This window comes from Fibrobacter sp. UWP2 (assembly GCF_900141705.1).
Lineage (GTDB): Bacteria > Fibrobacterota > Fibrobacteria > Fibrobacterales > Fibrobacteraceae > Fibrobacter.
Genome location: NZ_FQYM01000003.1, coordinates 115,343 through 172,071, shown reverse-complemented (window position 1 = coordinate 172,071; position 56,729 = coordinate 115,343). Strand labels below are relative to the sequence as shown.

The following is a 56,729-nucleotide window of genomic DNA, read 5'->3' as shown; positions in this document are numbered from 1 at the left end:
GACTGGTCCACAGACAAAGTCAGGGTAGAGATGTTGCGTTCTGTAACAGGAATATTGTCCAAGGCGTCGCTGGCCAAGCTCAGAACCTGGCGCTGGAAGTTGCGAACGGCCTTCGCCTTTTCGGGTCCGCCAACCGTGAGGTGGGCATCTGTAAGAGCCAGCTTGCCCGAGGCCAGCTTTTTAACCAAACCAATCTCTTTTAACGTCTCAATAGCTTCGGTAGCCTGCTCCTCGGTAATCGGGGGGCAGATGTCTCTGGCAATCTGCTTTACATTCACCACGCCGCCATTGAGTTCCAGGTAGGCGCGCACGGCCGGGATCCACCAGTTCTCAAGCATCTTGAGCTCAGCTGCCTGCAGGCTGTGGCGTTCCACGTCGCGAAGGGAAAGGGCCTTCGCCATCAATTCTTCTTGTTTAGCCTTGTCCTTGCTTACAGCTGCAGAGAAGAGCAAATCAAAGTATTCGGCCTGGCGACCCGTGAGGGCCAGGATCTCTTTGGCAGCAGGAAGCGCATGGGCGGGGAGGTGCTGCTTCTTTTGCAGCACGCGATACAGGTAGCTGGAATCCAGCCCCAACTTATCGCCCATCATGCGATAGCTGTAGAAGGGCATCTCGGCCTTGCGTCGGTCGTAGTAGTCCTTCAAAAAATCGCGGTAGTCCGCTATGTCAGAAAAAGTAACCATCAGCTATAAATTACTCATTCGAAGATAGCTTTTTTAACTTTCCTTTACACTTTTCGTGGACGTTTTATCCAAAGCTCCAGCCCTTAAAGCCCTTCCTAATGTGATGACTCGCACAGATTTAGCCTCTTGGAACCTTTTTTCCCAAAAAAAACGTCATATATTTACTCTTGGACGGCAACCACCGGCCGTGGACGGACATCAAAACAGCAGAATGAACGAAAAAGTGATCCTAAAGAAACTCAAAGAAGGCAGCCGCGAGGCGCTGGGGCTCTTATGGCAAGAGCATAGCGCCCACGTGCTGAACCTCGCCTTTAGGATGCTCAAGGACAGGGACCAGGCCGAAGACATCCTCATGGACATCTTTGTCCAAGTCCCCTCCGCCATCCAAAAGTTCAGGGGCGAGAGCGCCGTCAACACCTGGCTCTACAGGCTGACCGTAAACGCCTGCCTCATGAAACTCCGCGCCGACAAGCGCCATGGCGAACTCGAAGAGCAGCACTTGGACGTGATTACGGAGGAAGTCCTTGGCAAAGGCGATGCGCCAAGCGACTTTGACCCGGAGCTATTGCAATTAGGCCTCATGCAGTTGCCCGCGCAAACCCGCGGCATGCTGTGGCTCAAGGACGCCGAAGACCTCGACGTGAAGGACCTCGTGGACATTTACCAGATTCCCGAGGGGACCATCAAGGCCCGTCTAAGCCGAGCGAGGCACTTTGTGAAGGATTATATAAAGGAGAAATTGAACCATGGGTAACCAACTCGACTTCTCAAAACTGGAACGCCTTACGCCCCGCGAAGACTCGTGGAGCAAAGTCTGCGCCCGCCTTGATGCCGCAGCCGCAAACAACAGGGCGACGTTACTGCGCTTCCGTTTTTATTCGGTAATCCCGCTGGCCGCAAGCTTTGTGCTTGTGGGCCTCAGCATATTGCTCTCTTCCATGGGTGACGTCAAGACAAGTACCGTCCCCATGCAGAGCCTACAGTCTTCCGAGATCAGTACCTGGTACAACGAACTCGGCAACTCTAATTCAGACGGATTTGAAATTTTGGATGAATCCCAAGCCCTGAGCTATTTACAAAAGGAGAACCACCAATGAAGGACACGAACAAATTCATTTTTGCGAGTTTCATCATTCTCGCTTGCGCCGTAGGAGTCTTCCTCGGATCCCTGCTGGGCGGAGGTACAGGATGTTGCCAAAGGATGATGCAAGATGACTGCTGCAAAAAAATGATGGCGGAATGCTGCAAAAAAGGCGATGCACCCATGCCGCCCGCGCCAGGCGATATGCACAAGCATGGCGACAAGACCGCCCACCACCAAATGATGGATTCCGTTTTGCAGGTGACCCCGGAGCAGAAGGCCGCCCTGGACAAGCACCGTGCCATCATGGACTCCACATTCAAGACTTTGCGCACGCAAAAGAAGGACGCCGAGAAGGCTCTCAAGGAAGCCCTGGATTCGGGCGACGCCGCCAAGATTGACGAAGCCAAAAAGCAAATCCTCGCCGCCGATGAAGCCCTGCTGAACCAGCGCGTCGATGGCGTCAGCGAGTTCAACAAAATCTTGACAAAGGAACAAGTCGAAAGGTTCCACGCTTTCCACAAGGAGCGCTTCGAAAAGTTCAAAAAGCACAGGCACCCCATGGAACCGGGCAAGCCGATGCCTCCCGAACCGCAAAACTAAAAGCCATTTTTTGGCTTATACATTCTTCATAAACGACAGCTGCTTCGCGTTCTTGAAATAGATTTCGGCGCGAGCAGCATTGTTTTTTGCACTGCCGTAAATTTCGTCAAACACCATGGTGAGCCCCGCCACTCCAGCGCCTCTCTTGAGCACGTAAACCGCAAGTAGGTTAACGACACCGACAGACGAGTTGATGATGTCCAGGTCCGTATTGCCCAGCTGGTACGCCGCCAACTGGAAGGCGTCCTCGGAACATTCCTTGATCATTTTTTCGATGTCGCCAAGCGTATTGAACCGCAAGAACTTGAACGCCTTGAGGTACAGCATGAGCGACGTTTCAAAAATTTCCGCCTGGTTAATGGAGGCAATGCGCTTGTTCAGCGAGTCAAAAGGCTTCAACTTCAAATAGTTCGCAAACGAATCGCCGTCGAGCGAGACTTCTTCAAAGCGTCCCGAATGCACCAGCGCCTGCACCTGGCGGCGGTACTCGTTGATACCCGTGCGGATTTGGCAGAACTGTTCGTCAACCAATTCCAGCATGCCCGCCAAGCGGTTCAAATTGCGCAAGTAATCTTGCGGGATTTCAAATCCAGACTTGTAGCCCGTGTCGTGGTCCAGCACCGACCACACGTGCTGTAAAGCCGTCCGCATTTGAATTTCAAAGCGGTATTCGTTCAACTCGGGGAAATTCGGGTCCTCGTAAAGCGACTTGGGAATGCGGCAAATGTAGTGCAGCGAGCTGTAGCCAAAGCTGTGGATCTCGTGCATCTTGCGCTTATCAATGCTGTTTTCCCAGTCCACCTCAAACAGGCGATCCACAATGGCCGCAATCTTGTCCACCTCGTCGCTGTAAAACGAAATGATTCTGGCGCCAAGGATGTCGGTCAAGTCCGAAAGATGGCGATACTTGTCGCCCTTGCGTTCCAGCTTGCCCACCAGGCTCAGCTCGTCCTTAATACGGGCTTCAATGGCGTTGACGTAAAGATGGTTGTCCGCCATGGCCTTTTTGAGGATGGAACGGACCGCCTTGAGCATCGCCTCGAACATCGGGTGCAATTCGCGGAACTCTTCCACGATCATGGTGCCAGAAGGGTTCAAACCATACTTTTCAACAGAAGTTTCATTCATATTTTCTTTCCTTAAACTCGTTTACGTCATGCGTCAAAGATCTTGTTCACAAGGTCTGCAAATTCTTCATAGGCGAACGTCCCCGAAAGTTCCCTCAGGGCATGCGCCAGTCCGCGGTAATGCCAGGCGTGTTCAGACTTTCCCTTGACCGAGAACATGTCCCACACTTTGTCGCCCTTTTGCACATAGTCGCGATATATGGCGCGGGCATTGCTGAGTTTGTCTCCCAGGGCCACCATTTTGGCGTCGCGGTTTGCCTGCGTCAACCGGTCAATGGCAACTTGTTTGCGAGCATGCCAGCTCAGCTTTTCTCCAGCCTCGTCCACAAAAACGTCCGATTCCGCTTTGACGAGCTCCGCCACACGGTCTCCGAATTCGCGACGAATATCGTCGAGCGTCACGTCCGTATCCTCGACCACGTCGTGCAACACCGCCGCCGACAAAAGTTCCTGGTCATTGGTCATTGTAGAGACAATCTCCACCGCCTCCATTGGATGCACTATGTAAGGGAAGCCCTTGCCACGGCGTTCCGTGTTCGCATGGGCCTTTACCGCAAAAAAGATTGCCCTATCCAAAAGACTCGAATCCATATACTTATTAGCCATTTTCAATGAATATATATAAATCCCGCCCCCGTTAAATTTCTATTTTTACCAGCATATTAAAAAACCGCCATAGCGGAAAGGATTAAACATGTCGAAACTGACTGATTCTACGGAATGGAAGGCCCTCGAGGCCCACGCCGAAGTTGCCAAGACCTGGCACATGAAGGAACTCTTCGCGAAGGACCCGGCCCGTGCCGAGAAGTTCAGCCTGGAAGCCTGCGGACTCTTCCTGGACTACTCCAAGAACATCATCACCGACGAGACCATGGCGAAGCTCCAGGACCTCCTGAAGTCTGCGAACTTCGAAGATATGCGCCGCAAGTACTTCGCCGGCGAAAAGATTAACACCACCGAAAAGCGCGCCGTGCTCCACACCGCTCTCCGTTACAAGGGCAACGACCCGATTTGCGTCGACGGCAAGGACGTGATGCCCGAGGTCCGTGCGGTTCTCAAGCACATGGAAGACTTCACCCACCTCGTCCGCAGCGGCAAGTGGAAAGGCCACACCGGCAAGTCCATCAAGTACGTGGTGAACATCGGTATCGGCGGCTCCGACCTCGGTCCGGTAATGGTCACCGAAGCCTTGAAGCCGTATGCCGACAAGCCGATTGCCGGCGAATACTCCCCGGAAGTCTACTTCGTCTCCAACATCGACGGCACCCACATGGCCGAGACCCTCAAGAAGGTGAACATCGAAGAGACGCTCTTCATCGTCGCTTCCAAGACCTTCACGACTCTTGAAACCATGACGAACGCCGAAACCGCAAAGGCCGCCGTCCTCAAGGCCTTCAATGGCGACGAAAAGTCCATCGCCAAGCACTTCGTTGCGCTCTCCACCAACACCGAGGCCGTCGCCGCCTTCGGTATCGACACCGCGAACATGTTCGAATTCTGGAACTGGGTCGGCGGCCGCTACTCCCTGTGGTCTGCCATCGGCCTCTCCATCGCGCTCCGCATCGGCTTCGAAAACTACATGAAGCTCCACCAGGGCGCCTACGAAATGGATCAGCACTTCAAGACCGCCCCGGCCGACAAGAACATGCCGGTGATCCTCGCCCTCATCGGCGTGTGGTACAACAACTTCTTCGGCGCTTCCAGCTATGCGATGCTCCCGTACGACCAGTACCTGCACCGCCTGGCCGCCTACTTCCAGCAGGCCGACATGGAATCCAACGGCAAGACCGTTGACCGCGACAGCAAGCGCGTAAACTACCAGACGGGTCCGATCCTCTGGGGCGAACCGGGTACGAACGGCCAGCACGCCTTCTACCAGCTGATCCACCAGGGCACCAAGATGATTCCGTGCGACTTCATCGCCCCGGCCAACAGCCACAACAAGGTCGGCGACCACCACCAGAAGCTGCTCAGCAACTTTTTTGCACAGCCCGAAGCCTTGATGAACGGCAAGACCCTCGCCCAGGCCCAGGAAGAACTCCGCAAGGATGGCAAGAGCGAAGAAGAAATCGCATTCCTCGCCCCGCACAAGGTGTTCGAAGGCAACAAGCCGACCAACTCCATCATGATGGACTACGTTTCTCCGGAAACGCTCGGCGCCCTCATCGCCATGTACGAACACAAGATCTTCACGCAGGGCGTTATCTGGAACATTAACAGCTACGACCAGTGGGGTGTTGAACTCGGCAAGCAGCTCGCGAAGAAGATCCTTCCGGAACTTGCCAAGGCCGACGCCGAACTGAACCACGACAGCTCCACCAACGGACTCATCCGCTGGTTCAAGGCTCACCAGAAGTAAGCTGAAGACAAAGCATTCGAAAAGGCCACAGGCCTGTGGCACAATCAATGAACCCTAAAAGACTCCCGCCGGCTAAACCAGCGGGGGTTTTTTCTATCGTTATGATATGCCGCAAGCTTCTGACATCGTCGAAATCATCAAAAATTTCTCTCCCCTCATGGAGGAGGATTCCGAAATCTTCCGCGAACTGGTAGTGTTCTTCGGCGGCAATTCCAAAGTGCCTGCGCATATCGGGGACCTGCGGCAGTTTCTTGGTCGCAAAAGGCTATACCGCGTCATACGCCTGCAAGGCGACTCTTACAAGGACTGCGTTTACCAGCTGATCGACGACCACCCCGAAGCCATGGAGGCCCTTGGGATGCTCCGCTACTACAATGCACCCGCTGGCGCCATCCAATGGGAAGAAATCGAGAAAGCGGAGACCGCCATGGGCAAGGAACTCACAATAGCCGCCTACGGATGGGAACCCGACGCGTGGACCGCCTTTGAAAACACGGACTCCAGCGAGGGCAAGCACGAACTCGTCGCAATTCTCGCCTTTGATTTTGGGGATTAAATCTTCGAAGGAATAAACTCGAAAAAAGTCACGCCGGGGAGTTTCCCCTTGCGGCTCTGCAGGTACTCGGCAAGAGGTTGCTCCACGACCTTTTTCTTTAGGGAGGAGGCATGGCGAAGCATAGGTCGCACGCCCGGCTGCATCACAACAAAACCCGTGTGGGTGGCATCAATTTTTTCGGACTTGCCAACAAAGGCTATGCCCAAAACCTTCAAAGAATCACCGCCAGGCTGGTTCGCCCATTCGCAGGCCTTGTCGTAAGGCAGGTAACGGAGATCCATTTTAGGATCGGTGGCAGGTTTCCCCGCCACCGAGAACTTCAACTTCTTGGAATTGAAAAAGTCGTTCTTGGGCATGATCCGCTGAATAACCGTATCGCCCGGCATGGGAACCACACGGGCGAATTTGCCCTCGCCAACCCAATCCAAAAGCATATAGTGCTTACGGGTTGTATAGCCGATCTTGCCGTCAAAATAGCGGATGCGCTGATGGATTGCAAAAATAGAATCTTCGCTTGTCGCAAGCGCCATGGCAAGCACATGTTCCACATAGGTAACACAATCGACCGAGTCCATATAAACTAACGGCTTGGTTTCAATGGAATCCAGGTAACTTTCTCCCATCGGCCCAAGACTATAGGGTTTCCCGTACAAGGCGCGGGAGAAAAATTCCAAGCGGGCTGGGAGCCCATGCACATTCTGTGCCGAGAGCCACAGCTGCTTCATTTCCATGAGGGACGCATAGTTGTCGTTCGTCATGGCGATAAGGCGCATCCACAAAGTGTCCAAGACATCCTTGCACTTTTGGTCCGGGTTCTTGCCCGTTTCGTTCAGGTACATGGCGACCGTGAGCGTATCACCATCCATAGGGAACAAAAAGCCCACAAGCCCGTGCGCCTCGCCAATAAAGCCGGTCTTGAAGCGCGTGAGCCAAGGGTATTGCAAATCGAGCATGCGCTTGCCGCCCGTCCCCACGCCGGGACCGGCAAAACTGTTGATGTAGTATTCACCCTTGGGGTGGCGAGCCATCTTGGCAAGCAGTTGCGTTTCTACCGAGGGTTTGAGCTTGTTCTTGGGAGAGAGCCCGCAACCGTCCCACACTTCAAAGTCGTCGGGATTGAGGCCCATCTCGGCGAGAAACTTGCGTTCCATTTGCTTGCCACCCTCAACGCTACCTTCGCCCGCCTTTTGCGCGCCCAAATTGCGGAACAGTGTCTCGGCATGGAAGTTCTGGCTGCGCTGGTTGATTTCGTCCAGAATGCTCAAAAGCGGAGCCGCCGAATACGTAAAGCGGCGAATCACAATACCCGCGGGCACGGCAACGTCCTCGACAAAGGCAATCCCGCGTTCCTTGAGGGCGCTCAAGAATGCTGCACGGAAATAACCAATCGGGTTCCGAATCGGCAGCACGAGGCTCGCCGAATCCACGTTCAGCCCAATGGTCCCGCCCAGCGTGATGATGGACTTCGCGGAGTCAATGGCGTAGGTCCATTTCTTTTTTTTACCAGACACGGTCACCAATTCATTCTTGACCGTCACGTAGCCCACATCGGGGAGAATCGAGACAATGGCGGTGTCGCCCTCCTTTTCGCCGGGCTTGAACCGCACCATGGTGCAGTTGTCGTTGAAGCCCAGCGGACCGATTTCGGCACCGTACCAGGCATTATAAAAGTTTTTGCGCCAATGTTCGGCACGCCAAGGGCCCGTGTAATAGGCCGTATCCAATTCCAGTTTGCCATGGATGGTATCGACCCCGAGCGCCTTGATGGAATCGGCCATTTGGTTCAGCATGTAGAACGGGTCAGCAAAGTAGCGCCCCGAAAAATTGGGGTCACCCTCGCCGCGAACATTCACCGTACCCCAGAACACCCTTTTGCTCACACTCCCGTTAAGCGACACTTCGGTCACCGGGGCGTAATCCAGCGGCAAATAATGGAGGGCCGTCGCCGTCGTAAGCGTTTTGAGTGTACTCGCCGGAGTAAATTTTTCGGCGCCACGCAGGTTCGCGATTTCATTGCCCGTTTTGACCGAGCGCACCGAAATGCCGTAGCGGGAATTCGGCACCACCGAATCCACGTAGGCCTGAAACGACGTCAGGTCGATGCCTGCGAACAGAGGGGCGGCAAAAAAAGCAAAGACAGCAACCAGCCTATTGAATTGCATTCCGACCTCATTCGTCACGCAAGGTATAACGACGTATCGTAAAGGCCACGCACCCGAGAACGCTCAACACCAGAACAATAACCAAGGCAGGGTTCGTCGTCGAGACGTCCTGTGCAGAGTTCTTGACCGCCGCCGCAAGCTGTTGCAAATTCGACGGCACCACTTCCGGAATGTCCTTGACGAGGACGCCCTCCACCATGGCGACACCCTCTGCCGGCAATTCTCCCTTGTATTTCAAAATCTGGTTGATGTCGGCATGCGCCTTCATAATGAGTTCCGCCAATTTGTGGCGGCGTTCCGAGGGATCCTTCGTTGTCGAGAGGGCCGCGCCCATCTCGTTGGACATATGGATTAAAACGCCTTCGATAGTACCCCACTCGGGAATGTTCGGGAAGGCACGACCATTCTCGAGGCTTTCGACCAGGGTGGAATAGCGTTCGTCCTGGTTCCAAATGCGGACAATACTTTTGTCGGCAGGGAGGAACCCTATGCTACGGGAATAGGCGTCAATGTTGTTTGCCTGGAGCAGGAACATAAACAAATTCTCTGCCAAGGCATATTTGGAGGTATTGCGCTTGACGGGCATGGCCAAGTGGCTGCCTCCCACAAAGGAAATCCTTCCGGCAGGGCCTGCAGGCGGTGGCACGACCATGATGCCATCCTCGGCAATAGGAGTCGCCTTCAATCCGCCCTCCTCGATGGAGAAAGCCATTTTGCGGATTAATTCCGATGTCCCGCAAAGGAACAACTGGCGCGCCTGAATATAGCGGTTGGCATTTTGCACCGAGTTCTCGGACAAACTGTAGGGAGCCATGCCGGCATCGCCCAGGACCTTCAGGTAAGCGGCAAGGCCAAAGAGCGTGTTTGAATCCAACAGGGCGCTGCGCAACCCCAGGGAGTCTCGAGCAATAAAGTCTCCACCGTAACTCCACACAAAGGGGGCCATCTGTTGCGGACCCGTCCAGTCGTCCTTGCCCGGCAAGCCAAAGGGGGCCACGGGCTCCCCTTTCGACGTTTTGAGTTCAGTCTCGGCTACACCGCGAAGGACGCCCAAAAACTGCGGATAGCTGTCGACGTCCTCCTTTTGGATTCCAAGGTCGTTCCAAAGGCGTTCGTTGGCGTATAGCGCGCGAACGTCCAAAAACCAGGGAGCAGAATAAGAACCGGGCTCATCGGCAATATGGGTGTTCTTGAAGCCTTCCGCAAAAAAACGGGAAGAATCCATACGGTCCATCATAAAGTCTACGGAGCGAATCTTTTTTGCCGCGGCAAAGTGCGCCACCCACGTGGAGCCCAACTGAAGCACGTCGGGAGCGTTCTCCGCCTTGCCCTCGAACGCCTTCGAAATTTCGTCAAAGGCCTGGGCCCAGTTCAGCTGCCGCACATTGACAGCGACACCCGTTTCTTTTTGGAATTTCTTGACAATCTTTTGTACCGTCTTTTGCGAACCAAGCCCGTTATCCATCAGCCAAAACGAAAGTGTATCGGCTTGTTTTTGCGCGAACAGCGGCTGCACACAAAAGGCGACGGCACAAAGCGCCACTACGGGAACGAGAATCTTATGCTTTAAAAAATTCATCATTTGGAAAGCCGATTGAAGTCTTCAAAAAAGTGCGGGTAGGTTTTGTTGACGCAGGCAGGATCCATGATTTTGATGGGGACGCCACCCAGAGCAACTAGGCTAAAGCACATAGCCATGCGATGGTCGTTGTACGTCTCAATAGTCGCCGGTTGCAATTTGACAGGGGGCGTGATGGTGATGGAATCGTTGGATTCGCGAACCTCGGCTCCCACCTTGCGCAATTCCGCCGACATGGCAGAAATGCGGTCCGTCTCTTTGACTCTCCAGCTCGCAATGCCGTCGATGGTCATGGGGCCATCGGCAAAGAGCGCGAGAACCGCAACAGTCATCGCCGCATCCGGGATGTCGTTCAGGTTCAAGTCCACAGCATGGAGCTCACCTTGAGTGCCATCACACTCGATCCAATCGGGACCTATCGTGACCGTGGCGCCCATCTTGCGGAGCACTTCGGCAAAGGCCACATCTCCCTGGCAGCTCTTGCTCCCCACCCCCAGCACGCGCACCTTGCCCTTGGCAATGGCGGCCGCAGCCAACGGGTAGCTGGCAGAACTGGCGTCGCCCTCCACGCTGTATTCACTCGGGGAAACATAGATGCCCTGCGGCACATAAAAATCCGTCAAGCCTTCGTGGCGCACGTCGACACCAAAAGCCTTCATCACGTCGAGCGTGAGTTCAATGTACGGGGCCGAAATCAGCTCACCCACCACATGGATGTGGAGCGGCTTTTTGCAATAAGGGGCGCAAATTAAAAGCGCCGTCAGGTACTGGCTCGAGATGTTCCCGCGCACTTCCACGTCGCCGCCATTCAAGCCGTTCGCCTTGATGCACACCGGAGGGTAACCCTCGGTCTCTTCGTACTCAATATCCGCCCCAAGCATGCGGAGGGCGTCGACCAGGTCGCGAATGGGGCGCTCGCTCATGCGCTCTTCACCACGCAAGTAGAACTCGCCCGCGCCCAAAGTAAGGGCCGCTGTCAGCGAACGCATCGCCGTTCCCGCGTTGCCCAAAAAGATTTCGCTTTTGCCCGGCACCGTAAACGGGCCGCCGTTGCCTTCGACAACGGCCTCCGAGAAATCCTCCGAGAACTCAATTTTGATACCGAGTTTTTGCAGAGCCTCGCCCATGTAGCGCGTATCGTCGCTTTTGAGCAAATTGTGAAGGCGAATAGCCCCCTTCGCTAAGGCGGCAATCAAAAAAACTCGATTGGTAATACTTTTGGAGCCGGGGAGGCGGACCTCGCCGTTAAAAGAACTTAAAGCAGACAATTGGACAAAACTGGGACGAAACTGAAAATCTTCCATATTGCTAAATTATACATTATTATTAAAAGTTGAATTCAAGAGGAATCCCCAATGGAACAGGAAATCACAACCAAGGACTTTGACGTCCGCTTCTCCGATTGCGATCACCACAGCAGGCTCAAGCTCTCGAACCTATTCCTCTTTATGGAGGAGACCGCCATTGCCGACGCCGAGCGCGGCGGTTTTGGGCTCTGGAAGATGATGAAGGCGGGCTACACCACCGTGATCACCCGTTTCAAGATCCGCATTTTGCACACGCCCGTATGGGGCGAAAAGATTTCGATTTCCACCTGGGCCAAGGAATTCTACAAGGACAAGGTCTGCCTCAAGGACTACTCCATCATAGATTCCCAGGGGAACTCCATTGCACAGGCGACCTCCTCGTGGCTTTTGGTGAACCTCAAGACCGGCAAGGCCGAGAACCCCGCCAACAGCCCCTACCCCATTCCGCTGTTCCCCGGCAAGAACGCCCTCCCCGAGATGATGGAAATTTTGAATCCAGAAATCGAGCCCAAGCTCATCCGCCAGGAGCAGGCGAACTACAGCGACCTCGACATGAACAACCACGTGAACCACTGCCGCTACGTGGACTGGGTCATGGACAGCTTAGACGCCGAAGAGATCAAGGAACGTCGTGTACGTTCCATACAAATGAACTACATCACGCAAATCCCGCTGGGCGGCAAGGTGAACATCGTGCGCTTTAAAAACACGAACCACCACGCCTATATTTTTGGAATGAATTCCGAAGACATGACGCAGTGCCACTTCCAGGCGCGCATCGGATTTGCCGACTAGACCGACTTTAAAATCTGTTTTTCCACTTCAAAGGCGCTAGGCTTGTTTGCGGGCGTCAAGCTCGGGCCTGTACCATAGAGGTGCTGCATCATCTCGAGCAAAGTATATTCGCGGTCAAAGTAGGCGATGTTCGGCCCGGGGCAAACGGTGACGGGCTCGCGGTGACGGGCAGGCATAACACCACGCGCCACGGCAACCTTCTCGGGCTCAAAATGGATGGAAGGACGCTTGGCACGAATCTCTTCGCGACCGGCGTTCCCGAGGAACCGGCAAATGCACTCACGCGCCAAAGTCTCCTTGCGGGCAGCGTCGGCTTCGACCGCGCAAAATTCCCCCGAGGTTTCTAGCCTGTCGATTTCTGCCAGGCGGCACTTTTCGTATTCCACCGAGGCCATACAAACAGGATGGTCAAAGCCCGGGATACTGCGACACAAATAATGTTGTATGCAAGGGTAGCCCGGCGTTCCGCGCGCCATCAAGTACCGCTCCGCCTTTTGGCGGGTAAGCACGGCGGCACTGCTGGTCTTCAAGTTCATAAAGGGGATGCCGAGCGGCGAAGCGGAGCTCAGTTCCACATCGTCGGGCGTCGCCGCGGCAAGCAAAGAACGCGTTTCGGCATCGAGGCTCGTCACCTGGGGAACCAGCAAGAACGGAGTCCCCACACCAACGCCATCGGCACCCATCGCCAGCACCTGCTCAATTTCCCCAGCGGTACAAAGCCCTCCCTGCGCTGTCAACCTGGCCGCACTCGGAGGCGGAACCCGACCCGCCGAGCGAATGGCAGCACTGGTAGCCTCGAACAGTTCCCGCTTTTTGGCGACAAACTCGCGCAGCACCTCGGGCATGCTCTTGCGCGCTCCAAAAAACGCGTGGCCACCGCAGTTCACTCCCGACTCAATGCGGTACTCGTAAACCTCCAGGCCCTTTTTGGCAAGGTAGCGCCCCTGTATTAAAGCGGAGCGGTAATCCGAAACCTTCAAGATGATTTTTTTGGCCGGGGGTACGGACTCGCCCCCGGGTTGAACTACCTGCCGAAAGAATTCCTCGTGCTTGGCGACCTCTTCGAACACGGCAAGGTTTACGCCGGCGCTAAAGATCAGCGAGCCTCTCACCTTCGAGGCGGCGAACCCGCGCACGGCGGCAATCGCAGCGTCCTCGTGGTTCAGCCCCACCATGATGTTCGCCTGGATTTCGCCGCATTCCATCTTTTGGGTCAAGTCCATCTCGGCAGAAACGCGTTGCAAGCCAGAGAGCGAGCAAACACGGTCGTATTCCGCGCGCAAAGGCGAACCCGACGGGAGCATCATAAAATAGCGGTCCTTCTCGTTCAAGCCGGCGACCGTCCCATCATTCATGTGGAAGTTGCCGCCACCAACACGGAGCCCCCGGATCCAGTCAAATTTCCGCTGGACCTCGTTGGTGACAAAGTCCAGGTACAGGCGAATGCGTTCCTCGCGCGAGGTCTGCGGCGTGCCCACATCCACCCCAAGGCGTTCCGCGTACGCCATGCGGTACTCCTCGAGCAGGCCGTCGTCCACTAACGAAATCGCCGAGGTGAGCCCCATGTGGGCAATGCGCATGGGCGAATCCGCCGTATAACAGATTCCCATCACCGGAATGTGAATGTAGTGGAGCATCCCCCGAAAATAGCAAATTTCAAGGTTTGAGGACGCCCAGATCCTGATGGATTTCAAAGTCCACGCTCCCGTGCAAATCGGTGCGGTACAGTTTGGTCGAATCACCAAGAACGTAATTCAATTTTTGGACAACCGAACGCGCCGGGTGGCCGTACCTGTTGTGCGCCCCCACTCCTACCACAGCGAAGTCAGGAGCCAACTGGCTCAAAAAGCGCATCGTACTGCTCCCTGCGGAACCGTGGTGCGGCACCTGCAACAAGTCCGCAGCGAGCGTCGGCGAAAGCTCCAGCAAACTCCGTTCCCTGGCGCTGTCAAGATCGCCCGTCAAAAGGGCCGAGCCCTCGCCGAATTCGACCCGCAAAACGACGCTCGCCCCGTTCTCGCCCACCCGCCAGTACTCGGGCGGCCACAGCACCTCGAACCGCGGGCCCTCCAACGCCAGGTTATCGCCACGAACCAGGGTATCGACCGGAATGCCGAACCGCCGCACCAACCCGAATACGGAGTCGCGCACAAACCCGACCGCAGTGTCACTCCCGACAAAGAGCCTGCCGACATGGACCCGCGGGAGCATCTCCATAAAGCCGCCGCAGTGGTCCCTGTGGTAGTGGCTGAGCAGCACCCACTCCAGCGTATCGACGCCGCGGGCCAAAAGCGAATCCGTCACACCGACCGAATCGGGGCCCGTATCGTACAGGGCGTAACGGCCCCCGTATTCCAGCAATACCGCAAGCCCCTGCCCCACGTTCAATACCGTCAGTCGGAGCGGTCCATCACCGTCGCCATCATCCCCGCTCACATAGGTACATCCGAACACCCCTAGGACAAACCCGAGGGCGATCCGGACACGCCACTTTTGGATCCATTCGAAACACTTGAAGCCTCTCATACCCTTATAAACGGATTTTTGGCCGCAATTGTGACGTTCTCGAGGGATTTTTGCTAAATTTTACATTACTTGACGGGATTCGTCTAAAAACGGAGTATTTATGCAGCTTCCTAAATACAAAAAGAAAAAGCGTATCAAGCTCAAGATTTGCCAGGAACCGGGCTGCGGCCGCGAGTTCTGGGGCCACCCGATCGCCAAGTACTGCGAACTGCACCGCGACATCAAGCTGCGCCAAAAGCAAAAGAAGAATGTCGAGAGCATCGAATCCAAGAACATCATCTTCCGCCACAACTACACCGAGGCAATGGACCTCACGTTCAAGTGCTGCCTGGAAGGTTGCAACGAGCTCTTCACCATCAAGGTGTTCCCCAAGCAGACGGTGTACCCACGTTTTTGCATGGAGCACAGGAACGACTTCAAGCGCGAAAACTTCATCCGCATCATGGCAAAGAAGAACGCCGAGTAACCTTTTTGGGGCGATTTCGCCGGTTTTCCCAAACTTTTTGCCCGCCATCCCTTGAAATTTGGGATGGCTTTTTTATATTTGGGCACACTACACGGTGGGTGTAGCTCAATTGGTTAGAGTCCCAGATTGTGATTCTGGATGTTGTCGGTTCGAGTCCGGTCACCCACCCTTCAAAATCCCGCGGTTCCTCGCGGGATTTTCTGTTTCTGGCAAGCAAAAAAAGGAGCCTCCGAACGAGTCGGAGGCTTTTCCTTTGCATGGAGATCCCCGCCTTCGCGGGGATGACAACACAAGTCAATGAAGCCCTAGGCTACGAAAGCCTACTAATCATGTAACCGGCGCAGACTGCGGTACCGATCACGCCGGCCACGTTCGGGCCCATGGCGTGCATCAAGAGGAAGTTCTGCGGGTCATACTTGGCACCTTCCACCTGGGAAACACGGGCGGCCATCGGCACAGCGGACACGCCGGCAGAACCGATAAGCGGGTTCACGGGGTTCTTCGGAGAGCACCAGTTCATGATCTTCGCGAGGAAGAGGCCGGCCGCGGTCGAGAAACCGAAGGCGACAACGCCCATGGCGATAATCATGAGGGTCTGCGGCTTCAGGAAGATGTCGGCAGACATCGTGAGACCCACGGAAGTACCGAGGAAGATGGTCACGATGTTCATGAGTTCGTTGGAAGAGGTCTTCACGAGACGTTCCACGACGCCGGCTTCCTTGAAGATGTTGCCAAGCATGAGCATGATGATAAGTGCAGAAGCGTCGGGCACCACGAGGATGCAGACGATCATCACCATCACGGCGAACACGATGCGTTCGGCCTTGCTCACCTGGCGGAGAGCCTTCATGCGGATCTTGCGTTCCTTGTCGTTGGTCATCAGGCGCATGATGGGCGGCTGGATGAGCGGAACGAGAGCCATGTAGGTGTAGGCCGCCACGGCGATAGGTCCGATGAGGTGCTTTGCGAGTTTGTTCGCAGTGAAGATGGAGGTCGGACCGTCGGCGCCGCCGATGATACCGATGGAGGCTGCTTCACCGAGAGTAAAGCCACCGAGGGCCACGGCACAGAACATGGTCGCGAACACGCCGAACTGGGCGCCACCGCCGAGGAGCAGCGTACGCGGGTTGGCGATAAGCGGTCCGAAGTCCGTCATGGCACCCACGCCCAAGAAGATGATGGGCGGGAAGAGTTCCAGGTGGATACCCTGGCTGATGTAGTAGTAGAGGCCGGCAGTCGGCGTGAACATACCTTCGATGCTCCAGCCGCCATCGTAGAACCCGGCGCTCGGGATATTCACCGCCAGTGCGCCGAGCGAAATCGGCAAGAGCAGCAGCGGCTCATACTTTTTGACAATCGCCAAGTACATCAGCACGAAACTCACGATCCACATAATCACCATGGGGCCGGTGACATATGCGAATCCGGTATCGCACGCGAACTCGACGACCGAATTTAAGAGTGAACTCATTTATCTGTACCTCTTAGGCGATGGTCATCAGGGTCTGGCCGTCGACGACGGTATCGGTTTCCTTGACGGAGATGGAGTTGACAGTGCCGGCGCACGGAGCGACGACCGGGTTTTCCATCTTGAGGGCTTCGATGATGGCCACTTCCTGGTTGGCTTCGACCTTGTCACCGACCTTGACCTTCAGCTTGAACACGGAACCGGCGAGCGGGCACTTCACTTCGGTACCACCGGCTGCGGCGGGAGCTGCGGCAGGAGCGGCAGCGGGGGCAGCGGCGACCGGGGCTGCCGGAGCGGCGGCGACGGCGGAATCAAGAACTTCTACTTCGACGTCGTAGGTCTTGCCTTCGAAACTGATACGGACTGTTTTCTTCATTTTGATTTTTCCTGGCTAATAAGCCTGTTAAGTTTTAAAAGTTGACCTTACTTGACAATCGTCCAAGCAGGGGAGTTAATGTTCTTGTAGGCGGTCACGCGGCAGGGCTGACCGATGGCCTGGGTCGCAGCGGCGGTCACCAGGGCAAGGAACGTATCGTTGCTCATGCCGGGGTGTTCTTCCAGGGCGGCGACGGCGGCAATGCCGAGGAATGCCTGGAGCTGCTTGTTGGTGAAGCCCGGGTGGACGCTCTTGGCGTTCGGGTCCCAGTCGCAGTGGGCCGGGGCGATCGTCTTGGGAGCGGCGGCGGCAGGAGCAGCCTTGACCGCGGGTGCCGGAGCCTTGATCTTGTTGAGGCCGAGCTTCGCCATGATGAAATTCATGAGGTAGCAGAGCACCGTGAGGCCGATAATCACCACCATCACCACTATGAGGCCGGTGGCCTGGAATTCAACCAGGGAACCGATGCCGAACGTGTCGGATTCGCCCTTGCAGCCCTGTTCGGTGGAGTATTCGCCCTTGCAATAGGTGGACCCGAGCTTCGCCTTCGCGATGGGGAGGACCTTGTGGCCGGCGGCGTTCTCGATGGAATCGCGCACGTCGCGGGCAAGCACTGCCTGGTCGTAAGTCTTGTAGAGAACCGCATGGTTACCGCCGTGGGTTTCCACGATCTTGTAAACCATGTCATCGCTCATGCCCGGCATGGAAAGCTGCGCCTGGACTTGGGCTGCGTCGGAGGGGAGCATGAGCCCGAGCTGTTCGTCGAACTTGCCCTTCACCTTGGCAGCCGGTTCGCTTGCAACGATAGCCGGTTGCTGCACAGCTTCTTCGGCGACAGGGGCCGCGGCGGGGGCCGGGGCTACTGCGGAATCGGCTGCATTCTGTACTGTTTCATTCATATAGGAATGTGTCCATTTAATTAAGTGAACTGTTTGATAAAAATCAACGCGGGAGAATATAGAAAACTGACTAGTGGTTAGAGACTAGTCGTTGGGATTTTTTGGTCAGAAACGCTTTAATTCTGGGTCAATTCAGCCGCGACAATCACCCCGATTCCCTGTAACCCTATCTTACAGGTAAAATTCATATGGCGCCGTTTTTCTTTAATATATCTTTTTTCGAGTCAGAGTTACATTATTCCCGTTTCAAGGCCCTTCACAGGAACATACCGTACAGACCCATCGGCAGAGATAATCATCGCCACGCCCGCCATGTAGTTGACCCAGCGGTTCTTCTCGTAGTAGCGAACGTTCGCGTGGCCGTCAGTCGTGTAGGCAAGCAATGGCACTACCAGGTAGTCGTGCGTACACATCACGTTCACGCGCTTCATGCTCCCGATGTTCGCTAGAATCTGGTCCTTGAGCAACTGCTCGCTTCGGGTTTCCAAGTCGTAGAACGCATCGGAGTAAGCGCCGGTAAAGCCGTACTTGGAATACACCATCCAGCCTCCGCCATCGGAATTCACGTAAGCATCCGCCTTGGCGGCATCCTTCACGTACCAGGCGCCATCCATGTACGGGAGTACCTCTATGGTGTAGTTGACCTGCCCCTTGCCCTGCGCAATGTACTCGCAGGTCTCGTATGTGCGCGTGTAGCCCGAATACCCGAAGTAGAAATCCTCCGTCCCGACTTTCGCGAGGCGCGCACCCAAATCGCGGGCATATTTCTTCCCGTTGTCAGTCAGGTGGCCGCTTGCGCCCGTTTCACTCGTGCGTTCGCTGTGCCGGATGATGAACACAACCTTCTCGCTCGACTTGAGGTTTGCGTACACCTGCACGAGGTCGGTAAAGCCGTCAGCCTCCTGCGGGGTCGCGGCGCGCCAACGGCCCGCATCGAAGATGTAGTAGTTGTCGTGGTTCACGCGGCCTTCGCGCACTTCCTTATCGTACTCGCCCGCACCGAAGCCCGCCGTATCCTTCTCGATGGCACTTGCCACGCGCCACTGGAACCCGTTCGCATCGCAAATGAATCGCACCCGCGAATGGTCCGCATGCTCATAGTTGTTCGCGAAATAGACGCTCTGACCCTGATTTACGTACGTGACCGTCCCCGCATTCGAGGCGTCACACGGTTCAAAACCGTAGGCAATCGGGAAAAACGCCCGCATGTACTTTTCAAAATACGGCACGTTCCCGCCATAGTACGGAGCCGCATTGTTGCGGACATCGTTATACCGCCAGTTGGAATCAAGTCCCACGACCCAGTCCGCAATCTTGATTTTCCAGTTCGGGTCGTTCCAGACGCCATCCCCCTTCAGGTCCTCGCCCAGATTGCGAATAAGGTTCATCGTCCCATCCTTGCTTTCACGGTTCTGCACCATCGCAGAGACGGCGAGCATCACCGCGCCGGAATCGTTTGCGAGCTGTACGGAATCTATCCCGAAGGCGGCAGCCGCTTCGCGCTTCGCCTGCACATGCACCACTTCCTCGGGAACGTGGTTCATCAAGAGTTGTTCCACGCGCGGTTCGGACAACATGTCCAGTATGTCGATAGCAGTCGAATCCGTTGCCATCCGGTCTGCCAATATTTCATAGACAAAAAGCGGAGCGTCTATTTTCTCGACAACCTCGGGGGAGCCTTCCCCGCCACCAGGCATGACGCCGTTACCGTCGCTACAACCTGCGACAAACGCGACCGCCAAAACGGCCACCAAGCATCCAACACACCATACACTCTTTTTCACCGCTCACCTACATTGTCATGGTTCCCGAATCAAGTCCACGCACAGGCACGTAACGGATATTGCCCTTCGAATCCATGATGATGGCAATCCCCGCCAAGTAATAAATCCACTGCTTGGTATCAAAGTAACGCAGGTTGACCTTTTTGTTAGAGCCATAAACCGTTATGGGAACTACAAACGTATCGTGCGAAATCCACACGCCCACGCGTTTTACTTTGGAGAACGCCGGCTTCACAATCTTCGTCACGAACTCTTCGCTGCGGTCTTCAAAATCGTAATAAACGCCAGGGCAAATCCCCTTGTAGGCGTAAGCGGAAGTCGCCCCCCAGCCGCCGCCGTTCTCGCTCTTGCAAGACTCATACTTGGACTCGTCCTTCACATACCATTCACCATCCAAATCCGCAATGGTATTCTCGGTGTAAGAGACTCCCGCGCCCGTAGCCATATTCTCGCAAGTTTCCTTGCTACGCGTGTAGGTAGAATTTGCGAACACGATGTCTTCGCCCTTGAGTTTCTTGCCTACCGTTTGCGACTGAGTTTTGCCGCCCGCGGTCAAGTGGCCGCTCTTGCCAGTATCATCGGTACGTTCGGCATGCCGCAAAATAAATATGACCTTGTCGCTTGGAGCAAGTCCATCCATGACCTCTTCGATATCCACAAACTCCATAATGTCGTCGCTTGTCGCCACACGCCACTTGCCCTTACTTTGCTCGTATACGTAGTATTTGTCGACATTGATTACACCGCTCTTGATTTGCCCTTCGTATTCGCCCTTGCCAAAGCCCACCGTATCTTTCTCGATATCGGTTGCCGCACGCCACAGGTGCGTTTCACCATCGCAAATAAAGCGGGTGCGCGGGCCGTCGGGTTGCTCGTAATAAGAGATGAAGAACTTGCTTAAACTGTTGTTCACATGCTTGACCGTGCCCGCGGTCATAGAGTTACACGCACCGAACTGGTAAATGTTCGTCCAAAAACTGCGCAAGTGCTTTTCAAAATCGGGGACGTCGCCCAATTTCCAGCTCGCCATGTTGTTCCGTATGGTCGCATACGAACCGCTCGTATCCAGCACCATGAGCCAGTCCGCAAGGTCCGCCTTGGCATTGTTGTCGTCCCAGTTGCCGTTTCCCTTGATGCGTTCCGCAATACCGCCCGCATACTGGAGCATGTCGTTCCCGGAACCATTCCTCTGCATCATGATGGATATCGCAAGCAAGGCAGCGCTGTATTCATCGCCATCGAACAACGAGATGTCTTCAGCAAAGCGGCCGTCGGTCGAGACTGTCGCCTGTTGCTGTCCAAAGCCCCAGCCCGGGAACCCGTTGTTTCCGCCCGAAGAACCTCCCAGGCTTATCTCGAACGAGGCAAGGATTTCTTTTAGGGCCTGCGCCTTCACCGAACGGATCGGCTGGTTGTTGCCGCTGTTCTCCACAAGCTTAAGCACGCGCGGGGCTTCCATGTGGGTAAGCATGTTCACGTTCACCGTATCGCGGTCTGTCACGTCGGCAACCGCATTGAGCGTCACCATGCCCGAAGAGAGCCCTCCCGTAAGTTCGTTATAGAAGTAACCGTTCGCCTCCACACGCAGGTACGGCGACACAAGATCCACACTGTCAAAACTGTAATTCCCTGCCGCATCCGTAATGCATGTCTTGTGTGTTTTCCTGGAATCGGCAAGTCTCTGCGTACTGTCGAGTTCAACAATCTTCACCGAGGTGCCATAGCGGAACGGGCCCTTTTCGGCTATACCCACAATGTGCGCGCCAGGGCGACGGGCTGGCATCGTATCGAGAGCAGAGGCTGTATTGCCTCCACCACCAAAGGCGCCCCACGGGTTTGTTTGCCCCTGACCCGAAGATTCCTCTTCATCCTTTTCCCCGTCGGGATCATTTAAAACCAGCGAGCCGCCATGGCAAGAAATCTCAAGGACTTCAGAAACGGCAGAGGACGGGTACCATTCGCCCTCGATGCAAAAGTAGAGCGTAGACTCGCCCTCCACAAAAAAGGACTGGCCTTCTTTTTTGGAATTGCATTCAGGAAGCGCATTTTTGTCCGCAACAAGAGTCGTATCCTCTATCAGCGTATCGGTAACGGCGGGAACCGCCTCCACCTTCATGGAACTCGAACTGGCCACACCATTTGAACCGCCGTTTGAACCACCGCCACTTGAACCGCCACCGCTCGAATATTCACCATCGGAATAGTCGACATCCTCACTAGACGGGTCATCCGCAGCGGGGTCTTTAGATGCCGGGTCGTCGGATCCGCAGCATACCAAAAAAAACATGGTCAGGACTAGTGGCCAAAAAGACTTCATAAACGGAACAATAGTAAAATTCGACCAGGATACAACTACGTATATGCAGAATCAAGGCCCTTGACCGGCACATAGCGCCTGTTTCCGAATTCATCAATAATTATGGCGATTCCCGCAAGGTAGTTGAGCCACTTTCCGCCGTCATAGTACTTGAGATTTGCCTTCAAGTTCGTGCAGTACGCCACCAGGGGGACCATCACCTTGTCGTGGGAACTCAACATAACAAACCTCTGTGCGGGGTCACTGTACTTCGCAAAAACGTGCGTTTTTTGCGGCAAATTATCCCTAGTGCATTTTGCCTTCGGCGAGGAATTTCTCGTGCATTTCAAAGGCGCGGTCCAAGGCGAGCGGTAAATGTACTCCCTTTGCATGCTTAATGCCATACTCCAGCACATCCGTCAGCTCGTCGCGGAAATCCGGGTGGGCGCAGTTCGCAATAATACGGCGCGCCCGCTCCTCGGCAGGGAGGCCGCGCAAGTCGGCGAGTCCCTGTTCCGTCACAAAGATTTGCGTATCGTGAAAGGCATGGTCCACATGGCTCACGTAGGGAACCACACTCGATATGGCACCACCCTTTGCCACGGAGGGCGTCAAGAAAAAACCGAGAGCGCAGTGACGGGCAAAGTCGGCAGAACCGCCAATGCCGTTCATCATCGCGGACCCGCAAACTAGCGAACTATTCACGTTGCCAAACATGTCAAACTCCAAGGCCGTATTCATCGAGATCACTCCCACGCGGCGAATGATGTCGGGGCTGTTGCTCACCTCCTGCTGGCGGAGCACAAAGTGGCGCTTCCAGTCGGCGGCGTTCTCCACAAATTCCTGCTGCGCTTCCTTGGAGAGCGTGAGGGCGGTTCCGCTGGCAACGCCCAGCTTGCCTTTTTTGAGAAGCGGCAACACGGCTTCTTGGATAACCTCGGTAAAGAGGTCGATTTTTCCAAGGCGGTCGTCGTTCGCCATGGCGCAAAGCACCGCGTTGGCCACCTTGCCCACGCCGCTCTGGTAGGCCATGCCCTTAGGGAGGCGCCCGTGGGATTCCTCAAAACGAATGAAATCCAGAATGCGTTCGCCGATGTTAATGGAGATTTCATCGGGTTCCACGAACGGGGTCACTTCGTCAAAGCCGTCGTTCTCGACTATGGCCACAACCTTGTTCGTATCGATCTTGACAAAAGTATCGCCAACGCGGTCCCCCGCGCTGTAAACCGACAAAGGCTTCGCGTGCGGAGGCAGCTCGGGCAACGCATTGTCGTGCATGCCCACGCAGCTGTCGCCTAGGCGCGTATTCAATTCCAGAATGATTTTGGACGCCATGTCGAGGTAGCAAACCGAATTGCCCCCCGAAGTGGAAAGGCATACACGGCCATCGGGCAAAATGGCGCTGACTTCAATAATGGCGACCGTCGGGGCAGGCACGGCCCCCGTACGCACCAGGTAGCCCATCTTGCCAAGGTGTGCGTCAATGTACTTGATGCTCCCGTCGTTGATTCCCTTGCGGAGCGAAGGGTTGCTCTGGTAGGGCATGCGAAACTTCATGGCCTTGGCACGGGCCAGCGCCCCGTCGCAACTGTCGCCGGTACTCGCCCCGGCAAAGAGCGTCACCTGGAAGGGCTTGCCCTCGGCGTGGATTTTTTCGGCACGTTCCGCGATAGCCAAAGGAACCGCCTTGGGGTAACCCGCCAGTGTAAATCCAGAAACGCCAAGCACATCCCCGTCGTTAATCAATTCTGCCGCTGCAGCGGCGCTGCATTTTCTGCCAGTAATCCAGTCCATGCGACAAAAATAAATAAATGTGAGGCGAGGGGTGTGGAATTTGAGTTTAGAAGTTCTGCCAACTAAGCTCTACCTACTAAGTTCTGCCTACTGTCTAAATTCTATATTAGTCACCGTGATTCACTTTATCAAGTACAATATCATTGGCATAATGAACACCCTCATCACACTACTTGTGGTATGGGTTCTGCACCAGTGGCTTGACTGGAACCTGGAGCTTTCCAATTTCCTCGGTTTTGTAGCCGGGGGCTGCAACAGCTACATTTGCAACCGCATTTGGAACTTCAAAAGCAACAATCAAAAACGCACCGAAGTCGTACGCTTTGTCGTGGTGTTCCTCTGCAGTTACGCAATTAATCTGCTTGTCCTCGAAGGTTGCGCATACCTGTTGCTGAACGCCCCATGGTGCGCAAACTTTAGCGGGCGGATTTCACAATTCATGAAGCCCACCTACTTCGCCAACATCATCGCGAACGTTGTTTACGTCCTTGTGAGTTTCACCCTATATAAAAAATGGGTGTTCAAAAAATAAGGCTTAGCAGTAGCCTTTAAACCAATCGGCAAAGGCCTTGATGCCTGTATCCAGATTTGTCCCCGCGGTGTAGCCCACATCCTTTTCCAAAGCCTTTGTATCGGCCCAAGTCACTTCGACATCGCCAGGCTGCATGGGCATGTAGATTTTTTCGGCGGTCTTGCCCAAGTGCTTTTCGAGGGTCTTCACAAAGTCGAGCAGGTTCACCGGGTCGCCGTGACCGATGTTATACAGGCGGTGCTCCGCAGACTCCGGCTTCCCTGCCGCAAATCGGGACGCACCCGTCTCGTATACTTTCACTACCCCGCCGGCAATGTCGTCGATGTACGTAAAATCGCGCATCATGTTGCCGTTGTTAAAAATCTTGATGGGCCTGTCGTGCATAATGGCATCGGCAAAAAGCCAGGGCGCCATGTCGGGGCGGCCCCACGGTCCGTAAACGGTAAAAAAGCGAAGCCCCGTCGCGTTCACATTGAACAAATGACGGTAAGTCTCCGCCATCAGTTCGTTGCTGCGCTTGGTCGCCGCATAAAGGCTCGAAGGCTGGCACACGGGATCGTCGGTGCTAAACGGAGTCTTGGTGTTGCGGCCGTAAACGCTGCTGGACGAAGCGTAGGTCAAGTGTTCTACTGGGTGTTTGCGGCACCCTTCGAGGATATTTAAAAAACCGGTGATATTGCTGTCGATATACGCCTGCGGGTTTTGCAGGCTGTAGCGCACTCCCGCCTGGGCGCCCAAATGGATAACGCCATCAAAATGATCCTCTTCAAAAAGGGCGGCTACGGCAGAGGCGTCGGCAAGGTCCATCTTTTGAAACCTGAAGTCCGCATGGTCCAGTCGTTTAAGACGGTCCTCCTTGAGGGACACCTGGTAGTAGGAATTCATGTTGTCGATTCCCACCACCTGATAACCCTTCGAAAGCATTATCAAGGAAACTTCACAACCAATAAAGCCCGCGGCACCTGTCACAAGAATCTTTTTAGGCATATTACCTCGCTCACTCAAAATATAAAAAAAGACGTCCCCTTGGGGGACGCCTTTTAATTCTTTAAATCCGAACTACTTTTCGAACGGAACGAGTTCCACGCGGCGGTTCGCCTTGCGGCCCTTCTTGTTTCCGTTGCTGGCAATGGGCTTTTCGGAGCCATAGCCCACGGCACGCAAGCGGTTCGAGTCAATGCCCTTGCTCACAAGGTAGTCAACCACAGCCTGAGCACGGGCCTGAGAGAGTTCCTTGTTCTTCTTGGCACTGCCCACATTGTCGGTGTGGCCCTGGACTTCGAGGTTGGAGCCCGGAATCTGGTTCATCAAGGCGACAATGTCATTCAAGGTACCGTAGCTGTTCTTGGTGAACTTGGTGGAGTTCGTCTGGAACTGGATACCCTGTTTCAGCTTGTTCAAATCCTGCTTCTTGTTGGTCGGGCAACCCTTGGCATCAATCTTGATACCTTCGAGGGTGTACGGACACTTGTCAAGGTGGTCGGCAACGCCATCCTTGTCGGTATCCATCGGGCAGCCAACGCTATCCACAGAAATACCCTTTTCGGTAGACGGGCACTTGTCGATGCCATCGGCGACACCGTCCTTGTCCTCATCCTTCGGGCAACCGGTGCTGTCCACCTGGACGCCTTCCTTGGTGTTCGGGCACTTGTCCAAATCATCCGAGATGCCGTCCTTGTCAAAGTCAAGAGTACAACCATTGTTGTCGACCGTAGTGCCAGCCGGGGTATTCGGGCACTTGTCGAGAGCGTCGGCAACACCATCCTTGTCGGCATCGGCCGGGCAACCCGTAGAGTCAACAGGGACACCCTTCTGGGTATTCGGGCACATGTCAGCGGCATCCGGGATACCGTCACCGTCAAAGTCGCCTTCGCAACCTTCAGCATTCACCTGAGCGCCAGCCTTGGTGTTCGGGCACTTGTCGAGAGCATCAGGAACGCCATCCTTGTCGGCATCGGCCGGGCAACCCGTAGAGTCAACAGGCAGACCCTTCTGGGTGTTCGGGCACTTGTCAAGAGCATCGGGGATGCCATCCTTGTCGGCATCAGCCGCGCAACCCGTAGAATCAACAGGCAGGCCCTGCGGCGTGTTGGCGCACTTGTCGAACGAATCAAACACACCATCGTGGTCGCTGTCGGCCGGGCAACCCGTCGTATCGACGATAATACCAGGCTGGGTATTCGGGCAACGGTCGTTGGAATCTTCAACGCCATCCTTGTCGAAGTCGCCTTCGCAACCAGTAATGTCAATCACGGCACCCTTCTTGGTTTTCGGGCACTTGTCAATGCCGTCAAACACGCCGTCTTCGTCACCGTCCATCGGGCAGCCCACGGAGTCAACCGTAGCGCCTTCCGGAGTATGGTCGCACTTGTCAATGCCATCAATGACACCGTCCTTGTCGCTGTCAATGGGGCAACCAACAGAATCCACGGTAGCCACGGAGGGAGTGTGGGCGCACTGGTCATTGTCATCCGAGACGCCGTCCTTGTCCTCGTCCTTCACCATGGGCTTGCCATCCATGTGCCAGCTCAACATGGCAACGGCGGCATAGAGCGGTCCCGGGCTATATCCATAGGTATAGTACTGATCGTTGTCACCCTTGAACTGCAGCTTCTGAGAGCGAGCGTACTTGTCTTCCTTCTTTCCTTCGAAAGTGAAGTCCTGGTAGTTACGCACAGCGATGTCCATACCAACGCCCATATCAATACCAAGGGGCAGGTGGAAGCGGAGACCCGGAGTAATGTACATCGGTTCTGCGATGGGGTCACGCGGGTACTTGGTTTCTTCCAAGCGCATTTCGCCGGAGTATTCCACGAACATGTCCAAGGCATCGTTCACCAGCAAGTTTAAACCGGCATCGTAAATCAATGCATCGGCCTGACCGTCGCCAAAGGAATGAACATAGCTGGCATGGCCGTTCAAGCGGATAGGAGCGCCAATCTTGGAGAAATCCAAGGTCATAACGAGGCCTGCGGCACCAGCCCAGGCATTGGCCGTAAACGGGTCCGTGTTGCCGCGTTCATCAATGTACCAAACATGGCGGGGACGGACACCTGCGGACTGCATGCCTGTCGGGGCAAAAAGGTCAAACACACCCGCAATGGCAAAGACGGTCTTTTCGTCGCCAAACGGCGCACGAATCTTCATCCATGCGTTCAGGTCACCCTGACCGGCGATCCACATGTTGGCCGCACTGGCGGTGCCACTGGATTCATGGGCGTGTTCATAATAAAGGGGCATAACAACGCCAACATCCGCAAAGCTCAGCAGGCCAACGCTAGCGTTGAAGTTGCCCGAGAACGAGCCCGCCCAGTCTTCAAAGTTGTAAGAATGGCCCTGCGCATCCTGGAAGCTGCCTTTACGGGAGAACGACCAGGAGTCGTTGGAGACATCACCACCCGTGCCAATGGAGACTCCCCACTGACCTAGAGTATAAGCGTTGTTCTGGTGGAAACCATCGGATCCGCCCTGGTACCCGGAATGGGCAAAGGCGACGGAGCCGGCAAGTAATGATAATGCAATGATTTTTTTCATTTGCAACCCCTTTGTGATTTCTCAAAATAATAGAAAATCCTTATTAAAATACACTTACAAGTCCATTTGTTACAACCACTTGCGAGCCCCAAACAAGCAAATTTTTAGTTACTTTTATATTCATTTTTTAAAAAGCAACGAAAAAACGCGCAAAAACATCAAAATAAGTGAAAAACTTCTTTTTTTGCAAAAAATGGCTGAAAAACCGATTTTATCTATCGAAAATCTCCGCCGCGACTTTAAAATGGGCGACGAGACCGTGCATGCACTGCGCGGCGTGAGCTTCGACATCCACAAAGGCGAGTTCGTCACCATCATGGGAACCAGCGGTTCCGGCAAGTCCACCATGCTGAACATACTGGGGTGCATGGACAAGCCCACCAGCGGGCATTACATCCTCGACGGAGAGCACACCGAGAAACTCAAACGGGATGCCCTCGCCCGCATCCGCAACCGCAAAATCGGGTTCGTCTTTCAAAGCTACAACCTGCTGAGCAGGACCACTGCTCTCGAGAACGTGGAACTGCCCTTGCTGTACAACCCTAAAATCAGCCCGGACGAACGGCACCGCCGCGCCCTCGACGCACTCAAGATGGTCGGTCTCGAAGACCGCATGAACCACATGCCCAACCAGATGAGCGGCGGACAACAGCAGAGGGTCGCCATCGCCCGCGCCCTGGTGAACGACCCGGTCATTATCCTGGCCGACGAAGCCACCGGGAACCTGGACACAAGAACCAGCTACGAAATCATGACGATTTTTCAGCAACTGCACCAGCAGGGCAAAACCATCGCCTTCGTGACGCACGAACCCGACATCGCCACCTTTAGCGAACGCACCATAACGCTCCGTGACGGCCTCCTGAAAAAAGACGTGAGGAACGACATGCAAGATGCGAAGGCCGCCTTTGAGGCACTCCCTCCACCAGAGACTTTTGATAATTGATGATAATGGATAATTGACGATGTCCCCACTAACTCTCATAAAAATTGCCATCAAGGCGCTTCTTCGCAACCGCATGCGCACCTTCCTCTCGGTGCTGGGCATTGTCATTGGCGTCGCCGCCGTTATCACGATGGTCGCCATGGGCGAAGGCTCCAAGCAGTCCATCAAGGAGAAGATGACCTCGATGGGCACGAACGCCATCATCATCATGCCCAACCAGAGCCGCCGAGGGGGGGTGCAACTGGACGCGAGCAACGCCGCCGAGACCCTTGAAGAAGAAGACCTCAAGGCCCTCCGCGAGCAGGCGACCTACATCAACGCCGTATCGCCCATGGTGAGCGTAGGCGGGCAGGCTGTCGTCGGGAACAACAACTCCCCCACCGCCCTGAGCGGCGTCTCCGCCGACTACCTCAAAATCAGGAACTACGAAATCGACGACGGAGTCATGTTCGATGACGAGTCTGACCGTATGGCGAAGGTCTGTGTCATTGGGCAGACCGTCGTCAAGAACCTGTTCCCCGATACGGACCCCATCGGCAAGACCATCCGTTACAAGAGCATCCCACTCAAGGTGGTCGGCACATTGAAAGCAAAGGGTTCCGGCGACTTTGGGCAGGACCAGGACGACGTCATCTTCACACCGTACCAGACCGTGATGAAGCGATTCAGCGCAACGACGAACATCAGGCAGATTTTTGCGAACTCCATTGGGGAAGGCTTCGCCGAAAAAGCGACGGAAGAGATCATGGGAATTTTGAAGGAGCGCCGCGGCTGGACCAAGCCCACCGACCCCTTCCGCGTCCATACGCAAGAAGAGATGATCACCATGGTCACAAGCACCTCGGACCTGCTCTCGCTGGTGCTTACCGCCATCGCAGGAATCAGCCTGCTGGTGGGCGGCATCGGTATCATGAACATCATGTACGTGTCGGTGACCGAACGTACCAAGGAGATTGGGCTCCGCATGGCGATTGGCGCCAGGAGCCGCGACATTCTGCTCCAGTTCCTATTCGAGTCCGTCATGATAAGCCTCCTTGGCGGAGCCATAGGGATAGCCCTCGGCATCGCCGCCTCCGAGGCCGTGAAGGCCATCGCCAACTGGCCCATGAGCATTTCCATCACAAGCATCGTGGTGAGCTTTGGCGTGTGCTTTGCCACGGGCGTGTTTTTTGGGTGGTACCCGGCACGCAAGGCGAGCCTACTCGACCCCATCGAGGCGCTGCGCTTCGAGTAGGCTTTACATTCCATCCCCAAATGTTTTTTATAGATTTCTAGAAGCTGAACGGAGCAAGGGATTATGAACCTTCTAGATTTTTTGAAAGACATGCCGGTTATAGGCATTTTGCGCGACATCCCGAAGGGTGCCGAAGAAGAATGCGTTAGCGCAGCCACCGATTGCGGACTCAAGGCCATCGAGGTGACGATGAACACCGCGGCAGCGCCCGAAATCATCAAGTCCCTGCGTGAAGCCGCGGAACCCCACGGGATTCTCGTGGGGGCAGGCACCGTCTGCCACATGGGCGAACTCGAAACCGCGCTTGCAGCCGGCGCCCAGTTCATCGTCGCTCCCAACACCCGCAACGACCTCATCCGCATGTCGGTCACCGCGGGCATCCCCATTATCCCGGGCGCCCTCACCCCGACCGAAGTGCTCAAGGCATACGACCTCGGCGCCACCGCAGTCAAGGTGTTCCCCGTCAACTGCGTGGGCGGTCCCGAATACATCAAGGCGCTCCGCGGTCCGTTCCACGGCATCCCGCTCCTCGCCTGCGGCGGCGTGAATCCCCAAAACGCCAAGGACTACCTTAACGCCGGCGCGAACCTCCTCGCCTTTGGCGGGAGCATCTTCAACGCGAAGCTCATGGCCGAGAGCAACTGGGACGAAATCAAAAAGCGTCTCGCATTACTGCTCGACGCCATTAAATAGCCTTCTACATTCAGGCAAAAATTTCACAAGCGGCAAGTAGAAAATCGGCTTTACTTGCCCGAGTGCATTTTCTTTTTGCAGTCGTACATCGAAGAATCGGCACTGTGGAGCATCTCATCCATGTCCTTGTAGTCTTCGTTCGAGTGCGCAATGCCATAGGCGAATGTCACCGTCTGGTCCACAATGGTCACCGCCTTCACCGCTTCCTGCATACGTTCGGCACAAATAAAGGCTCCGCGTTTATCTGTATCGGGGCAAAGCACCATGAACTCATCGCCACCCATACGGAACAGCAAGTCAGATTCGCGCAACAGCTTTTTGCAGGCGTTCACCACAGAGCGAAGCAACAAGTCGCCCGCCTGGTGCCCGTACTTGTCGTTCACAATCTTGAGTCCGTTCAAGTCAAAGTAAATGAGGGAGAACGGAGTCCCGTAACGCTTGCTGCGGGCAAACAATTCGCGCAACGAGTACATGGCGTGGCGACGGTTGTAACAGCCGGTCAAATCGTCGGTCAGCGAGATGTCGCGCAAAAAGCGGAGCGTCCTCGCCAAGCGGATGTGAACGTTGACTCGCGAAAGCAAAATATCGGCAAGGGCGTTCTTGCTCACAAAATCCGACGCGCCGGCATGGAAGCCCTTGGTCACGCTATCGGAATCCTCGCGGCTGGTGAGGAAAATAATCGGCAAGTCATCCAAGGCAAAACTTTGGCGAATGCGCAGGCACACCTCGTAGCCATTCAAGCTCGGCATGTTGATGTCCAAAAGGACCAAGTCCACGCGTTCCTTGTTCAAGAGCGCCAGGGCCTCCTCGCCGGAATGGCACATAATCACGCTGTAGCCCACCTGCGAAAGCAGATTCCGCGTTTTTTCCAGCACTTCGGCATTGTCGTCGACGACAAGAATTTTCTCTTCAACCATAATCCCTCTCTATTTAGTCCATATATTACTAAAAACTATAAGAATTCGAGTTCGGGGGCAACATCCACCAGCCCCATGCGAGCCGCAAAATCAAAGAAAACGCGCAGCGACTGCTTGCGTTCGTCGGTAAAGCGGTAGTCTATCACCCGGTAATAGTCCTCCACCACCTGGCGAGGGAGTTTCACAGGGTATTTTGCAAGCCAGCGGTCCAGGGCGGTCTTGGGGTTTGCGCGGAACCGCTCAATGCCTATCTCGGTACATTCCAGGTAGTTTTCCAAGGGGGGCAGCAACGCGGGCTCCAACGCCTCCTTGGCAATAATCCACGCGCCAAACACAAACGGGAGCCCTTGCCAGTCCTGCCAAAGCGTCCCCAAGTCGTACTTGTAGGCAAAGCGGTCGCGTTCGTTTTCTTCTAGCGCCAAGTCGCCAATCAAAAGGCAAGCGTCGTCACCCGGCTCCGCGGCAAGGCCTTCCACATAGAGAGGATTGAGCCCATACCGCATTTCGAGCAAAATGCGCAAAAGGGCGACAGAAGTCTTGCTTTGCGAAGTGAGCCGGACCGACTTCCCTCCCAGTTGTTCTATGGGGAACTGCGAAAACAGTTTTACGGAGCGGACTTCGAACGAGCACGACGTGCAAAGCGTAGGTGAAAGCACGAACGCCCCCGGTTTTTGTGCAAACGTAATCGACGACGCCGGCGATAAGTGGATGCTTCCGTCCTTAAGCCCCGCGTTGTGCGCACTAGGCGGACCATCCACAAATTCCACATCGGGGAATTCGCTCTCGCGCCCTAAAAAGTCATGGAAAAACGGCGCACACACTAAAAAAGGGATTCGTCCAACTCGAAGAGCCATGTAAAAAAGTTAACTTTTATGTGTGGTATTTGGAAGACCGCTAAAGAATTAACCGAAAAATAAACGAGAATGGCTAAGGTATAATGGCTGTATTTCACGTGAAAAAGACCTCGCTGGGCGAAGACAAAACCAGCCTGGTGTTCAAAGGCAAAATCATAGAGGGGCCCATTAGCAAGGGCATGACCATCGAGATTCCTGTAACCCAGGAAGCCGTTGTCAAAATGAAGATTTACGACGTCGTCCAATTTGAAAAGCAAAAGGACGAAGACAAGAAGGTCGGCCTCGTGGTTGATTTTTACAACCTTCCCGACGACATGGAAGTCATTATGGACTTGAACATCGCCGAAGAAGACTTGAAGGTTATTGACGAATAGATCTTGCAAAGCAAGTTGCATCCAATTCCGGCTGCAAACACATGGGATGACAAAATGAAAAAGGAAAGACTACGCGGAGTGAATTTGGGTGGCTGGTTCAGTCAGGTCGACTGCATCCAGGAAAAAGACCCCGCCCTCTTTCCAGGGGTCATCCAACACATAAAGACGTTCATCGGCGCAAGCGATTTCAAGCGCATCCGCGAGGCGGGGTTCAACCACGTCAGGCTCCCGGTGGACTACTTTAACGTTTTTGACAGTGACGACGCCAGCAAGCCCAACGAGGAGGTCTTTGGGCTTTTGGACAAGGCTCTCAAAGAAATCCAAACAGCCGACCTGGACGTGATTCTGGACCTGCACAAATGCCCGGGGCACGACTTCCACCTGGGGTGTTCCACGGAGCAGGCGTTTTTTGCCGATCCCGCCGCACGCAAAAAGACATGCGACATTTGGTCTTACATGGCCGAACGCTATTGCAACGAAAGCCGCGTGATGATGGAGCTTTTGAACGAGCCCGCCGGCAGCGACTCCAAGGTTTGGGACAAAGTAAAAGACGAAATCTTTTGGGCCATAAGGAAGCACGCCCCCAAGAACACCATTGTGGTCGGTAGCAACAAGTGGAACAGCGCAAAGGAATTTGAATTCCTCACCCCGATGGACGACGACAACGCCATCTACAGTTTCCACACCTACACGCCCGTGAGCTTCACCCACCAAAAGGCGGAATGGATCAAGGATCCGTTCTTCCACCAGGAACGCAGCTGGCCCGGCGACTACGCGGCACCCGAAGGAACCGACGGCGTACGCCTCAACTACGAGTACGGCAAGTGGGACAAGGCAAGGCTCCAGGCAAGCATCCAAAACGCCCTCGATTTCCGCGCCAAGTACGACCTGCCCGTAAGCTGCAACGAGTTCGGCGTCTACGTCCAGGTTCCGCGCAAGTACCAACTCGCTTGGATGCGCGACTTCCTCGACATTCTGCGCGAAGCCGACGTGGGCTTTAGCTACTGGAACTACAAGAACCTGGACTTTGGCCTGGTCTCCAAGGGCGAATCGCTCCACAACAGCTTGGAACAGTACAACAACCCAGAGCGCCTCGACAAGGAGCTCATGGAAATGCTCGCCAAGGGATGAGCGACTTCGTCGCAATGTGTAGTGAGTAGTGAGTACACCTCACACCTCAAAGCGGTCGAAGGCCGCGACTCCAACTGCTACAGTTCTATCAAGATTCCGGCCTGCAGGTAAACATAGCCTTTGCCTGCATGGTCCAGGAATTCGTAACCGCCCATGAGCAAGATAGACGAGTAATCGCCGTTCTTTATGTCGAAGCCGCCACCGGCTCTCCAGAACATTTGATGGTCGCCACCAAAGAGGTAGCCAAAGTCGCCCACAACCACCGGGAGCGTTTGCCCGCCAATCGGGAGACGGATCCAGGCGGCGGCGCTCAAAGGGATGAGGGCGTCGTTGTCGATTTCCTGGTAGCCGCTGCCCACGCCCACAAAGAGCATTTGGTCTATCGCATACCACCAGTGGCCATAAACATTGAGGTTGAACTCGGTAATGTCGCTAATGTGGTTCACCACGCCGCCCTGCACGTCTACGGTAAACGCGTTTGCCGGAGCAGAACTCAAGGCCAAGACTCCCGCCGCAATCAAAGGCAAAAGTTTGGCAGCGCCAACCGTCGCCGGGGCGTCGTCGTCACTGCGGGCTTCACGCGCCCAGCCGCCGCTCTTTTCGCGGCAGAACGAAAGGAAGAACCCTTTGAGCATTGCGATATTCATCGACATAAAGTAGTAGGCACTCGGGATAACCTTGGTCACGCAAACCAACAGCACCAAGACCATTATAGCAAAGGTAGCCTGGTACACAGGACCGCTCGTCAAAAGCAGCGCATTGAGTATGAACAGCAAAATGACGATATGCGGAGAGAACCAGCGCAAGAACTTGTGCGAGAGGAATAAGTATGCGAGTAGCGGCTTGAACGGGTTCAGCAAGGGCAGGTAAGAGAGCAGGTAGTTGAAATTCGCGCGGCCAATGCGCACCTTGCGGCGGTACTCGCCCTCGCCTTCCTTGGAGGTCTGCTCCGTACCGATGGCGCTCGCGATGAACGTGCAAAAGAAGCCCTTCTGCAAAATCTTCGTCGTAATAAAGAAGTCGTCCATGATGCTCTTCTTGGTCGGGAGTTCGGTATATAATTCCTTACGAATGGCGTACAGGGCGCCGTTTCCGCCCATGAGGCGGTCCAAAATTCCCTCGAACTTCTTGATTTCAGACTCCAAATCCCAGTACGAGCTCTCGCCACGGCCAAGCACGCTCCCGCTCTTGTCGGAGAGGATCAAGTGACCGCAGGTACAGCCGATCTTTTTGTCTTTGAAGGGCGCCACCAGCTTGCGGACCACATTGGGGAAGAACATGGTGTTGGCGTCGCAGAACACAAGAATCTCGCCGCTCGCGATTTTTTGCAGGCGGTTGAGCATCGCCGCCTTGCCCGCGTTCTTGGGCGCCTTGACCAGGGTGATCCCACGGTCGGCATAGCGGGCTACGATCTCCGCCGTCTTATCGGCAGAACCGTCGTCGCCAATCAGCACCTCCAATTTCTCCTTGGGGTAGTCGATTTCCAGAATGTTCTGGATCTTACGTTCAATAACCGCTTCTTCGTTATACGCCGAAATCAAAAGGGAAACGTGCGGCAGTTCAAAGTTCTCGATCTCGTCACGGCGGCGGCGCTTGAAGAGTTCACTCACAAACGGGAGCGTCACCGGGAACAGGCCGTAGCAGTGCACCAGCAAAAACAGGAGCACCCAAAAGGCTATTTGCAAATACAGCAAGACTTGATCGCTCATCGTTCAATCCACTCTTTTTCTTTTTCCAGGAACTGATACAAAAGCATCTGCATTTCCTGGGGACTCATGGAATCCGTTACCGTAAGTATAGTAAGTCCCTTGGGCGCTATCAGCACAAAGGCAGGCAAGGCGCTCAATTCCCAAACGTCAAAATAGCAGCGTTGCACCGTTTTGGACTGCCCGTCGCACACAATGGTATCCTGGGAATCGGCATTCAGCTTTACCGGGATAAACCGGTTGTTCAACAGGGAGGCTACCGTCGGGTCGCTATACACGTTCGCGTCCATCACGCGGCAGGGGATGCACCAGTCGGCATACAGGTCCACAAAAACCAGCTTGTTGCTCGCCTTCGCCTTTTCGAGGGCTTCGGCATAACCCACCCAGCGCACCAGCTTGGGGGCTGCCTTCGCGGCAAAGCTCGCCGGAGCGAGCAACACAAGTACCATCAACAAAATTTTAACAACGCGCATCACTTGACCTCCCCCGGCTTGGGAGCCACCTTTTCTTTTTTGGCCTTCGCCTTGGCAGCCTCCTCTTCCTTCTTTTTGATAAAGGATTCCGGATCCAGTACGGAGTCGAGCCTGGCCACCACGCGATTCTGGAAGGGCTTCCAGTAGTCGGAGTTCATCAAAATCTTGTCGGTCTCCGCCAAAAAGCTTTCACGCGTGTAGCCGTACTTTTTGAGAGTCGCCTTGCGATAGAGGCGCGTCATGGGCGACGTCACGCCGTACATCTGTTCGGCCACGCGCATGTCCACATAGGCGGCAATGAATTTCTCGTCGATGTCGGGGTTCTCGTTTTTGCAGGCACACAACCCGAACAGGATTCCGCAAAGTCCCAAGGCAAAAGCAAATTGAACAGCTTTGGACATCACGAAACCCGACTCCCCGTTACGGTTGCTCTTCAAGGGCGCTTTCAAAAAGCCCTTCGACGTATTCGGCCTTGCTAAAGGGGACCAACTGGTCAATGCGTTCGCCCATGCCAATCCAGCGGATGGGGATCTGCAACGAACTCGCGATGGAGAGTACCGCACCGCCACGGGCCGTGCCGTCGAGCTTGGTCACCACGAGTCCCGTCAGGGGGAAGCTCTGGTTAAAAATCTTGGTCTGGTTGATGGTGTTCTGTCCCGTATTGCCATCAATCACAAGCCACATGTCGTGCGGGAAATCCGGATTCACCTTCCTGACAACACGGACAATCTTCTTGAGTTCCTCCATCAAGTAATCTTTGTTGTGGAGGCGTCCGGCAGTATCCAGGAGCACCACGTCGCAACCGCGGGCCACAGCCGCATTGCAGGCGTCAAATGCCACCGCGGCAGGGTCGCTGCCTTCCTGGTGCTTCACAAATTCGGCACCGCTCCGCTCGGCCCAGGTCTCGAGCTGCTCGATGGCCGCCGCACGGAACGTATCGCAGGCGGCAATCATCACCTTCTTGCCCTCGTTCTTGAGGCGGGCGGCGAGTTTGCCGATGGTCGTCGTCTTGCCGGCGCCATTCACGCCAATTACAAGAATCACATGGGGTTTGCCCTTGAGTTCAAACGGCGGCGGGTCCTTCAAAAGGCGTTCCGCCTCGCCGCGCATAATGTCGAGCACCTGCTCGGTCGTAAGCGATTTGCCCAGGGCCTGTTCGCGCAAAGCATCCGTCAACAAGAACGCAGCCTCCACGCCCACGTCGGCCTTGATCAAGTGCTCTTCCAACTCTTCGAGAGTCTCGTCGGTAATCTTACCAGCGCCGACAATCCCCTTGAGTTCGCCCACGAGGGCGTCACGGGTCTTGGCGAGCCCACTCTTGATGGCAGAAAACAGTCCCATTAGATCAGGCTCTCGACCTTGTCGACCAGGCCGTAGGCCTTGGCCTCTTCGGCGCTCATAAAGTTGTCGCGTTCGGTATCGCGGTCAATCTCTTCCATGGTATGTCCACTGGTCTCGGCCAAAATCTTGCCCGTAATGCCGCGGATGCGGAGCATTTCCTCGGCCTGGATCTGGATGTCGCTCGCGGGCGCCACGATTTCGCCATGGATGAGCGGCTGGTGGATCATGATGCGGGCGTTGGGCCATGCGGCGCGCTTGCCCTTGGCACCGGCAGTCAACAAGACGGCGCCCATCGAGGCTGCCTGACCGCAGCAGACTGTGACCACATCGCTCTTGATAGCGTTCATGCAATCGTAAATGGCAAGGCCGCTGCTAATGACTCCGCCCGGGCTGTTGATAAAGAACACGATGTCATCGTTGTTCAGGGAATCCAGGTACAGGAGCTGTTTCACAATGCGTTCGGCGCTTTCGTCATCGACCTGGCCCCACAAAAACACACGACGCTTGGTGGCGAGGTACTCCTCGGCCTTCTTGATCATGCTCGGGGTCTCGGCTTCTTTCTTTTCGTTGCAATCTGCCATAAAGCTTCCTTTTCTATTTACCCCTCAATGTAGAAAAAACAGAACGCATATTTGCCCCCGTTTAAGCCAAAAACGTCCCATATCAACTATATTTGAGCCATGCCAAAGTTAAGCGAAACATTTCTTGCGGGCCTTGTGAGCCCCGCCATTCTCAAGGCTATTGAGCAGGACTCCCTGAGCCCCGTGTTTTTGGACCTGCAAGCCTGCAACGCCCTCGAGATTCGCTACGATTTTTTTGAACAGGCAGAATGGGAATCGCTCTCGGCGCGAGTTCGCCGGGTCGCCCCACAAGCCATGCAGATTGGCACCATCCGCCTCAAGCGCGACGGCGGAAAATTCCCCGACGCCAAGGCCGTGGCACGCCCCGAACTCTGGGAAAAAATTTTGGAGGCGGACGAAGCACCCGAATGGCTGGACCTGGAACGCGACTGCCTCGCCCAGTTCGCAGACCTCAAGGCCATGGCCAAACCGAGGGGCACCAAGATCCTTGTTTCGGAGCACAACTTTATCCGTATTCCAAACGACATGGTCCTCAAAACGCTTGTGGACGACCTGCGCCGCGTCAAGGCCGACGGCTTAAAGATCGCTGCCATGAGCAACTCCGAGGACGACTGCGACCGCCTGTACAAGTTCACCAAAAAGAACAACAAGTACTTTGACCTGTTCGCCGCGTTCGCCATGGGCGACACCGGACGCACCAGCCGCCTGTGGAGTCTCAAGGAGGGGGCTAACCTCACCTACGGCGCCATCGAAGCCGCCGAGGCCCCCGGCCAAATTGACGTCATGACCATGAAAAAGGCCCTGGACAACTTCGAAAACCTGTTTTCGAAGAGCGACACTTTGGCGTTTTTGGACAAATTTAGGCAGTTTTGACTATTTTCATATTACAAAGCCCCACTTTGCCCTAATTTTTGCTAAAATATTGGCTGGATAGAGAAAAAAGGAAACAACTACTATGCGTCTTTCTGAACGATTTGTAGATAATTGCATCTTGATCAATTCTGCCAGCGAAACCAAAGAGGCCATCCTCAACGAGCTGGTAGACACGCTCTGCAGCGCCTACAAACTGGACCACAGGGACGAGATTTTCGAAGCCGTGTGGAACCGCGAACAGAGCCGCTCCACAGGCATCGGCTGCGGCCTCGCCGTGCCCCACGCCAAAATCGACTACGTGGACCGCATGTGCATGGTCGCCGCGACAGTCGAGAAGGGCCTGGACTTCCAGTCCTTTGACGGCGAGCCGGTGTACCTGCTCATCCTCATCGTGAGCCCGGGCAACACCGTGGGCCCGCACCTCAAGGCCCTCTCCTCGGTGAGCCGCCTTTTGGCCGATGGCTCCGTCCGCAAGGACCTGATTGCCGCCAAGACCCCGGCCGAGTTCCTGACCATCCTCCGCGCCGCCGAAGACAAGTACCTGTAACCGCCCCTTGACAACCTGCAGTTCCTTTCCTATATTTGCTCGCACCTCGGACGGTTAGCTCAGTTGGTTTAGAGCGCTGCTTTCACACGGCAGAGGTCACAAGTTCAAATCTTGTACCGTCCACTCGAAAAGGTCCGGCCTTACCGGGCCTTTTTTATTATCTTGTGAACCGCAACGGAACCGCCTCCTGAGGCATCTAAAAGGCATGAATACAAGCAAGGCTATCATTTTTGGACTCCTGGCGTGGACACCTTTGGTGTTCGCCGACGGCGCATGGACCCTGGACGCATGCCTTGCCCAGGCAAAGCAAAAGAGCCTCCAGCTGGAATCGGCGAAACTCCGCGAACAGCAGGCCGACATCCAAATCAGGCAGGCCAAGTCCAGCCGCTACCCCAGCGTGAACGCGAGCATCCAGAACACGCTCTACGACCACCCGTTTATCGACACCGAGGACCACTACCGCCTAAACCTGGGGGTCTCGGGTTCGTACACCCTTTGGGACGGCGGCTCCACGAGCCTCTCGGTCGAGGCGAACCAGCTCTCCAAGCAGGCGGCGCAGCTCGAGACCAAGCAAACGGAGCGCTCCATCCAAGAGAGCGTGCTGAACGCCTACATGTCGCTTTTGGCCGCAGGCGAGAACCTGCGCACCGCAAACGCCTCGGTCGAACTCGCCCAGGCCGAGTTCGAGCACTACGGCAAGCTTTTTGAGGCGGGCTCCATCACCAAGAAGGACCTGACGCAAAGCCAGTCCAACGTGCTCCAAAAGCAGGTGGCGCAACTCACGGCGCAGCTGAACGTGAACACCTCCAAGACCACGCTCCGCCAGCTCCTGGAACTCCCCGAAACCGAGGACTTCGCCATCGAGGCGCCCGAGACAAACATCACGAGCCCCGACTCGCTGGAGTCCATCCCGGCGCTGGCCGAGCTCCAAAAGTCCGTGCGGGAAGCCCACCCCGGCCTCAAATCCGACAGTGTCTCGGTGCGAGCGGCCAAAAAGAGCACCGAGGTTGCCGGCGCGGGCAACTCCATCTCCGTGACCCTCGGCGCCAACAGCAGCACCGGGCTGCAGGCCTGGGAATCCAAGGCCTACAAGAACCAGCTCAAGTACGGCTGGCAAAACTCCGTGAGCCTAGCCATCAACATCCCCATCATTGACGGCGGCGCCACCGAGAACAAGGTGCTCCTCGCCCAGGTGAACGAGAGCGCGACGCAAGTGAGCATGCAGGAGACCGCCAAGAGCCTGGAGAACAGCATTGAAAAGCTATACCTCAACGCCGTTAGCGCCGACATGCAATGGAAGGCCGCCATCCTCCAGGTGGAAGCCGAACAGGAGGCGCTCCTGGTCGCCGAAGAGCAAAGGAACGCGGGCGCCCTCACCTACACCGACTACCTAGGCCAAAAAAACAACCTCGAGACGGCACAGGTGAACCTGGTGAACGCCAAGTACACGAGCCTCCTCGCCCGTAAGGTCCTGGACCTCTACCAGGGGAAACTGGACTAATTTACTCAAAAAGCAAATATTGTAAACAAAAATTTGTCAATCGTGGATAAAATGTCCACGATTGTTTTTTTCCGTCAGGGAACATCGCCTTTTTTTCAAGATATTATAGTAATGGTGAATGGGTAAAAAAAAAGGAGTACAGCATGAAAGATTTGCGTCTTTCTAGTTTCTTGGGTGTCCTATGCGCAACATTTGCAACATCCACTTTTGCCTACGACGTTAGCGGGACCGTTTCCGACGAATCAGGGAACCCCGTGAGCGGCGCCAACGTTTCCCTCATCAAGGAAGCGAAATCCACCACCACCGATGCCAGCGGCAAGTTCCTCATCCACGAAGATGAGCAGCAACAGGCCCTGCGTCAAACCTTCAACTACAACAACGCCGCCACGGCGCACGTCAAAGTTTTCGACCTGATGGGTAACCAGGTCGTCAACAAGTACTTCCCCAACGCAACCAACCTGAACATGAGCAAGGAACTCAAAGGGCAGGGCACATACTTTGCGCAGGTGACCATCGGCAGCGCAACGCAAACGGTCAAGTTCAACACGAACGACAAGTCCATCAACTTGGCAAGCACCGGCGCCGTCCAGGGACTCCTGGCCAAGGCCGCCGCCGCGGGCGAAGCCCTCCAGATCATCGCCGACGGTTTCGACACCTTGAGCATCCCGCTCGGCACACTCGACACGACCGTCAACGTGAAACTCACGAAGACCGCACCGGCCGAAGAGCAGTTCAAATTCGGTTACGCTTTGAAGAACGAACCGCGTCCGAGCAAGGGTTGCGGCAAGACGTCAACGTTGCAAAAGACCAGGAGTGTCGAAAACGGCGACCGCTTTGAAATGAGGGTCGGCAGCGAAAACCGCGAATACTTCATCACCTTGCCGAAGAACTACGACAACAACAAGCCGCACAAGGTGCTGTTCGCCATGCACTGCATGGGCTCTAACGCCGAAGACTTCGTCCACCACTCTCCGGACCAGGACCATCCGTCTCCGTACTACGGCCAGCAGAAGTTGGACACCGAAGGCAACTACATCTTCGTCGCTCCGCGTGGCGATACCGACGGCATGCCGTGGAGCATGAACAGCGACAAGGACCACAAGTTCATTGACCAGTTGATTACGACCATCAACGAGAACTACTGCGTCGATACCTCCCGTATATTCATGACAGGCTTCAGCTTCGGCGCCATGGTCACGAACTCCATGGCCCAGGACATGCAGCACCGCCTCCGCGCTGTCGCTGTCTATGCAACAGCCGACTTCAATATCTACCTGCCGCAGAACAAGGGCAAGCCCATCGCCTGGATGGCTGTACACGGCAAGAATGACGGCACCTGCCCCTATGACAGAGCCAAGAACAGTGCCCTCAAGCGCATCTTGAAAAACAACGGCAAGGCAGATGCAAATGGCAACTTCACCGATGCCAGCGCTGAAACGCCTAAGGAAGTCGGCGGCAGCGGACACCTCTGCTATGATTTCACAACCGTCGACGAACGCTTCCCGGTTAAGTGGTGCAGCTGGAACGGTCAGCACCAGTGGACTGCCTACGACAACGGCAACTGGCAGAACACCTGGGTCCCGCAGGAAGTCCACAAGTTCTTCGAACAGTTCTAGACCTTTTCTTATAATCTCCTCTCCAGAACCAAAAACGGCGCCCTTCGGGGAGCCGTTTTTTATTTCTAACCTGGTTCAAAATGAACCGAGGGACGTTTTACTAGTGAAACAACCCTGTTTTTTTATGAAAAGCCCGTGAACGGGCGCAAGGGTCATGCCAAAACAAAATGCCGAAATCCTGCAAATTTCGCCATTTTTAGGATTTTTCGCAAAAGGGAAGACCTCAAAACACCCTTTTGGCACGCCGTTCGCTTATAGGAAAGCGAAAACAAAGGGCCAACGGTAAACGCCGAGCCCGCAACAAAACGAGGTTAAAACCATGATGAACACACAAATTCTTCCTTCTGCTTTCTGCAATCTCCAGAACTTCTTTGACTCCCTTAGCGCCTCCAATGCCCAGGGCGAATGCAGTTTCACCCCCAAGGCCGACTACTACGAAACCGAGAACGGTTTTGCCCTGGAAGTTGAGTTGCCGGGCGTCAAGAAAGAGGACTTGGACGTACAGCTCGAAAAGAACATCTTGACCGTCAAGGCATCACGCACCCGCAAGGACGGAAAGTTCTCTTACGAGCGCAGTTTCCGCCTGGCCGAAGACATTGACGTCGACAGTATCAAGGTCAACTTGGAAAACGGCATCTTGAAATTCGACATGTCCAAAAAGGCACAGGCCGCTGCACGCAAGTTGACGATTGCCTAACCACTGTGCGCACAACAACCTATTCTTGAAATTTTCATCGCACTCCTTAGATAGGAAATCCCCGGCAGCAATGCCGGGGGTTTTTCGGCATTGATAAAGAAAACGTCGTAAAATCACCAACGGAAGTTGATTTGCCCCGTGTTTTTGCAGGTTCCATTTTTTGTATATTCTTGGGGTAAGATCAGGATTTTAGAATGCTCGATAAAGAAGTTTTAAAAACCGTAAGCCGCATTGAGCTCTCTGTCCGCGGGACGCTCGACACGGTGATGACCGGTGCCTACCACAGCTCGTTCAAAGGAAACGGCATGGAGTTCAGCGAAGTGCGCGAATACATGCCGGGCGACGACGTGCGTACCATCGACTGGAACGTGACCGCGAGAACGGGCTCGCCTTACGTAAAGAAGTTTATCGAAGAACGCGAAATGACCATGCTTTTGATGGTCGACGCGTCCAGCAGTTCGGAGTTCGGTTCCGGCAAGCAGATGAAGGGCGAGGTCATGGCGACGCTCACGGCACTCCTCGCATTCGCCGCCATCAAGAACAACGACAAGGTGGGGCTTTTAATTTATACGGACCAGGTCGAACTGTTTATCCCGCCGGAGAAAGGCCGCAAGCACGTGCTGCGGCTCATCCGCGAAATCCTCTACTTCAAGCCGCAGCACCACGGCACGAACACGCAGGTGGCGCTGGAGTATGCCGGCAAGATTCTGAACCGCCGTGCCGTGGTCGTGGTGATGAGCGACTTTTTGGACGAAGGTTTCGAGAACGCTTTCAAGATTCTGCGCAAGCGCCACGATGTGCTTGCGGTCTCCGTGGTGGACCCGCGAGAAATGGAACTCCCGCCCGCAGGCCTCGTGGAACTCGAGGATCCCGAGACCGGCGAGACGCTTTTAATCGACACAGGCGATGCGGCCTTCCGCGAAGCGTTCGCCCGCGAAGCCAAGCGCCAGGGCAAAACGACCAAGGAACTGTTCCAGCGCATGTCTATTGACTTTGTGCGCATCGAGACTCACGACGACTTCAAGGAAACGGTGGCCCCGCTCATCGAGCACTTTAGGCGTAGAGCAAAAGCCGCCCGACTCTAAATCAGACTTTAAATATTTGCCGGACGATACCCGAGCAACTTCATGCTGTAGAGCGCAGTACCCTTGCTGATGCTGCGGACATTCGTGGCGTAACCGAAGATTTTTCGAAGAGGGATTTCCGCCTTGAGAAAATGCGTGCGGCCGTCGCCGCCGATTTCCTTCACCTTGCCATTGCGACTCTGGATGTCGCCGGTGATGTTGCCTGCAAAGTCCACGGGGCATTCAAGAGAAAGTTCCATTACCGGTTCGTGGAGTTCAACGTCAGCAGGCTTGATGAGCTTGGTCACGGCATCGGCGCACGCCTTCTTGATCATCGGCGGCAGAGCGCCTTCGGTCCACGAAAATTCATGGACTTCAAAACGGACGCCGACAAGCGCGCCCTTGCCCAGCACGCCGACTTCGGTCGTCTCCAAAAGCGCCGAGCGCACGCCGGCCAGGATCTCGCGTGGCGCCGTCTCCATGAACTCGGCAGAAAGGCGGATGTCGTGCGCGGCAGTCTCCAAGGGAGTCGCCGAGAGTTTGATGGAAATCTTGTGCGGGCCAATCTGGAAGGTGTTTTCCACAGGACCCACCTCGTGACACAGGCGCTCTTGCCAGCGGACCTCGGGCTTGCCAGCATGCACTTCGCAGCCGAATTCCCTCTTGAGGCGCGCAAGCAACACTTCTAGCTGCACCTCGCCCACCGTGTGCAGGTACCAAAAACCGCCATCGTCCTTTTGCACCCTAAAACTCGGGTCCATGCGGCTGAGGGTGGAGAGGCTCTTTTCCACATGGTGGAAGTCCTCGGTACACACGCACTCGATGCGCGTCTGCAACAGGGGCTGGTAATGGTCACGAATAGAGAGACCCTTCGACTCCGTGCTATGCCCTTCGCTCAAGATGACATTGGAAAATGCGTCACACTGAGTGGAGAGCCTCTGGCTAGCAATTGAAGGGTCTATATATAGAATCTGGCCGAGTTCCGTCTCAAACGGGGTGCGCATCGCGTAAATGTCGCCCACGCGAATTTCTTCTACGGGAACAAGCAAGTTCGCCTTGAGTCGGGAGAATTCGAAGCCGACGGGCCATTCCTTGCGCAGCATGTCGGTGTGGCTGCGGAAAAGGGAAATCTCGCCCACGCCCTTAAAGTGACGCAGGCGAATCACCTGGCCAAGCTCGTCGCTGTTGAAGGACGGCACCTCGGGCAAAAAGAAACTGAGCGCCGTCACCAGGCTGCGCACGCCAAAGCCTTCCATGGCAGAGCCCGCATAGCACAGGGCGTAATCGTCGCTTGCGGCAAGCGCCTTGAGACCGCGCAAAAGCAGCTTGGGCGAAACCGGCTTTTTTTCCATCGCAAGCGAGAGGATTTCGTCGTCAAAGTTGCTCGCAAACTCCACGGCTTCGCTGTAGTGCTTCTTGAGTTCGCGGGAATTGTCCCAGCCGTCGTCCACGTTCCAGTTTTCGTCCACCACCTCTTCACCCGTGTCAGAATGTTCCAGGCGGCTTTGGCTCAAAACGTCGAGCACCGCGGTCATTTTGCCGTCACGGTATTCGGGCAGGGTCATAAGCACCGGGCGCACGCCCAACACCTCCTCGATGTTAATAAGCGTCTCGTCGAGCGAGTAGTCGGCATTGTCGAGCTTGTTCACAAACAAAATAGTGCGCACGCCGGCGGCGCGCAGTTTTTTAAAGGCGGCCACCGTCTGCGTCTCGACGCCGCTGGCGGCACTCACCACCAGCACTGCGCCTTCCACGGCCGAGAGCGCCATGTCGACCTCGGCGCCAAAATCCACATGGCCCGGGGTATCGATAAAGTTAAACCAGGTGTTCTTCCATTCAAAATGCGCCACACCGCTCTCGATGGTAATGCCGCGTTCCTTTTCTTCGGGCATGTAGTCCATCGTCGCAAGGCCTTCCTCGACCTTGCCCGGGCGGCGCACCTCGCCCGCAGTAAACAAAATGCGCTCCGAGAGCGTCGTTTTACCTGCATCAACGTGCGCCAAGATAGCGATGTTGCGAATGGACTGTGGCATTACCCCTACTTTCTCAGCTGGGATTCAAGAGCGCTAATACGTTCGGATAGTTCCGCACAAAGTTTTTCAAGCTTTTCTAGGCGAGCATCATGCTCACGGTCCTTTTCGGACTGGCGATGCAATTCAGAATCCTGCTGCTCATTAATAGAATCAACAGAATTCAGGCGGAAGTCATGCTCTGCATCCTTGGCGGCCTGGGCCTTGATCTTGAAAGCCTGTTCACGGCCCTTGGAATAAAGGGCATCTATGCGGACATCGTGTTCGTAATCCTTTTCCTTCTGCATGTCCAGGCGGGCATCGTGTTCCTTGTCTTTGCGCTGGAGTTCGCGGATACATTCTTCATCAAGATTCATAATCACCTCGGGGAAAAGGGGACCTTCACCTTCCCTTTTAATTTAGCAAAAAGGGCCCGGCCAAGCGGAAGGGTCCCTTCATCCGAGAGCAGGCGTTTACGATTCAAACGGGCGGACTCGCAACGTGACACCCAAATCGTTGCACAACTTGCGGCAAATCTCGATTTTTTCTTCGGGCATCACCTTCTCGACAACCGTCATCACCACGTTCTTCACGTGACCCTTCGCGAGCACGGCGAATTCCTTGAGGGCATCGTAAGACTTGATGCCGAACTTGGAACGGGTTAGTGCCAGGAATTCCTCGGCATCCGCGGCATTCAGCGAAATGGAAACGGTGTCGAAGCGCCCCTCGAGTTCAGGGGTAACGTCCTTGCCGTGAATCAGGTTCGCAAGGCCGTTCGTGTTGAGGCGCACCTTCAAGTTCGGATACTTCGCCTTGAGCAGGTCTATGACCTTGCACACGTCGTAAAGACGCTCGAGCGGCTCACCGTATCCGCAGAAAATCAGTTCGTTGATGACGGAGAGGTCGTAAGCGTCAAAGATTTCCATGACCTTCTCGACGCTCGGTTCGCCTTCCTTGAGCCAGAGCGTGTTGCCTTCCATCATCTTCTTGGTCTGGCGCAGGCAAAACACGCAGTTGCACGGGCAGCGGTTCGTCATGTTCACGTAAATGTTCTTGCCCGCAATGTCGCCGCTGTTCGCGATATCCAAATATCCAGCCTGACCGACGGTCCCTGTAACGGTATAAACTATCATTTTGCCCCCTTAGTCTTCGATGAGGTCGCGAAGGTACATCTCGACGCTCAGGCCCCAGTGCATGGGAACCTTATTCTCTTCGCAGTAGCGGATGCACTTGGACGCGAATTCCGCTGCCTTCTTCACGGAGTCGTAAAAACCGTGCCCGTTCAGGTACATGCCGGCAATCACCGCGCTGATGACGTCGCCCGTTCCGCTGCGGTCGCCGCCGATACGGTCCACCATCACGATTTTAGCCTCTTCGCCCTTGCTGTACACGTAGTTCATGATCTGCGTACCGCTGTAACGGATTCCCGTGACCACGATGTGTTCCGGGCCCTGCTCGGCAAGCGTCCTGCACATGTTCTCGATTTCGACAGTCGTGAGATTCCCGTCGCGGTAGTCCGAATCCGTGAGCGTGCAGAGTTCGGTGAGGTTCGGCGTCAGGATATCCGCGTAGTGCACGAGCGCCTTCATCTTTTCGCACAGGTCCGGCGTATACGTCTGGTAAAGCCTGCCGTAGTCGCCCATCACCGGGTCGACCAGCGTGAACACGCCCTTCTTCTTGAAAGTCTTGATGAAGTCGATGACGATGTCCACCTGCTCTTCGGAACCGAGAAACCCGGTCGCAATAGCGTCGAAACTCATGTCCAGATCCTTGTAGGTCTGGATGTAGTCGCGCATCTTGGAGGTGTAATCGTCGAAGAAATACTTGGGGAACTGCGTATGCGTCGAAAGGATTGCCGTGGGGATGGCCACCGCCTGGATTTTCATGGCCGAGATGACAGGCGCCATAACGGCAACCGAGCAGCGGCCAAATCCGGTGATATCGTTGATGAGGGCAATTTTTTTCTGGGGCATAGCGGGCTATAATTTAGAAATTATTGCCTGCTATGGATGCCGCGGAATAGCACGCGGGCATAGGCGAAGGCCGCGGATACGATAACGGCAAGGAGCGTTGGGCCGAGCGGCACGGAATCGAGGCGTTCGGCCACCTGATACACAATAAAGCCTGCAAGCCAAGAGAAAAGGTTCCAGAGCCAGAATCCGAGAGATCCGCCGCGTGTATCCGCATCACCCTTCCCGAAGTAGAACGAAACGAGCAACACAGCCGCCATGGGAGCAAATACCGAGGCAATCAAGTACAGGAAGCTGATGTAATGTTCCATGATTCCCGAAATGGCGAGGGCCGCACTCAGAAGGCTCACAATAACGCCCGCAATTTTCGGGTTGATCTTGCCATAAATCGCCTTCGAGGATTCGCCTGCGGAATTTGCCGCAAGGAAGTTTGTCGTGACGGTAGAAAGCACCACAATGACGATGCCCGGGATGCCGAGACCCGCGAGGAGAATAGCCTGCGCAATGTTGTTACCCGCACCGAGCCCAGAAATCTCGACGCCGATGATGTACATCCAAAGACTTGCGAACGTGTAGGCCGCCGCGGAAACCGCAGTCGCCTTCACAGGCTTTTCCACATCCTTCGTGTAGTCCGAAATCACCGGCAGCCAGGAGATGGGCATGGCAATGGAAATCTCGAAAATGTTCCAGAAGCCGAGCAGTGCGGCAGAAGTTGCAGCCCCTGCAGTAAGTGCGCCAGACGCACCGACACTGAACAACTTAACCGTCAACACGGCGAGCAAAATAGCGAGTGCCGCCATCACGACCGTAGTCACGTTCGCAGAACGTTTGAGGCCCACAAAAACCCAGATGGCAATAAGCACAGCAAGAATAACACACGTGAACGGGAAAGAAATAGGCAAGTTGAGCCCCGCCAAGGCAGACGCGCCCTGCGCATTCAGCACCGCCACCCAAGCGAGCAGTTGGAAAACATTCAGCGCAGCAAAAAAATTGGAGCCATACTTACCGAACGTAGAAGACGTCGTCTCCATTGCATTTAAGCGGACGCGGGCTCCAATAAGGCCCACGAAAAAGAGCAGGATTCCGCCCAACAGGTGGCCGAGCACCAGCGGGAGCCAAAGAGAACCCGGCGCAGAGGCGGCACCGATTTCGATACCCGCCTCGATTTCGGAAACCGATATGGCGACACCGAACCAGATAATTCCATTCGAAAACAGACCTGTGCGTTTTTCCATGCTGCACCTCCGAGCGGGGTTAAAGACGGCGCAAAAATAGAAATAAAGACTTGAGCATACAAGGCCAAAGTCAATACCATATTCTTATAGCTTGTTATATTTTTAGACTATAACAAAAAAGTATTCATGCCCCGAAATCGTCCTCGTAGCCGAACTCGTTTTCCACGGCATCCAGTTTCTTTTCGGCGGTAGCGTCCAGCGCCTCCGCATGTCCCCGTAACGCTGCAAACGGATGAAAAATCTTCGCGCGGTCCACCACAGCCATGCGCGGGTGCTTCATGAGGAAGTTCCAATCATTCTGAGGGTACGGCAAATCGATTATGTCTTTATAATTATCAATCAAGCCCTGTGCCCTCCAATCTGTCCGTTGCGTTCAACCGTAGTAGCACCTTCCTGCAAGTCCATGCCCTTCACGATGGCGTTCTTTCCAAAACGCTTCTTTATCATGAGTTCCGCCTTCAGGCGCTTTTTCTCGCGTTCCTGCTTCTTCACGTCGGTGAACAGGTCAAAACCTTCGTTGCCTTCGTCTACCACGTCGAATGCCACCAGGTTCAGGCGGCGCACCGTCAGCTCCGGGTTCACGATGCGGTCAAAGAGCTTCATCACCACATCGGCAAACGCCGACTGCGAACTGGAATAATGCCCGAGGGCTGCCGTACCGTGAGCGGGCTTCGGAATCGTGCGCCCGTAAAAATCCACAACGGTTTCGCCATGGTATATTCCCTTGTCCACGTTCTCGCGGTCGTAACCCACCGTAAGCACCATGCCCTTCGCGACCAAATTATGCTCGACCAACGACATCGAGACAGTATCGACCATCTCGCGTACCACGAGTCGCGCCTTCTCGAAACTGTACGGGTCCTGCAACACCTGGCCCTCGCCGGTACTGCGGCTCCGGGGTTTCGCCTTCTTGATATCGGCTATAGTGCAGGGTTCATAACCCCAGGCATGGTCAATCAGGATTTCCGCATTCACGCCGAACATCTTGTACAGCGCCTCGGGATTCTTGACGCTTGCGCGAGCAAGGTCCCCCATCGTGCGGATTCCCCGGCCACCGTTCAGGTAGCACTTTTCCAGGCGCGCCGCAATCCCGCGCCCCACCTGCCAAAAGCTCGTTATCGGCTGGTGCGCCCACAGTTGCCTGCGGTAGCTCATCTCGTCAAGTTCCGCAATGCGCACACCATCTTCGTCGGCATCCACGTGCTTCGCCATGATATCCATCGCAATCTTGCAAAGGTACAGGTTCGTGCCGATGCCGCCCGTGGCCGTAATCCCTGTTGTCGTGAAAACGTCCTGGATAATCGTCTTCACCAGTTCCCGTGCCGATTTTTTGTACAACTTAAGGTAACGTGTCAAATCCAAGAAGCATTCGTCGATGGAATAGGCGTGAATATCTTCAGCGCTCACGTACTTGAGATAAACATTGTAGACCTTCGTGGAATACTCCACGTACTTGGCCATCTGCGGCTTCGCGATAATGAACTCGATGGTCTCACCCGTCCTCTGTTTCACCTCGCGCACCTTCTGGTTCACCTCGAAAAGGCGGGCACGCCCCGGAATCCCGTAGGCCTTGAGCGCAGGCGTCACCGCAAGGCAAATCGTCTTCTCGGTACGGCTCTCGTCGGCCACCACGAGCTTTGCCTTCAACGGATCCAAGTCCCGGAGGATACATTCCACCGAGGCGAAGAATGACTTGAGGTCAATGGCAGCGTAAGTGCGGTCCATATGGAAAATATATTCTATTCCCTGTGTTCGTACAGGTACAAGTTCGCCTCGGGCACGGCAAGTTCAGACCCCTTGATATGCCACTCGTCATCCTTGCCGGTGCGGTACTTCACTACGACGCGGTAACGGTTGTCCGTCTGCAAGACGGCCTGAGGCACGGTCCAGAAATTCTCGGTACCCACGACCATCTCGAGCCCGTAAAAGTCGCGAGTATCTACACCATAAATCGTGATGGAATCCACCATGTCCTTCGGGTTGCGCACCTGGATAATACTCCAAAAAGTACTCGCGCCTTCTTTGACCCAGATCGACGTAGAATCGCCCCACACGCCGTCGACGCCCTCGCAGCTCACGAATTCCCATTCGCCATAGTAACGGCCCACGCGGTTGCCCATGATGTCGGCAGCCGGGGCACCGCCCAGGTCCACACCGCAGTTGGCATCGGGGCAGCGGTCGGTAATGCGCACCGTCACACGCTTCCAGCCATCGGGGGTCCGCGCCTTTACGCGCACGCAGCCGCCGCAGGCCGCACCGCCATTCCACGGACCCTTTTCGTCACCCGGAGAAACGTTCACGTGGATAGCCGCGTAATACTGGATATTAGTTTGTCCATAATTACAGGCGCCACCCAAGCTAGTCTCTTTGGCGGTAATGCTCCCGTAAGTGGTAACGGAGCCCTTGCCGCCGTTTTCAGTAAGTTCCGGGTCGGCTGCCGTATAGCTATCGCAGTCGGTGCACTTGCCATCATCGCCGTCATCTTCGGAAGATTCCGGAGCAGTTTCGCTGCTGCTAGATTCGGGCCCCGTTTCGCTGGAACTGGATGCAGGCAAAACGCTGGAAGAGCTTACGATGTTTTCGGACGAGCCGGGGGTTGCCGAAGAAGCCGGAGCCGCGCTGGAGCTGGAAACGTCGCCGGCACTGGATTCCGGAGTATCACTCGACACGGGAGCTACCGAACTCGACGACTCGACCTCGGCGGAACTCGATACCGGCGCGACACTCGAAGAGGAACGTTCAGGCGACTGCGCGGAACTCGATACCGGCGCGACACTCGAAGACGAACGTTCAGGCGACTGCGCGGAACTCGACAGAGCCTGCTCCGAAGAACTTTCCGTAACTGAGGCATCCGTACCGGAACTGGAATCGTCACCGCAGGCGACAAACGCCGCAGTCAAAAGCGCACATAAAAAAACAAGTACATGAAGTCTCATGTAATACAATATAAAAAAGATCCCCGACCAGGTCGGGGATGACATACTGAGGTCGATTTCGCGCGACTCTCGGCTTACCAATCATTGCGCTCTTCGAGCGCAAGACTCGGCGCCTCGGTCATGCCGGCAAGCAAGCTTGCCGTCGCGACACTCGGCTTACCAGTCTTTGGCCGGCCTAGCCTGCCCGCGGATAGGTTTCCAGGGTTTGCGTTCGCCGTTCTGCTCGTCAAAGTCCTTCAGGAGCTGCGCCGCCTCTTCGGGAGTCATCTCACCCATCTGCACGGGCTGTTCCTGGGGTTCTTCGCCCTGGCTGTCGCTGGAATTTTCCTGCGGTTGTTCGGGTTGCGGCTCGGGCTGCTGCCCGCCATTGCTGTCGGAACTTTCACCGCCCTGGCTGCTGCTGGACTGGCCGCCGCCCTGCTGGTCTTGATTCTGGTCATCGCCCTGGCTCGAAGAACTCTCGGACCCGCTGGAATTGCCATCGCCGTTCTGGTCCTGGTTCTGCTGGTCCTTATTTTGGTCCTGATTCTGATCTTGGTTCTGATCCTGATTCTGGTCCTGGTTGTTATCCTGGTTCTTGTCGTTCTTCTTGTTCTCGTTCTTCTGCTCGTCCTTGGCCTCTTTAATGCGGTCAAGGAGCATTTGCAACTTTTGGTCGTTCGGGTAGTATTGCAGGCCCTCGTTGCAGGTGATTTCTGCAGACGGCAGACGGTTCTCGATGTACTGGAAGGCGGCATCGCTGTAGTAAGCGCTCGCCGACTTGGGCGCCGCAAAGGCTGCCACCGCAAGGAACATCACCGCGACTGTAAGCATAATCTTTTTCATCAGATTACCTCCAGGTCGTTGTCGGTGTTGCTGGCGTCAATCTTCGCCTTGGGCTTGCGGCCCGCCTTGATTTCGATGACGTCGTCGATGCGCTGCACGTGGCCGCTCAGCTGGCCCGCAGTCTCGTCTTCGGCAATCAGGTTCTCGAGCATCTCCTTCGCTTCGGCATACTTGCCGTCCTTGCAAAGTTGCAATGCGCGCGCCAGAACCTCCTTCGCCTTCTCGGAAAGCGGCGGCTGTTTCTGGTCGTTGTTCTGGTCCTGATTCTGGTCCTTGTTCTCTTTCTGCTTGTCGAGTTCTTCCTTCAGCTTGCGCTGGACAATTTCCACATTCTTCTTCGCGTTCTCGAAATTGTTGTCGAGGTCGATGGCCTTTTTCAAATAAGCAACCGACTCACGCCAGGCCGCAATGCGTTCGCTGCCTTCGGCGGCCTTCTCGCCCATGCGGAAATGCGTGTTCGCCAGGTTGTAGGCGGCCTTCGCGGCCATCTTCTTGTCGGGCATACGCACGGCACTCTCCAACTCCTTTTTGGCCTCTTCAAAGTTGCCCAGCTTGTACTGGCAAGTTCCAATGTTGTAGAAGAGCATGGGGTTCGCGGGTTCTGCCTCGCGGGCCTCCATGTACTTTTTGAGGGCGCCTTCGTAATCTCCGGCGGCAAAAAGCTTATTCCCGTCGTTGATGGGCCGGGCAAACGTCCCTGCGACAAGAACCGCGCCAATCAAAAAAATCAATCCACGTATATTCAATCGCATCATAAAGTCGCTTCAAAATCCTTTTCGCCCCAAAATATACGAAATTCGCCTGCCGAAAAGTACCGCCGTTTTCTAAAAAAAAACGGCATATTTATCATATTATCTGTTTTGAAAAATGACCTTTTTAGGGATTTACGCAGAATCACTTCAGCTTAATGTATGGCAGCAGCCAATCGGCATGGTCGCTGGTGTTCGAGCCCAGCGCATCCGTCACGAGTTCCAAGGTGCTAAAGCCGCGAACCGACAAGGCTGTGAACTTGGCGCGGTCCCCGCCGGCGACCCGGCCACTGCTCCACACGTCATTGCCGTCCAGCCTAATAGAAAACTCGCAATCGCCATGTGAATAAGTCTCGTCGTCAATGGCGGCACCAATGTACAGGGAATCAGCATTCTCGGGCAACTGGAACAGGAGCCTGGAGCTAGCGTGTGTGCCAATGCCGTCGCGGTAAATGCGGTTGTTCACCTGGATGGGGCGCTCCTCCACAGAGCGGTTCCTTTGCGGGCTCTTGTAATCTTGCTTAAGCACGTCCATGGGCATCTTGGTCAACAACACGATGTTGTCTCCTGTGGGGGCGGAACTGGGCTGCATCCTAATCAAAAGATTGGTCATAGAAACAAGGAGAATCACCAAGAGCAAAACATAAGGCACAAAGCGGCGCCACTTGACACGGGAAGCCAGCTCAAAAATTTTGCCCCAAACCTTGGGGAACGCGAGCGAAACCATGGTAAGCACAAGAACAGCACATGCCGTAAACGAAGCGAAATTCCAAACGCTGGGTCCCTTGAAGGGGACAATCAGCGAAATGTTCGTCATCGCAGCGAATGTCGCTAGCGCAACCCAAACAACGGCGCGGCGCGAGTCCCACACGAGCCAGCAAAGTCCCACCGGGATGGCGTAGAGCAGGTAGCGTTCGTGCATGCCCGGGAGCACGGCAAAAAAGGCGACCGCGTTCAAAAAGGCGAGCGCCCACACGGTGCGCACGTTCTTACTCAAGATAGTTTTGACCAAAGTAAAAATCGACACCAGGATGAAAAGCAACTTGCCCAGAATGCCCGGCTTGAAAATAAACCCGAGTCCCTGTTCAGAGAATCCCCATACGAGTACAGTGTCGGGGACGGCGTTGCCCACCCACAGGTACCACAGGTTGGCGGCATTGAACGTCGCATAGGGGTACTGTTCCGTAGTCTTGACGTAGGCACGGGAGAGCATGTCGAGCAAGTTCCCGCCAATGGCAAACGGCAAAAGCACCACCAGCGCCGCAGGCACAATGAGTGCAAGTCCTTTCCAGGAACGGCGCCAATGCTTGAGGAACAGCCCGCCAAACACCGGCAAAAAGAGGATCATCTGGAACTTGGCGAGGAGCGAGAGCACGTAGAACATGGGTCCGAACTTTGTGGTACGGCGGAAGCACATGCAGTACATGGCAGCAATCGCGAACACCACCGGAACCAAGTCCACCTGTCCCCAAATGGGGCCCGCAATCAAAATCGCCGGGTTCAGCGCAATAAAGCCCGCCAGCGCGTGGCGTTTCCACTCGGGGTATAGGAAACGGTCCATAAAGCGGCAAAGGCCGTCGAGCAAAAGCAGGTGCGAAAAATACACGGGCCACAGGCACATGAACTTCAAAAAAAACGTCTTGCCGATGCCGATACCAAACAAGCTATGGATATGCGCCACCACCCAGAGCCAAAAGACGTAGACCGGCGGGTAGTTGCCCCTGAAGTTTCCGAAACCGCCGTCCACCAGCTGCTGCGTCCAGCCGACCCAAAAACTTTGGTCGCCGTCATAGCCCTCGGCATAGGTGCAGAAGAAATTCGCAAGCAGGCAAACGACTCCCCAAAAAACAAAAAAACGCGTTCTTTTTACATAATCTAGCATGAGTCTATACCCTTACGCCCCCAAAACGACAATCGACGCGCTCACCGCAAAAATAACAACGGCGGTCCACCCGCACACCCGGCGCTTGACGCTGGCGCCATCACCGCAAATGCCCTCGGCGGTAAACGGAAGCACACTGAGGAGCACCGGCACAATGTAGCGGAAATCGTTGCTGCACGAGAACGGGTACTTGAGGCGGAGCGCGATCATCGATACAAAAAAGGCGAGCATCTGCGTAACCAAAACCACATCGACCCTGTTCCACTTTTTGCGCCAGAGACCCGCCATCGTAAAGCCGACGAGGATTACAAAGCAGAAACTCGCAAGGCATGCAAACCACTTGCCCGCGTCGGTATTCAAAAGCGTGAATTCGCCGAACAGCGAAGTTTTGGCGAGGTAATTCCAAAAATACTGGCGGCCGAGTTCATCGTGCCACGGGTCAATGTAGGGGTTCGTGAGAAACTTTTGCAAGTCGAAGTACAAGAAGTTGCCAGGGCTGTTCGTGACGAGCACTGTGTTATCGTTGCCCGCCGCGTTGGCGACCACGCTATTGGTGAGCGTTAAGAAAGCGATCCAACCGCCAAGCACCACGAGGAGCCCGATGGAGACCCACTCGAGCTTGCGCGGCTTTGCCGTAAAGACGCGCGG

Annotated in this window: 55 protein-coding genes and 2 tRNA genes (2 of these 57 running past the window's edge); 21 read left to right on the top strand and 36 right to left on the bottom strand. The window is 55.2% G+C overall.

Annotated elements, in window-relative coordinates; genetic code table 11:
* Positions 1-683: the 5' portion of a DUF4423 domain-containing protein gene (locus BUB55_RS03390; protein ID WP_073188225.1), read on the bottom strand. 181 nt of this gene lie to the left of the window's left edge; the window shows 683 of its 864 coding nt (coding positions 1-683); its start codon is at positions 681-683; its stop codon lies off the left edge, out of view.
* Positions 684-894: 211 nt separating this feature from the next.
* Between BUB55_RS03390 and BUB55_RS03385 the strand changes: the two genes are divergently transcribed.
* From BUB55_RS03385 to BUB55_RS03375, 3 genes are read left to right on the top strand one after another with little or no spacing between them, the layout of a single operon-like run.
* Positions 895-1,437 carry an RNA polymerase sigma factor gene (locus BUB55_RS03385; protein WP_073188223.1) on the top strand — a complete coding sequence of 181 codons (543 nt, stop codon included), beginning with the start codon at positions 895-897 and terminating at the stop codon, positions 1,435-1,437.
* Positions 1,430-1,780: a hypothetical protein gene (locus BUB55_RS03380; RefSeq protein WP_073188221.1), complete on the top strand. Its 351-nt coding sequence runs from the start codon at positions 1,430-1,432 to the stop codon at positions 1,778-1,780. The genes BUB55_RS03385 and BUB55_RS03380 overlap by 8 nt, the downstream gene beginning before the upstream one ends.
* Entirely contained in the window at positions 1,777-2,367 is a 591-nt protein-coding gene (locus BUB55_RS03375) for a Spy/CpxP family protein refolding chaperone (RefSeq protein ID WP_073188219.1), read from the top strand. Before BUB55_RS03380 ends, BUB55_RS03375 begins: the two co-directional genes overlap by 4 nt.
* 15 nt (positions 2,368-2,382) lie before the next feature.
* Here the strand turns inward: BUB55_RS03375 and BUB55_RS03370 are convergent, their stop codons facing one another.
* On the bottom strand, positions 2,383-3,495 hold the full coding sequence (locus tag BUB55_RS03370; protein WP_073188218.1) for a GTP pyrophosphokinase: 1,113 nt from the start codon (positions 3,493-3,495) through the stop codon (positions 2,383-2,385).
* A gap of 26 nt (positions 3,496-3,521) precedes the next feature.
* Positions 3,522-4,100 carry an HD domain-containing protein gene (locus BUB55_RS03365; protein WP_234971784.1) on the bottom strand — a complete coding sequence of 193 codons (579 nt, stop codon included), beginning with the start codon at positions 4,098-4,100 and terminating at the stop codon, positions 3,522-3,524.
* An 88-nt stretch (positions 4,101-4,188) separates the two neighbouring features.
* Between BUB55_RS03365 and pgi the strand changes: the two genes are divergently transcribed.
* Positions 4,189-5,853: a glucose-6-phosphate isomerase gene (gene pgi / locus BUB55_RS03360; RefSeq protein ID WP_073188214.1), complete on the top strand. Its 1,665-nt coding sequence runs from the start codon at positions 4,189-4,191 to the stop codon at positions 5,851-5,853.
* 106 nt (positions 5,854-5,959) lie between these two features.
* The gene (locus BUB55_RS03355) at positions 5,960-6,409 is read left to right on the top strand and encodes a hypothetical protein (RefSeq protein ID WP_073188213.1); all 450 of its coding nucleotides are present in this window, start codon (positions 5,960-5,962) and stop codon (positions 6,407-6,409) included.
* Here BUB55_RS03355 and dacB read toward each other — a convergent pair.
* Genes dacB through aroA form a run of 3 tightly spaced genes read right to left on the bottom strand, consistent with a single transcriptional unit; the run spans position 6,406 to position 11,454 of the window.
* The gene (gene dacB, locus BUB55_RS03350) at positions 6,406-8,571 is read right to left on the bottom strand and encodes a D-alanyl-D-alanine carboxypeptidase/D-alanyl-D-alanine endopeptidase (protein ID WP_073188211.1); all 2,166 of its coding nucleotides are present in this window, start codon (positions 8,569-8,571) and stop codon (positions 6,406-6,408) included. The two genes, BUB55_RS03355 and dacB, sit on opposite strands and share 4 nt — an antisense overlap.
* 7 nt (positions 8,572-8,578) lie before the next feature.
* Positions 8,579-10,153, bottom strand: a complete 1,575-nt coding sequence (locus BUB55_RS03345) for an extracellular solute-binding protein (RefSeq protein WP_083596848.1) — start codon at positions 10,151-10,153, stop codon at positions 8,579-8,581.
* Positions 10,150-11,454 carry a 3-phosphoshikimate 1-carboxyvinyltransferase gene (gene aroA, locus BUB55_RS03340; RefSeq protein ID WP_073188205.1) on the bottom strand — a complete coding sequence of 435 codons (1,305 nt, stop codon included), beginning with the start codon at positions 11,452-11,454 and terminating at the stop codon, positions 10,150-10,152. Before aroA ends, BUB55_RS03345 begins: the two co-directional genes overlap by 4 nt.
* A gap of 51 nt (positions 11,455-11,505) precedes the next feature.
* On the opposite strand from aroA, the gene BUB55_RS03335 reads away from it, so the two are divergent.
* Complete coding sequence (locus tag BUB55_RS03335) at positions 11,506-12,252, top strand: acyl-[acyl-carrier-protein] thioesterase (RefSeq protein WP_073188203.1); 747 nt, start codon at positions 11,506-11,508, stop codon at positions 12,250-12,252.
* Here the strand turns inward: BUB55_RS03335 and BUB55_RS03330 are convergent.
* Together BUB55_RS03330 and BUB55_RS03325 are read right to left on the bottom strand one after the other, a co-directional pair.
* Positions 12,249-13,889 (bottom strand): nitronate monooxygenase family protein, encoded by a 1,641-nt coding sequence (locus BUB55_RS03330; protein ID WP_073188202.1) that lies wholly within the window; start codon positions 13,887-13,889, stop codon positions 12,249-12,251. The genes BUB55_RS03335 and BUB55_RS03330 overlap by 4 nt on opposite strands.
* Before the next feature lie 19 nt (positions 13,890-13,908).
* Entirely contained in the window at positions 13,909-14,778 is an 870-nt protein-coding gene (locus BUB55_RS03325) for a ComEC/Rec2 family competence protein (protein ID WP_073188194.1), read from the bottom strand.
* Between the two features lie 100 nt (positions 14,779-14,878).
* On the opposite strand from BUB55_RS03325, the gene BUB55_RS03320 reads away from it, so the two are divergent.
* Positions 14,879-15,244 carry a hypothetical protein gene (locus BUB55_RS03320; RefSeq protein WP_073188186.1) on the top strand — a complete coding sequence of 122 codons (366 nt, stop codon included), beginning with the start codon at positions 14,879-14,881 and terminating at the stop codon, positions 15,242-15,244.
* A gap of 94 nt (positions 15,245-15,338) precedes the next feature.
* Positions 15,339-15,412 (top strand) — tRNA-His (locus BUB55_RS03315).
* Between the two features lie 142 nt (positions 15,413-15,554).
* Here BUB55_RS03315 and BUB55_RS03310 read toward each other — a convergent pair.
* From BUB55_RS03310 to BUB55_RS03280, 7 genes are all read right to left on the bottom strand, one after another.
* Complete coding sequence (locus tag BUB55_RS03310) at positions 15,555-16,715, bottom strand: sodium ion-translocating decarboxylase subunit beta (RefSeq protein WP_072809289.1); 1,161 nt, start codon at positions 16,713-16,715, stop codon at positions 15,555-15,557.
* Between the two features lie 13 nt (positions 16,716-16,728).
* Positions 16,729-17,088 carry an acyl-CoA carboxylase biotin carboxyl carrier protein subunit gene (locus tag BUB55_RS03305; protein WP_073188184.1) on the bottom strand — a complete coding sequence of 120 codons (360 nt, stop codon included), beginning with the start codon at positions 17,086-17,088 and terminating at the stop codon, positions 16,729-16,731.
* Between the two features lie 47 nt (positions 17,089-17,135).
* Positions 17,136-17,987, bottom strand: coding sequence for a hypothetical protein (locus BUB55_RS03300; RefSeq protein ID WP_073188183.1), 852 nt, complete (start codon positions 17,985-17,987; stop codon positions 17,136-17,138).
* Between the two features lie 230 nt (positions 17,988-18,217).
* Complete coding sequence (locus BUB55_RS03295) at positions 18,218-19,771, bottom strand: histidine phosphatase family protein (protein ID WP_234971782.1); 1,554 nt, start codon at positions 19,769-19,771, stop codon at positions 18,218-18,220.
* Positions 19,772-19,778: 7 nt separating this feature from the next.
* The gene (locus tag BUB55_RS03290; protein WP_073188179.1) at positions 19,779-22,058 is read right to left on the bottom strand and encodes a histidine phosphatase family protein; all 2,280 of its coding nucleotides are present in this window, start codon (positions 22,056-22,058) and stop codon (positions 19,779-19,781) included.
* 65 nt (positions 22,059-22,123) lie between these two features.
* Positions 22,124-22,309 (bottom strand): hypothetical protein, encoded by a 186-nt coding sequence (locus tag BUB55_RS03285; protein WP_234971781.1) that lies wholly within the window; start codon positions 22,307-22,309, stop codon positions 22,124-22,126.
* Positions 22,310-22,373: 64 nt separating this feature from the next.
* Positions 22,374-23,861, bottom strand: a complete 1,488-nt coding sequence (locus tag BUB55_RS03280; RefSeq protein ID WP_073188176.1) for an acetyl-CoA hydrolase/transferase C-terminal domain-containing protein — start codon at positions 23,859-23,861, stop codon at positions 22,374-22,376.
* Positions 23,862-23,976: 115 nt separating this feature from the next.
* Between BUB55_RS03280 and BUB55_RS03275 the strand changes: the two genes are divergently transcribed.
* Positions 23,977-24,393, top strand: coding sequence for a GtrA family protein (locus tag BUB55_RS03275; protein ID WP_073188175.1), 417 nt, complete (start codon positions 23,977-23,979; stop codon positions 24,391-24,393).
* 3 nt (positions 24,394-24,396) lie between these two features.
* Here BUB55_RS03275 and BUB55_RS03270 read toward each other — a convergent pair whose 3' ends face one another.
* Together BUB55_RS03270 and BUB55_RS03265 are read right to left on the bottom strand one after the other, a co-directional pair.
* Positions 24,397-25,380 (bottom strand): SDR family NAD(P)-dependent oxidoreductase, encoded by a 984-nt coding sequence (locus BUB55_RS03270; RefSeq protein WP_073188173.1) that lies wholly within the window; start codon positions 25,378-25,380, stop codon positions 24,397-24,399.
* A 72-nt stretch (positions 25,381-25,452) separates the two neighbouring features.
* Entirely contained in the window at positions 25,453-27,927 is a 2,475-nt protein-coding gene (locus tag BUB55_RS03265) for an OmpA family protein (protein ID WP_073188171.1), read from the bottom strand.
* Between the two features lie 193 nt (positions 27,928-28,120).
* Between BUB55_RS03265 and BUB55_RS03260 the strand changes: the two genes are divergently transcribed.
* The 3 genes from BUB55_RS03260 to BUB55_RS03250 all read left to right on the top strand — a co-directional run bounded on the left by BUB55_RS03260 (position 28,121) and on the right by BUB55_RS03250 (position 30,800).
* Positions 28,121-28,873, top strand: coding sequence for an ABC transporter ATP-binding protein (locus BUB55_RS03260; RefSeq protein ID WP_073188248.1), 753 nt, complete (start codon positions 28,121-28,123; stop codon positions 28,871-28,873).
* Between the two features lie 19 nt (positions 28,874-28,892).
* On the top strand, positions 28,893-30,107 hold the full coding sequence (locus BUB55_RS03255; RefSeq protein ID WP_073188170.1) for an ABC transporter permease: 1,215 nt from the start codon (positions 28,893-28,895) through the stop codon (positions 30,105-30,107).
* Between the two features lie 63 nt (positions 30,108-30,170).
* Positions 30,171-30,800 (top strand): bifunctional 4-hydroxy-2-oxoglutarate aldolase/2-dehydro-3-deoxy-phosphogluconate aldolase, encoded by a 630-nt coding sequence (locus tag BUB55_RS03250; RefSeq protein WP_073188168.1) that lies wholly within the window; start codon positions 30,171-30,173, stop codon positions 30,798-30,800.
* A gap of 50 nt (positions 30,801-30,850) precedes the next feature.
* On the opposite strand, the gene BUB55_RS03245 is transcribed toward BUB55_RS03250, so the two are convergent.
* Positions 30,851-31,717, bottom strand: a complete 867-nt coding sequence (locus BUB55_RS03245; protein ID WP_073188166.1) for a GGDEF domain-containing response regulator — start codon at positions 31,715-31,717, stop codon at positions 30,851-30,853.
* Between the two features lie 35 nt (positions 31,718-31,752).
* Positions 31,753-32,571 (bottom strand): menaquinone biosynthetic enzyme MqnA/MqnD family protein, encoded by an 819-nt coding sequence (locus BUB55_RS03240; protein ID WP_073188164.1) that lies wholly within the window; start codon positions 32,569-32,571, stop codon positions 31,753-31,755.
* 83 nt (positions 32,572-32,654) lie between these two features.
* On the opposite strand from BUB55_RS03240, the gene BUB55_RS03235 reads away from it, so the two are divergent.
* Both BUB55_RS03235 and BUB55_RS03230 read left to right on the top strand, forming a co-directional pair.
* Entirely contained in the window at positions 32,655-32,945 is a 291-nt protein-coding gene (locus BUB55_RS03235; protein ID WP_073188162.1) for a hypothetical protein, read from the top strand.
* 54 nt (positions 32,946-32,999) lie between these two features.
* Positions 33,000-34,076 carry a glycoside hydrolase family 5 protein gene (locus BUB55_RS03230; RefSeq protein ID WP_073188246.1) on the top strand — a complete coding sequence of 359 codons (1,077 nt, stop codon included), beginning with the start codon at positions 33,000-33,002 and terminating at the stop codon, positions 34,074-34,076.
* A 77-nt stretch (positions 34,077-34,153) separates the two neighbouring features.
* Here BUB55_RS03230 and BUB55_RS03225 read toward each other — a convergent pair whose 3' ends face one another.
* From BUB55_RS03225 to BUB55_RS03205, 5 genes are read right to left on the bottom strand one after another with little or no spacing between them, the layout of a single operon-like run.
* On the bottom strand, positions 34,154-35,785 hold the full coding sequence (locus BUB55_RS03225) for a glycosyltransferase family 2 protein (protein WP_234971780.1): 1,632 nt from the start codon (positions 35,783-35,785) through the stop codon (positions 34,154-34,156).
* Entirely contained in the window at positions 35,782-36,255 is a 474-nt protein-coding gene (locus tag BUB55_RS03220) for a thioredoxin family protein (protein WP_143152878.1), read from the bottom strand. Before BUB55_RS03220 ends, BUB55_RS03225 begins: the two co-directional genes overlap by 4 nt.
* The gene (locus tag BUB55_RS03215) at positions 36,255-36,704 is read right to left on the bottom strand and encodes a hypothetical protein (RefSeq protein WP_143152877.1); all 450 of its coding nucleotides are present in this window, start codon (positions 36,702-36,704) and stop codon (positions 36,255-36,257) included. Before BUB55_RS03215 ends, BUB55_RS03220 begins: the two co-directional genes overlap by 1 nt.
* On the bottom strand, positions 36,676-37,596 hold the full coding sequence (gene ftsY / locus BUB55_RS03210; RefSeq protein WP_073188157.1) for a signal recognition particle-docking protein FtsY: 921 nt from the start codon (positions 37,594-37,596) through the stop codon (positions 36,676-36,678). Before ftsY ends, BUB55_RS03215 begins: the two co-directional genes overlap by 29 nt.
* Positions 37,596-38,177, bottom strand: a complete 582-nt coding sequence (locus BUB55_RS03205; RefSeq protein WP_073188155.1) for an ATP-dependent Clp protease proteolytic subunit — start codon at positions 38,175-38,177, stop codon at positions 37,596-37,598. Before BUB55_RS03205 ends, ftsY begins: the two co-directional genes overlap by 1 nt.
* Positions 38,178-38,276: 99 nt before the next feature.
* Between BUB55_RS03205 and BUB55_RS03200 the strand changes: the two genes are divergently transcribed.
* From BUB55_RS03200 to BUB55_RS03170, 7 genes are all read left to right on the top strand, one after another.
* On the top strand, positions 38,277-39,050 hold the full coding sequence (locus tag BUB55_RS03200) for a type I 3-dehydroquinate dehydratase (RefSeq protein ID WP_073188154.1): 774 nt from the start codon (positions 38,277-38,279) through the stop codon (positions 39,048-39,050).
* 82 nt (positions 39,051-39,132) lie between these two features.
* Complete coding sequence (locus BUB55_RS03195) at positions 39,133-39,597, top strand: PTS sugar transporter subunit IIA (RefSeq protein ID WP_073188152.1); 465 nt, start codon at positions 39,133-39,135, stop codon at positions 39,595-39,597.
* Between the two features lie 48 nt (positions 39,598-39,645).
* Positions 39,646-39,720, top strand: a tRNA-Val gene (locus BUB55_RS03190).
* 82 nt (positions 39,721-39,802) lie between these two features.
* Positions 39,803-41,098, top strand: a complete 1,296-nt coding sequence (locus BUB55_RS03185) for a TolC family protein (protein WP_073188150.1) — start codon at positions 39,803-39,805, stop codon at positions 41,096-41,098.
* A 143-nt stretch (positions 41,099-41,241) separates the two neighbouring features.
* Positions 41,242-42,714 carry a carboxypeptidase regulatory-like domain-containing protein gene (locus BUB55_RS03180; RefSeq protein WP_073188149.1) on the top strand — a complete coding sequence of 491 codons (1,473 nt, stop codon included), beginning with the start codon at positions 41,242-41,244 and terminating at the stop codon, positions 42,712-42,714.
* A 319-nt stretch (positions 42,715-43,033) separates the two neighbouring features.
* Entirely contained in the window at positions 43,034-43,411 is a 378-nt protein-coding gene (locus BUB55_RS03175) for an Hsp20/alpha crystallin family protein (RefSeq protein WP_073188147.1), read from the top strand.
* Between the two features lie 194 nt (positions 43,412-43,605).
* Positions 43,606-44,496 (top strand): DUF58 domain-containing protein, encoded by an 891-nt coding sequence (locus BUB55_RS03170; RefSeq protein ID WP_073188145.1) that lies wholly within the window; start codon positions 43,606-43,608, stop codon positions 44,494-44,496.
* 8 nt (positions 44,497-44,504) lie between these two features.
* Here the strand turns inward: BUB55_RS03170 and BUB55_RS03165 are convergent, their stop codons facing one another.
* The 12 genes from BUB55_RS03165 to BUB55_RS03110 all read right to left on the bottom strand — a co-directional run.
* Complete coding sequence (locus BUB55_RS03165) at positions 44,505-46,508, bottom strand: GTP-binding protein (RefSeq protein ID WP_073188144.1); 2,004 nt, start codon at positions 46,506-46,508, stop codon at positions 44,505-44,507.
* Positions 46,509-46,513: 5 nt separating this feature from the next.
* Positions 46,514-46,861, bottom strand: a complete 348-nt coding sequence (locus BUB55_RS03160) for a hypothetical protein (RefSeq protein WP_073188142.1) — start codon at positions 46,859-46,861, stop codon at positions 46,514-46,516.
* 96 nt (positions 46,862-46,957) lie between these two features.
* Positions 46,958-47,617 carry a TatD family nuclease-associated radical SAM protein gene (locus BUB55_RS03155; RefSeq protein ID WP_073188140.1) on the bottom strand — a complete coding sequence of 220 codons (660 nt, stop codon included), beginning with the start codon at positions 47,615-47,617 and terminating at the stop codon, positions 46,958-46,960.
* A 9-nt stretch (positions 47,618-47,626) separates the two neighbouring features.
* Positions 47,627-48,457, bottom strand: coding sequence for a pyridoxamine kinase (locus BUB55_RS03150; RefSeq protein WP_073188138.1), 831 nt, complete (start codon positions 48,455-48,457; stop codon positions 47,627-47,629).
* 20 nt (positions 48,458-48,477) lie between these two features.
* Positions 48,478-49,689: a cytosine permease gene (locus tag BUB55_RS03145; protein ID WP_073188136.1), complete on the bottom strand. Its 1,212-nt coding sequence runs from the start codon at positions 49,687-49,689 to the stop codon at positions 48,478-48,480.
* A gap of 124 nt (positions 49,690-49,813) precedes the next feature.
* Complete coding sequence (locus tag BUB55_RS03140; protein WP_073188134.1) at positions 49,814-50,032, bottom strand: hypothetical protein; 219 nt, start codon at positions 50,030-50,032, stop codon at positions 49,814-49,816.
* Positions 50,029-51,414: a Y-family DNA polymerase gene (locus tag BUB55_RS03135; protein ID WP_073188132.1), complete on the bottom strand. Its 1,386-nt coding sequence runs from the start codon at positions 51,412-51,414 to the stop codon at positions 50,029-50,031. Before BUB55_RS03135 ends, BUB55_RS03140 begins: the two co-directional genes overlap by 4 nt.
* A 14-nt stretch (positions 51,415-51,428) precedes the next feature.
* Positions 51,429-52,625 (bottom strand): expansin family protein, encoded by a 1,197-nt coding sequence (locus BUB55_RS03130; protein ID WP_200778511.1) that lies wholly within the window; start codon positions 52,623-52,625, stop codon positions 51,429-51,431.
* A gap of 156 nt (positions 52,626-52,781) precedes the next feature.
* Complete coding sequence (locus BUB55_RS03125) at positions 52,782-53,450, bottom strand: hypothetical protein (protein ID WP_073188130.1); 669 nt, start codon at positions 53,448-53,450, stop codon at positions 52,782-52,784.
* Positions 53,450-54,205, bottom strand: coding sequence for a tetratricopeptide repeat protein (locus tag BUB55_RS03120; protein ID WP_234971779.1), 756 nt, complete (start codon positions 54,203-54,205; stop codon positions 53,450-53,452). The genes BUB55_RS03125 and BUB55_RS03120 overlap by 1 nt, the downstream gene beginning before the upstream one ends.
* Positions 54,206-54,344: 139 nt before the next feature.
* A complete protein-coding gene (locus BUB55_RS03115; protein WP_073188129.1) occupies positions 54,345-56,081 on the bottom strand; it encodes an NPCBM/NEW2 domain-containing protein in 1,737 nt (578 codons plus the stop codon).
* A 12-nt stretch (positions 56,082-56,093) separates the two neighbouring features.
* Positions 56,094-56,729 carry the 3' portion of a glycosyltransferase family 39 protein gene (locus BUB55_RS03110; protein WP_073188127.1) on the bottom strand. Its footprint extends 1,110 nt past the window's final position, so only the last 636 of its 1,746 coding nucleotides appear in the window; its start codon lies beyond the right edge, outside the window — the gene reads right to left on this strand; the stop codon is at positions 56,094-56,096.

Coding starts and splice junctions, on each gene's coding strand:
- BUB55_RS03200 (WP_073188154.1), top strand. CDS start 38,277: ATGCCAAAGTTAAGCGAAACATTTCTTGCGGGCCTTGTGAGCCCCGCC.
- BUB55_RS03230 (WP_073188246.1), top strand. CDS start 33,000: ATGAAAAAGGAAAGACTACGCGGAGTGAATTTGGGTGGCTGGTTCAGT.
- BUB55_RS03345 (WP_083596848.1), bottom strand. CDS start 10,153: ATGATGAATTTTTTAAAGCATAAGATTCTCGTTCCCGTAGTGGCGCTT.
- BUB55_RS03260 (WP_073188248.1), top strand. CDS start 28,121: ATGGCTGAAAAACCGATTTTATCTATCGAAAATCTCCGCCGCGACTTT.
- BUB55_RS03325 (WP_073188194.1), bottom strand. CDS start 14,778: ATGAGAGGCTTCAAGTGTTTCGAATGGATCCAAAAGTGGCGTGTCCGG.
- BUB55_RS03270 (WP_073188173.1), bottom strand. CDS start 25,380: ATGCCTAAAAAGATTCTTGTGACAGGTGCCGCGGGCTTTATTGGTTGT.
- aroA (WP_073188205.1), bottom strand. CDS start 11,454: ATGGAAGATTTTCAGTTTCGTCCCAGTTTTGTCCAATTGTCTGCTTTA.
- BUB55_RS03240 (WP_073188164.1), bottom strand. CDS start 32,571: ATGGCTCTTCGAGTTGGACGAATCCCTTTTTTAGTGTGTGCGCCGTTT.
- BUB55_RS03280 (WP_073188176.1), bottom strand. CDS start 23,861: ATGGACTGGATTACTGGCAGAAAATGCAGCGCCGCTGCAGCGGCAGAA.
- BUB55_RS03375 (WP_073188219.1), top strand. CDS start 1,777: ATGAAGGACACGAACAAATTCATTTTTGCGAGTTTCATCATTCTCGCT.
- BUB55_RS03265 (WP_073188171.1), bottom strand. CDS start 27,927: ATGAAAAAAATCATTGCATTATCATTACTTGCCGGCTCCGTCGCCTTT.
- BUB55_RS03300 (WP_073188183.1), bottom strand. CDS start 17,987: ATGAATGAAACAGTACAGAATGCAGCCGATTCCGCAGTAGCCCCGGCC.
- BUB55_RS03125 (WP_073188130.1), bottom strand. CDS start 53,450: ATGAAAAAGATTATGCTTACAGTCGCGGTGATGTTCCTTGCGGTGGCA.
- BUB55_RS03245 (WP_073188166.1), bottom strand. CDS start 31,717: ATGGTTGAAGAGAAAATTCTTGTCGTCGACGACAATGCCGAAGTGCTG.
- BUB55_RS03370 (WP_073188218.1), bottom strand. CDS start 3,495: ATGAATGAAACTTCTGTTGAAAAGTATGGTTTGAACCCTTCTGGCACC.
- BUB55_RS03335 (WP_073188203.1), top strand. CDS start 11,506: ATGGAACAGGAAATCACAACCAAGGACTTTGACGTCCGCTTCTCCGAT.
- BUB55_RS03330 (WP_073188202.1), bottom strand. CDS start 13,889: ATGCTCCACTACATTCACATTCCGGTGATGGGAATCTGTTATACGGCG.
- dacB (WP_073188211.1), bottom strand. CDS start 8,571: ATGCAATTCAATAGGCTGGTTGCTGTCTTTGCTTTTTTTGCCGCCCCT.
- BUB55_RS03250 (WP_073188168.1), top strand. CDS start 30,171: ATGAACCTTCTAGATTTTTTGAAAGACATGCCGGTTATAGGCATTTTG.
- BUB55_RS03160 (WP_073188142.1), bottom strand. CDS start 46,861: ATGAATCTTGATGAAGAATGTATCCGCGAACTCCAGCGCAAAGACAAG.
- BUB55_RS03255 (WP_073188170.1), top strand. CDS start 28,893: ATGTCCCCACTAACTCTCATAAAAATTGCCATCAAGGCGCTTCTTCGC.
- BUB55_RS03145 (WP_073188136.1), bottom strand. CDS start 49,689: ATGGAAAAACGCACAGGTCTGTTTTCGAATGGAATTATCTGGTTCGGT.
- BUB55_RS03150 (WP_073188138.1), bottom strand. CDS start 48,457: ATGCCCCAGAAAAAAATTGCCCTCATCAACGATATCACCGGATTTGGC.
- BUB55_RS03135 (WP_073188132.1), bottom strand. CDS start 51,414: ATGGACCGCACTTACGCTGCCATTGACCTCAAGTCATTCTTCGCCTCG.
- BUB55_RS03170 (WP_073188145.1), top strand. CDS start 43,606: ATGCTCGATAAAGAAGTTTTAAAAACCGTAAGCCGCATTGAGCTCTCT.
- BUB55_RS03180 (WP_073188149.1), top strand. CDS start 41,242: ATGAAAGATTTGCGTCTTTCTAGTTTCTTGGGTGTCCTATGCGCAACA.
- BUB55_RS03285 (WP_234971781.1), bottom strand. CDS start 22,309: ATGTTGAGTTCCCACGACAAGGTGATGGTCCCCCTGGTGGCGTACTGC.
- BUB55_RS03185 (WP_073188150.1), top strand. CDS start 39,803: ATGAATACAAGCAAGGCTATCATTTTTGGACTCCTGGCGTGGACACCT.
- BUB55_RS03120 (WP_234971779.1), bottom strand. CDS start 54,205: ATGATGCGATTGAATATACGTGGATTGATTTTTTTGATTGGCGCGGTT.
- BUB55_RS03385 (WP_073188223.1), top strand. CDS start 895: ATGAACGAAAAAGTGATCCTAAAGAAACTCAAAGAAGGCAGCCGCGAG.
- BUB55_RS03235 (WP_073188162.1), top strand. CDS start 32,655: ATGGCTGTATTTCACGTGAAAAAGACCTCGCTGGGCGAAGACAAAACC.
- BUB55_RS03320 (WP_073188186.1), top strand. CDS start 14,879: ATGCAGCTTCCTAAATACAAAAAGAAAAAGCGTATCAAGCTCAAGATT.
- BUB55_RS03220 (WP_143152878.1), bottom strand. CDS start 36,255: ATGCGCGTTGTTAAAATTTTGTTGATGGTACTTGTGTTGCTCGCTCCG.
- BUB55_RS03175 (WP_073188147.1), top strand. CDS start 43,034: ATGATGAACACACAAATTCTTCCTTCTGCTTTCTGCAATCTCCAGAAC.
- BUB55_RS03225 (WP_234971780.1), bottom strand. CDS start 35,785: ATGAGCGATCAAGTCTTGCTGTATTTGCAAATAGCCTTTTGGGTGCTC.
- BUB55_RS03165 (WP_073188144.1), bottom strand. CDS start 46,508: ATGCCACAGTCCATTCGCAACATCGCTATCTTGGCGCACGTTGATGCA.
- BUB55_RS03115 (WP_073188129.1), bottom strand. CDS start 56,081: ATGCTAGATTATGTAAAAAGAACGCGTTTTTTTGTTTTTTGGGGAGTC.
- BUB55_RS03305 (WP_073188184.1), bottom strand. CDS start 17,088: ATGAAGAAAACAGTCCGTATCAGTTTCGAAGGCAAGACCTACGACGTC.
- BUB55_RS03130 (WP_200778511.1), bottom strand. CDS start 52,625: ATGAGACTTCATGTACTTGTTTTTTTATGTGCGCTTTTGACTGCGGCG.
- BUB55_RS03310 (WP_072809289.1), bottom strand. CDS start 16,715: ATGAGTTCACTCTTAAATTCGGTCGTCGAGTTCGCGTGCGATACCGGA.
- BUB55_RS03290 (WP_073188179.1), bottom strand. CDS start 22,058: ATGTTTTTTTTGGTATGCTGCGGATCCGACGACCCGGCATCTAAAGAC.
- BUB55_RS03195 (WP_073188152.1), top strand. CDS start 39,133: ATGCGTCTTTCTGAACGATTTGTAGATAATTGCATCTTGATCAATTCT.
- BUB55_RS03365 (WP_234971784.1), bottom strand. CDS start 4,100: ATGGCTAATAAGTATATGGATTCGAGTCTTTTGGATAGGGCAATCTTT.
- BUB55_RS03380 (WP_073188221.1), top strand. CDS start 1,430: ATGGGTAACCAACTCGACTTCTCAAAACTGGAACGCCTTACGCCCCGC.
- pgi (WP_073188214.1), top strand. CDS start 4,189: ATGTCGAAACTGACTGATTCTACGGAATGGAAGGCCCTCGAGGCCCAC.
- BUB55_RS03205 (WP_073188155.1), bottom strand. CDS start 38,177: ATGGCAGATTGCAACGAAAAGAAAGAAGCCGAGACCCCGAGCATGATC.
- BUB55_RS03355 (WP_073188213.1), top strand. CDS start 5,960: ATGCCGCAAGCTTCTGACATCGTCGAAATCATCAAAAATTTCTCTCCC.
- ftsY (WP_073188157.1), bottom strand. CDS start 37,596: ATGGGACTGTTTTCTGCCATCAAGAGTGGGCTCGCCAAGACCCGTGAC.
- BUB55_RS03155 (WP_073188140.1), bottom strand. CDS start 47,617: ATGATAGTTTATACCGTTACAGGGACCGTCGGTCAGGCTGGATATTTG.